The sequence below is a fragment of the Actinoplanes sp. NPDC026619 genome (assembly GCF_040638295.1).
GTDB lineage: Bacteria > Actinomycetota > Actinomycetes > Mycobacteriales > Micromonosporaceae > Actinoplanes.
In genome coordinates this window covers 1048854-1104813 of sequence record NZ_JBEZYA010000001.1, presented here as the reverse complement: position 1 = coordinate 1104813, position 55960 = coordinate 1048854, and the positions used below count along the sequence as shown (strand labels likewise).

Sequence of the window (55960 nt, the reverse complement as noted above, 5' to 3'; positions counted from 1 at the left end):
TGACGCGATGACTCCCCGAGCCTGGGCCGCCGGCACGCTCGTTGTCCTGCTCGTGCTCCTCGCCGTCGTCGCCGCCGTGACCATTCCCTGGCATCGGCCGCCCGCGCCGCGTGCCGACCAGCTCGCCGCGCTCGGCCAGCTCCCCCGCGACCAGGTCGCCCGGGCCCGCGAGTTCCACTCCGCGCTGCGCCCCGGGTCATACGGAGCGATGGCGATCGGCCTGCTGGTCACGCTGGCGCTCGGGCTCACCCCGCTCGGCGCCTGGCTGGTCACCCAGGGCGGCCGGCCGTTCGGCGGCAACTGGATCGCCCAGGCCCTGCTCGGCGGCCTGCTCGTCACGCTCGCCGGCGAGGTCGTCACGCTGCCGTTCGCGGCCTGGCGGCACACCGTCGTGGTCCGCTACGGCATCTCCATCCAGAGCTGGGGCGGGTGGACGGTCGACCTGCTCAAGTCGTGGGCGGTCGGCGCGGTGATCGGGGCGGTGGCGCTGCTCGGTTTCTACGCGGTCACCCACTTCGCGCCACGCTGGTGGTGGGCGTTCGGGGCGGCCGGCGCGGCCGTCCTGGTCGTGCTGCTGTCCTTCATCCTGCCGGTGCTGGTCGAGCCGGTGTTCAACAAGTTCACCCCGATGGCCGACGGCCCGCTGCGCTCCTCGCTCATCGAGCTCGCCGACCGTGACGGCGTGCCGGTGCGCGACGTGCTGATCGCTGACGCGTCCCGGCGCACCCGGGCCGTCAACGCCTACGTGTCCGGCATCGGCCCGACCCGGCGCATCGTCGTCTACGACACCATGATCACCGAGGCCACCCCCGGCGAGGTCGTCTCGGTGGTGGCCCACGAGCTGGGCCACGCCAAGGACAACGACGTGCTCACCGGCACGATCCTCGGCGCGCTCGGCACGGCCGTGGCGGTGATCGCGCTCTACCTTCTCGGCTCGTGGGCCGGCCTGCTGCGGCTGGCCGGGGTCGACACGATCGGCGAGCCACGCGCGATCGGCCTGCTGCTGGCCGTCGTCTCGCTGGTGGGCGTCGTGGCCGCCCCGGCGCAGGCGTTCGTGTCCCGGCGCATCGAGGCCCGCGCCGACGAGCACGCGCTGGTGCTGACCGGCGACCCGGCCACGTTCGAGTCGATGCAGCGCCGCCTCGGCACCGTCAACCTGTCCGACCCCGACCCGCCCACCTGGGAATACCTTTACTCCGCCTCACACCCGTCCACGGTGGAGCGGATGGCTGCGGCCCGCGCCTACGGCCGGGGTGAGCGCTGATGGCCCGCACCCTGCTCATCACCAACGACTTCCCGCCCCGCCCCGGTGGCATCCAGCAGTTCGTGCACAACCTGGCCGTCCGCCAGCCGCCCGGCGACGTGGTGGTCTACGCCTCGACCTGGAAGGGAGCCGAGGCGTTCGACGCCGAGCAGCCGTTCGAAGTGGTGCGCGAGCAGACCGGCGTGCTGCTGCCCACCCCCGCGGTGGCGCGACGGGCCGCTTCGCTGGCTCGTTCGCACGGCTGCGACCGGGTCTGGTTCGGCGCGGCCGCCCCGCTCGGCCTGCTCGCCGAGGGCCTGCGCCGCCGGGCCGGCATCACCCGCGCGGTCGCGATCACCCACGGCCACGAGATCGGCTGGGCCGCGCTGCCCGGCGCCCGCACCGCGCTGCGCCGCATCGCCCGCGGCAACGACGTGATCACCTACCTCGGCGACTACCAGCGCACCCGGCTCGACCGCGCGCTGCACGGCCTGACCTCGCTGGAACGGCTGGCCCCCGGCGTCGATGTCGACGCGTTCCACCCCGGCGTGGACGGCTCGGCGGTCCGCCGGCGCTACGGTCTCGCCGACCGTCCGGTGATCGTCTGCGTCTCCCGCCTGGTGCCCCGCAAGGGCCAGGACATGCTGATCCGCGCCCTGCCCGCGGTCCGCCGCCGCATCCCCGGCGCGGCGCTGCTGCTGGTCAGCGGCGGCCCCTACCGCACCAAGCTGGAACGCCTGGCCCGCGACCAGGGCGTCGAGTCCGATGTGGTCTTCACCGGCTCGGTGCCGTGGCCGGAACTCCCGGAGCACTACGCGGCCGGCGACGTCTACGCCATGCCGTGCCGCACCCGCGCCGCCGGCCTCGACGTGGAAGGCCTCGGCATCGTCTACCTGGAAGCCTCGGCAACCGGCCTGCCGGTGGTCGGCGGCGACTCGGGCGGCGCCCCCGACGCGGTCCGCGAGGGCGAGACGGGCTATGTCGTCGGCGGCCGCGACGTGCCGGCCCTGGCGTCCCGCCTGACCGACCTGCTGGCCGACCCGGAAAAGACGAAGGCGATGGGCAAGGCGGGCCGCGCCTGGGTGGAACAGGAGTGGCGCTGGGAAACCCAGGCCGCCCGCCTGACCCGCCTCCTCGACAGCCACTCGTGATCAGTGCCGACCCGCCTGACCCACGCCGGATTGCGTGACCGGCATCGCTGCCGTTCAGCAACTCGGGCGTGACAGAGTTGGCCCATGGACGCGATGGGTATCGCCGTCATCGTTGCGGTGCTGGTGGTGGCAACGACGATCGGGCTGTGGCGCCGGCGCACCGACGGCATGATCCGTGACGAGGCCGTCGAGAAGAGGCGCCGCGCCTCGATCCTGGGCGCGGCCGGCCTCGACGTGCCGGAGATGCGCGACCGCACGTCCCCGACCGCCAACGCCGCCACAGCCGCAAAGGCAGCGTCGGGAGCCGCAGCGGCCGCACTGCACGCCAGCCACGCGGATTCCCTCTCCCACCCGGCCAAGCCCCACGCCGCCGAGCCCGACACCGCCAGGCCATCGCGCGACCGCGCCCCGTCGTCGGCGATTCCCGCACCGGCCGCGCCGGCCGAGCTGCCCACGCGGGGTGAGCTGACCGGGTGGGGTGAGCTGACCGGGCGGGGTGAGCTGACCGGGCGGGGTGAGCTGACCGGGCGGGGTGAGCTGACCGCGCCGGGTGAGCTGGCCGCGCCGGGTGAGCTGGGCGGGCCGGGTGAGCTGGGCGGGCCGGGTGAGCTGGGCGGGCCGGGTGAGCTGGCCGGGCGGGGTGAGCTGACCGCGCCGGGCGAGCTGGCCGGGCGGGGTGAGCTGGGCGGGCCGGGTGAGCTGAGCGAGCTGACCGGGCGGAACGAGCTAACTGCGCCGGGAGAGCTGAGCGAGCCGGCCAAGCCGGCCGGGCCGTTTGAGCCGGGCGTTGTTCCGGACGTGCGGGAGGAACCCGGTGTTGTCGAGGAGGCCTCGCGGGACGCGAGTGCCGCCGGCGCGCACCTCGACCGGAGCCTGCTCGACCGGCTCGGTGCCGGGCCCGCGCAGGTGACGTTGCTGCAGTTCTCGTCGGCGTTCTGCGCTCCGTGCCGGGCCGTCCGCCGGGTCAGCGGCGAGGTGGCCGACATGCTGCCGGACGTGCAACATGTCGAGGTCGATGCCGAGAGCCACCTGGCCGAGGTGCGCGAGCTGAACATCTGGCGCACCCCGACCCTGCTGATCGTCGATGCCGAGGGCCGCGTGGTGAAGCGGGCCACCGGCGTCCCGAGCAAGCCCCAGCTGATCGCCGCGATCGCGGACCTGCTCCCCGGCACCTGACGATCGGCGTTCGCCTTCCACTCGGGCGCCCGGCAGCCCGCCGCTCAGCCACCTGCGACCTCGCGGTCAGAGGGCTGTGGCTTCGGCTAGTTCGGGTGGGGTGGTCGGGGGTGCCGGGTGTTCGGGTCCTCGGGTCAGGTTGCGGGTGCCGGGGATCAGTAGCTGGGACAGGGCGGCCAGGAGCAGGACGGCTGCGCAGGCGGTCAGGACCGGGTTCGTGCCGTAGCGGGAGGACAGGGGGCCGGCCAAGGCGTTTCCGAGCGGCATGGCCAGGTAGGAGGTCAGGTAGTCCCACGAGGCGACCCGGCCCAGGGCGGTCTGTGGGACCTGGTCCTGCAGGGCGGTCTCCCACGCCACGTCGAAGAAGATCAGGCCGGCGTAGCCGATCACGGCGCCCAGCAGGACGGCGATCAGCTCGGCGGGCCAGACGTACGCAAGTGCCCAGAGCGGCATCAGCAGCAGCGTGAGCCAGCCCGCCCGGAGCAGACGCCGTGGTTTGAAGCGCAACGCTACCGCCGCGCCGATCGTGCCGCCGAGGCCCTCGGCTGCGGCGATGAAGCCGGCCGCGGAGGCGCCGCCGAGGCGTTCGATCGCTACCACCTGGACCAGCACCAGGATCACGCCGTTGGCCATGTGGTAGGCGGTGGCGCCGAACAGGCCGCCCTTCAGCCAGTCGCGGCTGCTGATCTCGCGCCAGCCGGCGGCCAGCTCGCTGAGCATCGACGAGCGGGGGCCGCGTTCCGCCCGGGCCCGCAGCAGCAGGCAGGCGGCCATCGAGGCGAGGAAGCTGGCCGCGTTGACCGTGAAGCCGATCGGCGCGCCGAACGCGGCCACCGTCAGACCGCCCAGGGCCGGCCCGATCACCGCGCTGCCGGTCTGCAGCAGGCTGAGCGTCGCGTTGGCCGCCTGCCGTTTCTCCGCCGGGACGATCAGTGGGCGCAGCGCGACCATCGCCGGGTTGAAGAAGCTGCCGGCGCTCGACGACAGGGCGGCGAAGAGGCAGAGGAGCGGCAGGTGGTACGCGTCGGCGAAGAACATGGCGGCCATCAGCGCCGCCGCCACCAGTCGCAGGAGGTCCGAGGCGACCATGACCAGCCGGGGCTGGAGGCGGTCGGCCCAGAGGCCGCCGAACAGCGCGCTGATCAGCGTGAACGTGACCGAGCTGGCCATCACCAGGCCGAGGTCGCGGGCGCCGCCGCCGGCCTGCACGACGGCGACGGCCAGGGCGACGGTCTGGAAGCCGTTGCCGATCCAGGAGAGCGTCTGACCCGCGGCGAGCAGGCGGAAGTCGGTGAGCACGATCGAGAGAGTAGTTCGACGTCGAACTATTCGTAATCGAATTATCATGGGCGCATGACGGACGAGAGAGACGGCGTGGATCTCCATGTGGCGCGCTGGGCGGCGTTCTGGAAGGACGATCCGCGGTTCGAGCCGGAGGTCGAGGGGGCCCGGGTGCGGATGAACGACATCGCGAAGTGGGCTCGCCGGGCCGATGCGGTCGCGTTCGCCGGCAGCGAGGACTTCACCATGGAGGACTACCAGACGCTGCACGCGCTGATGGTGCAGCCGCATCCGATGGAGGCCACCCCGGCGCAGCTGGCCGACGCCACGCACGTGACCCGGGCCGCGATGACCAGCCGCCTCGACCGGCTCGCCTCGGCCGGCCTGGTGACCCGGGCGGTCGACCCCACCGACCGGCGGCGGGTGCTGGTGCGGCCCACCGCGGAGGGGCGAGCGGAGTGGAACAAGCACATCTTCGAGGGGATGGCCCGCGACCGGCAGATGCTCAGCGCCCTGTCCGGCGAGGAGTTGGTGCAGCTCAATGCCCTGCTGCGAAAGGTCACTAAATCGATAGAGTAAGTAGTGATCACCGTCACGGGGCGCACGCCGGGAAAAACAGCGAGGCTTCCAGGCATGGAACTCGACCCCCGCGGGCAGCGCTTCGCCGCGGCCCTGACCAGCATCGTCATCGCCCTGGTGCTGGCAACCGGATCGGGCTGGCTGGCGCTGGCCCAGGCCGTGGTCTTCGCGATCACGGCCTACGACCCTCGTAAGGGTCCGTACGCGTACATCTATCGGCTCTTGATCCTGCCTCGGGTCGGACCACCGGCCGACCGCGAGCCCGCCGCCCCCGTGCGTTTCGCCCAGACCGTCGGCCTGACCTTCCTGGCCCTGAGCGCGGTCGGTTACCTCAGTGGCGTGACCGCGCTGGGCGTGACGGCGGCCGCGTTCGGTCTGCTTGCGGCATTCCTGAACGCGGCCTTCGGTCTGTGTCTCGGTTGCGAGGCCTACCTGTTGATCAAAAGGGCGACGGCCTAGAACTTCGGCGCGTCGGGGGCCTCGAGGAGACCCAGGCGCAGCGCGGTCATCAGGGCCTGAGCCCGGTTGGCCGCGCCGAGCTTCTCGTACAGCTTCGAGATGTGCGTCTTGGCGGTCGACTCCGAGACGAACAGCTGCTTGGCGATGCCGGCCACGCTCATGCCGTCGGCGAGCAGGCGGAGCACCTGGCCCTCGCGGGGGGAGAGCTGCGGGCCGGAGGGGGCGAGCCGGCGCTTCATGGCCTCGGCCAGGTCGGCGGCGGTGAACGCGCTCGGCGCCGAGGCGGCGTGCCGGGCCGCGGCCACGACCTCGTCGGCGGGGGCGGTCTTCGGCACGAACGCGCTGGCGCCGGCCTCGAGCGCGCCGAACAGCTGGTCGTCGCCCGCGTACATCGTGAGCACCACGATGCCCATGTTGGCGTTGTTCTTCCGCAGGGCCTTGGTGGCCTCGAGGCCGCTGCCGTCGGGCAGGCGGAGGTCCATGATCACGACGTCCGGCTGGAGGGCGCCGGCCTGGCGGACCGCCTCGGCGGCCGTGGCCGCTTCCCCGACGACCTCGAACTGGCGGTCGCGCTCGAATGCGTGTCGCAGCCCCTTACGAATCAGGTCGTGATCGTCGACAAGGAGGACCTTGGTGCGCGTGGTCGGCGCAGGACTGGTCGACATGCTCGGGTTACTCCCCTTCTGGAGCGGAAACGCTATCCCGCACGCTATCGCGCCGCCCCGACGAACCGAGCACTACGGCTACGGTTGTCCCGCTGGGGTGTCGCGGCGTGATCTTCAATCGGCCCCGGATCCGTTCCGCCCGCTCGGCCATGATGGTCAGGCCGTAACGACCGTCCGGGCGGTCGTCGGCAAACCCCTTGCCGTCGTCGGAGACTTCGATCTCCGCGTACGGCGGGTCCACCGTACAGGTAACCCACAGATTAGAGGCTCCTGCGTGTTTCCGCGCGTTCGTGATCGCCTCTTGCGCGATACGCAACAGCTCGGCTTCGGTCGCGGCCGGTAGCCGTGCCGTCGATTCGTCGAAGGTGAAGTGCACGCGCAGGCCGGCCGACGTGCCGAGAGTGCGCGCGTACTCGGCGATGGCGGCCGCCAGCCCGCCGTTGCGGTCCACCTCGGAGCGCAGCTCGAACAGGCTCAGCCGCAGCTCGGTGATGACCCGGGTGACCTCGTTGCGCAGGGCGCGCAGCTCCTCGGCGGTCTCCTCGGCGCCCTCCGGCAGGGTGGCCTGCGCGTTGTCGATGCCGTAGCCGACCATCACGAGTTCCTGCGCGACGCCGTCGTGGATCTCCCGGGCGAGACGCTGACGTTCCTCATTGGTGGCCAGCGACCGCACGTCGTCGAAGAGCAGGGCGGCCTCGAGCCGGATCGCGGCCGGCTCGGTCACCCCGGTGACATCGAAGACCACTGACGAGGGGTACGCGCTGGCCACATCCGCCTCGAGGATGACCAGACCGATCGTGCGCACTCCGGCGACCAGCGGGACGACCAGCGAGGAGACGTCGCCGCGGCGGTGCGACCGGGCCTGCGAGCGGCTCGCGGTCTGCGGCTGCTGGGTGGCCCAGGCCTCGGCGATGGCCGAGTCGGAGTCGAGTGTCGTCTCCCAGTCGACCCGCTCGGCGCCGGTCTGGGCGAGCACGACGAGACGGCCGCCGCCACTGGTGGACAGCACCGCGGCGCGATCACCCGGCGCGACCAGGCGCAGCTCCTCGAGCAGGTGCTCGGAGATGCCGCCCGGGTCCAGAGTGGCACCGGGCAGGGAGCGGGCCACGCTGCGCAGCTGGGTCAGCAGGCGGGTGGCTTCCGCGTACGGCTGGGGGGTGGGCTCGGCGGGTTGCATCAGTTGTCGCATCGTATCGGCCGCGAAGGTGACGATGGCACCCAGCACGAGCCATTGTCCCCCGGCCGCGAGGAAGCCGGGCTGAGTGATCGGGCTCTGCGAGCCGGTCACGGTGCCCCCGGCGACCAGCGCCACGGCCGCCACCCCGAGCAGCGCCGCACCCTCGGTCGGGCGGCGGCGCAGGGCCGCGGTGAGCAGCGGGACGGCCAGGTAGGGAAGCACGGCCTCGGCGCCGAACCCGGCGTCCACTGTGCCGGTCAGGTCGGCGGCGGCGGCGATCGAGCCGGCCGCGAGCCCGGTGATGGCGACCTCGGCGAAGCGGCCGAGCGGGCCGAAGATGCGATGGTCCGGAGCCAGGAACGCGGGCAGCGCGGCGACCACCAGCAGGGCGATCCAGCGCAGCTGCGCCGGCTCCCGGGTGGCGATCAGAGTCAGGGCCGCGACCAGCGCGAGCATGATGATGCGCGCGGCCACCGCGAGCGGCTGGACGCGCGCGGAGACACTGGCTAGCACCGGCACCTGACGGATGGTAGCCGCATCGTCCCGGAACGGCTCGGCCCGGTGGTCAGGATTGTCGGACCGAAGAGGTAGCCTCCGTGCATGGCGGACACCTCGACGCAGTCGATCCAGGTTCATGCCCCGGTCGACCGCGTGGCCGCGGTGATCTGCGACTTCCCGCGGTACCCGGAATGGGTCGACGCGCTCAAGCAGATCGAGGTCCTCGAGGAGTATGAGGACGGCTATGCGGCGAGCGTCCGGTTCGTGATCGACGCCGGCGTGATGGCCGACGACTACACCCTCGAGTATGCCTACGCCGAGGATCTGAGCCGCGTCGAATGGCACCTGGTCGAGCCGTCCAAGACGCAGAAATCGCAGGAAGGGTCTTACGACCTGACCGACAACGGTGACGGAACGACTACCGTGACCTACACACTCGAGGTGGAGCTCTCCATCGGCATGCTCGGCATGTTCCGCCGAAAAGCCGAGAAGTTGATCATGGACACGGCGTTGAAGCAGCTCAAGCGCCGGGTCGAGAGCCTCCCATCGAGCTGAGCGGGGGAGGGTCCGGATGACGGCGTCGGCACGCGAGGAGGCCGAGCGGCTGGTCGCGACGATGATCGCGATGGCCACGAGCAGCGGGCTGGGTGCCGCAGCGAAAGCTTCCGGCAATTCATCCGGTACGCGTGATGCGGTCGCCGCCGGGCTGGGCGCCCTCGCCGACTCGGTCACCCAGGTCGTTAACCGGATCGCGGCCGGCCCAGGAGCCGACACAGGAGCAGGCGGTAAGGAAGGCGCCGAAACCGGGCACAGCTGGTCCACCGGCAGCGCCGAGTGCTGCGTCTGCCCGGTCTGCCGGGCGATCGCCGCGGTGCGTGACCCGAGCCCGATGACCGCCGTCCGCCTGGCCGCCGGCGCCGGCGATCTGGCCACCGGCGTGGCGAGCATGCTGCGTGCTGTCTCCGCGCTGACCGGCGCCCGGCCCAAGCCACGCCCGGCCCGGCCCGCCCCGCCGCCCGACCCCGGCGAGACCTGGTCGTTCGCCACCCGCACGACCGCACCGGCCACGGAGCCGGCCGAGGCGGAGCTGGACGAGTCGGAGCTGGCCGACCCCGGCGCGAGCGCTGATCAGGCGGCGGGCGCCGGCTCTGCGGCTGCGGCTGCGCCGAGCGGCGACCCGTGGGCCGCTGCGTCGGCGGCGAATGCGGCCGACGTGGCAGCCGAGCGACTACGGGCGCGCCGGGCAGCCGACGCCGCCCGGCGTAAAGCGGCCAAGGCAGCCCGGGAGGCGGCGGCCGAGGCGGCCAAGCGCGTGGCGGAGGCAGCGGCCCTGGCCGAGGCGGCTAAAGCGCTAGCGGCCAAGGCCGGGGCAGCGGAGGCCGGGGCAGCGGAGGCCGGAGCAGCGGAGGCCGGGGCAGCGGAGGCCGGAGCAGCGGAGGCCGGAGCAGCGGAGGCCGGAGCAGCGGAGGCCGGCGCTGCCAAGGTTGGGGCGGCCAAGATCAAAGCAGAGACGGGCGACACGGATGCTGGGGCGGGACGCTCCGCCCGTACACCGCAGGGGTTTGATGTGTGGGCCGCGGCCACCGCCGATGCGGGTGTTGGCGGCGTGGCGGGACCCACCTCGGTGGATCATGATGTTCCGGGCGCTGTGGCGCCGGGAAAGCGCGACGGCACGGCGGGCGACGAAGCCTCCGGCGACGGCGTCCAGTAAGCGGGTAGCAGAGGAGACAGCGTGACGCTGACCATCGGAGTCGACGTCGGCGGCACGAAGGTGGCCGGCGGGGTGGTCGACGAGCACGGCACGGTCCTGGCGTCCAACCGCCGCGACACGCCCGCCGAAGACCCGGCCGGCACCCGCGACACGATCGTCGAGGTGGCTGCCGAGCTCGCCGCCCAATATCCGCAGGCGGTCGCGATCGGCATCGGCGCCGCGGCCTGGATCGACGCGGCCGGCTCCACCGTGCTGTTCGCGCCCAACCTGGCCTGGCGCGACGAGCCCCTGCGCGACTACGTCGCCAAGGCGGTCGGCCTGCCCACCGTGCTGGAGAACGACGCGAACGTGGCGGCCTGGGCCGAGTTCCGCTTCGGGGTCGCCCGGCACGCCGACGACTCGATGGTGATGATCACCGTCGGCACCGGCATCGGCGGCGGCATCGTGCTCAACGGCAAGCTGTGGCGCGGGGCGAACGGCATCGCCGGCGAGCTCGGCCACATCCAGTCGGTGCCGGACGGCCACCCGTGCGGGTGCGGCCGGCTCGGCTGCCTGGAGCAGTACGCGAGCGGCAACGCCCTGGTCCGGTTCGCCCGGGCCGGCGCGCGGCAGGAGCCGGAGCGGGCGGCCAAGCTGCTCGATCTGGCCGGCGGCGACCCGCTCGCCATCAGCGGGTGGCAGATCACCGAGGCGGCCCGGGCCGGCGACGGCGTGGCCCGCGACGCGTTCGCGCAGATCGGGTACTGGCTGGGCGTGGCGATGGCCGACCTGGCGCAGAGCTTCGACCCGCAGATCCTGGTCGTCGGCGGCGGCGTGGTCGACGCCGGCGAGCTGCTCATGACGCCGACCCGCAACACCTATCGCGACCAGCTGAAGAACCGCGACCGCTTCCCGGTCGCCGACGTGGTGGCGGCCGAGACGGGAAACACGGCCGGGGTGGTCGGCGCGGCCGACCTGGCCCGCCGGATCTGACCGATGCCGGCGCTGCGGGTTCTCAGCTACAACGTGCACGGCCTGCGCGACGACCGGCAGGCCCTGATCCGGCTGGTCCGCGAGCTGGCGCCGGACGTCCTGGTGGTGCAGGAGGCGCCGCGCCGGTTCCGCTGGCGGCAGAAGTGCGCGGCGCTGGCCGGCGACACCGGCATGCTGGTCGGCGCCGGCGGCCTGCCCGCCCTGGGCAACCTGCTGCTGGTCAGCCTGCGGGTGCGGGTGCACGAGACCTGGTGCATGCGGTACCCGCTCACCCCCGGCCGGCATCTGCGCGGCGCCGCGTTCCTGCGCGGCTCGGTGCGTGGCGGCGGCTTCACCGTCTCCGGCTCGCACCTGGCCACCGATCCGGCCGAGCGGCCGTCCCAGGCCGCCCTCTGGAAAGAGGCCCTGGAGCGGATCGAGGGCCCGGTGATCGCGGCCGCCGACCTCAACGAGGGGCCGGGCGGCGGCGCCTGGCGCACGGTCGAGGACGGTCTCGTCTCCTCGTCGGCGGGCACTTTCACCTACCCGGCGACGCTGCCCGCGCGGGTCATCGACGGCCTGTTCGTCACCCCCGACATCACCATCGACCGGTACGAGGTGGTGGCGTCCGACCTGGCCCGGCGAGCGAGTGATCATTTACCCGTCTTGGCGGACCTGACGCTCCCTTCCTCGTAGGCCGGACATCTGGCAGGATCGCCGCGTGCACGACACTCCGGACATCGCCGACCGTCGGGACGCGGTCTGCGTCATCGGGGCCGGGGCCAGCGGACTTGCCACGATCAAGAACCTTCGCGAGCACGGTTTCGCGGTCGACTGCTACGAGCGCGAGACGTCGGTGGGCGGCGCGTGGAACTGGCGGCACGACCGCAGTCCGGTCTACGCGAACACCCACCTGATCTCGTCCCGGCCGCTGACCGAGTTCCCCGACTTCCCGATGCCGGACAACTGGCCCGACTACCCGCACCACAGCCAGGTGCTGTCCTACCTGGAGCGGTACGCGAAGCACTTCGGGCTGGGCGAGCACATCTGGTTCGGCACCGAGGTGGTGTCGGCGGCGCCGGTGGGCGACGGCCGCTGGGACGTGACCACCCGCTCGACCGGTGGCGGCTCGTCCCGGGTGCAGCGCTACGCCGCCGTGGTCGCCGCGAACGGGCACAACTGGGCGCCGGCCAAGCCCGAGATCGACGGCGCCGACACGTTCCGTGGGCAGGTGATCCACTCGGCGCAGTACAAGGACCCGGCGCAGCTGCGCAACCGCAAGGTGCTCGTCATCGGCGGCGGCAACACCGGCTGCGACATCGCGGTCGAGGCAGCCCAGCAGGCCACCACGGTCTGGCACTCGACCCGCCGCGGCTACTGGTACGCCCCGAAGTACGTCATGGGCCGCCCCGCCGACCAGGTCAACGACCGGCTGCTCAGGTGGCGGCTGCCGCTGCGCCTGCGCCAGTGGCTCTACCGTCGCACGCTGGCGCTGACCACCGGCGACCTGACCCGTTACGGCCTGCCCGAGCCCGACCACCGGCCGTACGAGAGCCACCCGATCGTCAACAGCCAGCTGCCCTATTACCTGGGCCACGGGCGGATCAAGCCGGTGCCGGACGTGGCCCGCTTCGCCGGCGGTCAGGTGGAGCTGGCCGACGGCCGGCGCATCGACGCCGACCTGGTCATCACCGCGACCGGCTACACGCCGCGCTTCGAGTTCCTGGACCCGGCGCTGATCGGCGCCGACCTGGACGGCCGCCCCGACCTGCACCTGCACGCGTTCGCCCGCAAGCACCCGACGCTCGCCGTGGTGGGCCTGCTCCAGCCGGACTCCGGGGTGCTGCCGCTCGCGCACTGGCAGAGCGTGGCGGTGGCCCGCTGGCTGCAGCTTCGCCGCGAGGACCCGGTGCGGGCCGCGGCCGTGCAGCAGAAGGAGTCGGCCCGCCCGCTGCCGAGCTGGTCCCGCCGCCAGGTCGTGCCCACCCGGCGGCATTGGTTCGAGGTCGACCACATCGCGTATTTGAAGGCCGTGGGCGAGCTGCTGCACGAGATGGAGCCGGCCACATGACCTCGTACGAGCTGCTTCGTTTCGACGACTGGACGTCGCCGGTTCCGCCGGTCGAGCGGGAGGTGCTGTCCCGGCTGGTCGAGGGCGAGGCCGAGCATCCGCCGCTGCTGTTCGTGGCCGGGCCCGGCACCGGCGCCTGGGCGTTTGCCGAGCACTGGCTCCCGCATGCGGCCGGGCGGGGCTTCCCGGCCTACGCCCTGACCCCGCGCGCCGACGGCGACCTGCGCGCCCACGTGCACGATCTGGTGCAGGTGGCGGCGTCGCTGCCCCGGCAGGCCGTGCTGATCGGGCACGGCGCCGGCGCGCTGGTCGTGTCGCACGCGCTCGGCCGTTACCCGGCCCGGGCCGCGGTGCTGGCCGCCCCGGCGATGGACCGCTGGGCGACGCTCGGCGCCGCGCTGAAAGCCAATCCGTTCGGCACCCTGCGCCGGCGCCCCCGCCTGAACCGCAAGCAGCTGTTCGGCCCGGACGTGGCCACCGCCGACGACTACCTGGCCCGGATGACCTTCGAGCGCCGCCTGGTGGCCCCGCATTCCAGAGCCGGGCTCGCGCCGGTGCTGGTGGTGGGCTCGCCGGACGACAGGGTGGTGCCGCGCAAGTCGCTCGATCGCGTGGCGGCGGAGTACGGCGGAGCGCCGCTGATGTTCCCCGGCATGGCGCACGCCCTGATGCTCGACACCGGCTGGGCCGAGCCGATCGACGCCGTCCTGGATTGGCTGACCAAGGAACTAACCGCGGTTGACTAACACTTCCCGCTGGCGGGGGAGCCGGCGGGCGAGCTGGCCGGTGTGGTCGAGGGCGGTCAGGTAGGCGCGGGCCCACGCGTGGATGTCATTTTCGGTGATGTGCGCGCGCATCGCCGACATCCGCCGGGACAGGTCGGCCGGGTCGGCGTCGAGCGCCTGCAGCAGCGTGTCCTTCAACCCGTCCACGTCGTGCGGGTTGACCTGGAACGCGTCCTCCAGCTCGTTGGCCGCCCCGGCGAACTCGCTGAGCACCAGCGCGCCGGTGTCGTCGGCGCGGGCCGCCACGTATTCCTTGGCCACCAGGTTCATCCCGTCGCGCAGCGGGGTCACCACCATGACGTCGGCGGTCTGGTAGAGCGCGGCCAGGTCGGCCCGGTCGAACGGCTGGTTCAGGTAGTGGATGGCGGGCTCGCCGACCCGGCCGTACTCGCCGTTGATCCGGCCGACCTCGCGCTCGATGCGGTCCTTCAGCCCTCGGTAGCTCTCCACCCGCTCCCGGCTCGGCACCGCCACCTGCACCATCACGGTGTCGCGCACCTTAACGTGCCCGTCGCGCAGGAGCTCGCTGTACGCGGTGAGGCGGTGCTCGATGCCCTTCGTGTAGTCGAGCCGGTCGACGCTGAGCAGCACCTTCTTGTGCGGCCCGAGGTCGTGCCGCAGTTGGCGGGCCTGATTCACCACGTACGACCGGGCGTTCAGCGCCTCCATCTCGGTCACGTCGATCGACACCGGGAACGCGCCGGTGCGCACCACCCGCCCGTCGGTCATCAGGATCGCGTCGTCGGCGCCGCGCGCGCCGAGCAGCTTGCTCGCCAGCTGCGCCACGTTGTGCGCGGCCTGCGGGCGCTGGAAGCCGACCAGGTCGGCGCCGAGCATCCCGCCGAGCAGCTCGAGGCGGCGGGGCAACTGCATGAACAGCTCCGGCGGCGGGAACGGCACGTGCATGAAGAAGCCGATCAGCACGTCCGGCCGGAGCTCCCGGAGCATCTGCGGGACCAGTTGCAGGTGGTAATCCTGGATCCAGACGGCCGCGCCCGGCTCGGCCACCTCGGCGGCGGCCTCGGCGAACCGGCGGTTGACCGTGCGGTAGGTCTCCCACCAGCCGCGATCGAACACCGGCTGCTCGACGGCGTCGTGGTAGAGCGGCCAGAGCGTCGAGTTGGCGAAGCCCTCGTAATAACCCCGCAGCTCGTCCTCGGTCAGCGGGACCGGGCGCAACCGCAGCGTGCCGATGTCGGGCAGCGAGAGCGTCGGGCCCACTCCGCCGCCCCAGCCGACCCAGGTGGCCGGGGTGCCCTCGAGGATCGCGTGCAGCGCGCCGGCCAGCCCTCCCGGGCTGCGGCGCCACTCACAGGCCCCGTCGGGGGCGACGTTGTCGTCGAGCGGGAGACGGTTGGCAACCACGACCAGCGAGCTCTGGCGCATCACCGAAGGTTACTAGAGCCACAGCAGCGCGCTACACAGATAGTGGTCAATTCCATCGGGCGGGCATCAAACGACTGCGCCGTCGTCGTAGTCGTCCTCGTCGTCACCCGAACGCAGTCGCCAGACGAGCATGACCGCGCCGGAGACGATCGCGGCGAAGCCGAGCAGGGTGACGTAGTCCTGCGAGACCGGCAGAAGGCCGGGGAAGAGGAAGAGCACGAAGCCGACGAGTACGCCGAGGACACCCATCACCGCGTACTTCGAGATGCGCGGCAGCGGCGGGGGAGGCGGCGGGATGTACCGCTCGTCTTCCTCGTCGTCGTCATCGTCCTCGAGATCGGCGCCGAACGTGTCCAGCCCGTCGATCAGCGACGACTCGGCGGGTTTCTGGTCGGTGCGCCGGCGGCCGTAGGTGACGGTGTCGGTCGAGGTGGCGGGCGGGCTCGGCTCGACCGGCAACTCCTCGGACGCGGGCCACGGCGCCGCGGTCGGGTCGACGGGGGAGTGGAACCCGGCCACGATCTTGGCCCACTCGGCTTCGATGTCCGGTTCCCTCGTGGGGTCGGCCGGCGCCGTGGGCGGCGAGGTGGGCGGCGCGCCGTCGGTCACCTGGTGCAGGTGCTCGCGAGCCACGTCGAGGTGGGCACGATCCACGTAAAGCCGGTCGGTGGGGCGCGCCGGAAGCGTGGTGGCCCGGAGAATCGGGTTGAGATCGGCGGTCGGCTGGAGGTACGCCGCGATGCCTACTGCCTGCAGCACGTCGAGCAGATGCTCGCCGACGCGCGGATCGACGTCGCCGGCCACCGCGAAGTCGGCCGCGTCTATCCCGTTGTCCCGCCGCCCTCGGCGGGCGCCACCCGCTGTCACCCCTGCACACTCCCTCGCCGATCGTGCCTTGAATGGTGACACGCGAAGTACCGGTTGCGGGAGTGCGTTGTGGCGCGCCGTCCCGCTTCGTACGCTTCCTCTGGGATTGATTGTCCCGGACGTCCGGGAAAGGACACTGGTGTTCTACTGGCTGCTGAAGTACGTCGTTCTCGGGCCGCTGCTGCGCGTGGCGTTTCGCCCCGACGTGCGTGGCCTGGGCAATGTGCCCGATTCCGGACCGGTGATCCTGGCCTGCAACCACCTTTCCTTCTCCGACTCGATCTTCACACCCCTGATGGTCGGCCGCAGGGTGACGTTCGTCGCGAAAGCCGAATACTTCACCGGCAAGGGGGTCAAAGGCCGCCTGATGCGGCAGTTCTTCCTCTCGACGGGGACGATCCCGGTGGACCGTTCGGGCGGCAAGGCGGCCCAGGCGGCTCTCGACACCCTGCTGCGGGTGCTGCGCGAGGGCGGCATCGCCGGCATCTACCCGGAGGGCACCCGCTCGCCGGACGGCCGGCTCTACCGCGGCAAGACCGGGGTGGCCCGGCTGGCGCTGGAGAGCGGGGCGCGGGTGGTGCCGGTGGCGCTGCTGAACACCGACGAGATCCAGCCGACCGGCACCTTCATCCCGAAGATCAAGCGGGTGAAGATGCGGTTCGGCCCCCCGCTCGACTTCTCCCGCTACGCGGACGCACACGGCGACCGCTTCGTGGAGCGGGCAATAACCGACGAGATCATGTACGAGCTGATGGCCCTCTCCGGCCGCGAGTACGTAGACATCTACGCCACAAAGCTGAAGACCTCGGTAGAGGCCCCGGCCCCGGTGTCGAAGGGCGACCGGAGTCGCACTGCGCCCGTCGTTGTCGAGAGTGCCGAAAAAGGCTAGGCGAAGCCGTGGTCTTTTTCGGTGCTCTCGACAACGACTTCTCGGGGCGCAGTGCCCGCCGAGCGGAGCGAGGCCATCTATACAGTCATCCCCGCTCGGCGCCGCAGAGCCGGAAGGTCGGTGACCACGATGCGGCGGCCCTCGGTGCGCAGCCAGCCTCGGCTGGCGAAGGAGCCGATTGCCTGGTTGACGCTCTGGCGGGAGCCGCCGGCCATCTCGGCCAGCTGACTCTGGTTGAGCTCTATCGTGATCATCGGCGCCTGGCTCTCGCCGGCCAGCCGCACCAGGGTCTTGGCGACCCGGCCGGGCAGGTCGAGGAAGACGTGATCGGTGTTCTGCTCGGTCAGCCGGCGGATCAGCGCGCCGACCGAGCGCATCACCGCGTCGAGGATGCGCGGGTTGGAATGCACCAGGTCCATGAACGCGGCCCGGGAGATGGTCAGCGCCTGGCAGTCCTCGATGGCCTCGGCCGAGGTGCTGCGGGTCGACGCGTCCAGAAGGGACACCTCGCCGAGCACGTCGGGCGGGCGGACCACGGTGAGGACGGCACGCTCGCCGGTGGGCGCGGTGCGGAAGATCGCGACGGCGCCGCGTTTGAGAATGATGAGAGACTCGCCGGGATCGTGCTCGACGAAGAGGATTTGTCCTTTACGGTAGGTGCGTGGGACGGCGGTGGCGATGACCCGCAGCCGAACCTCCGGCTCGAGGCCGGCGAACATCTCGACACCGGCGAGCGCATCACCGGAATCCGGCAAGCGATGGTCCACGGCGCTATCCCTCCCCCGGTGGGGACCGCGTCGACGACCCCCGGCCGGCGTCGGCCCCTCGACGCGAACGATCACTAATAGCACGAACAAACCGGCAAGCGCCATTTCTCTTGGACGAGATGTGCGCGGGCGGTCCGTCGATGCTTCGTACGATCATGTCGCGCCGGTCGCTATCTGTAAACCTATCTATAGCGAAGCGTGATTGTCGCCCACCCTGTCCGTCGGATTTCCGGCATCTGTCGAGATAATCCCGCCGTGCCGGACGACGACGTTGTTCTCTCCACTTTGCGTGATCAGTGGCATCTTCAGCCCAGCGAGATCAGCGCGCTGCCCGATGAAGTGCTGTCCCGTGGCTGGGAGGTGACGGCCGGTCCGGAGCGGTACGTCTGCCGGCTCGCCGAGCCCGGCGCCCGGCAACCGGTCGAGGCCGGCCTGGTCGCCGCCGAGCACCTGCGCGGCCGCGACATCGTGGCCGGCGAACCGGTGCGCACCCTGGCCGGCGGGCTCACCGCGCAGACCCCGGCCGGAGCGCTGGCCGTGCTGCGCCGGGTGCCCGGCCGGCCGCTCGACGGCGGTGACCCCATCGATCAGCAGTGGTGGGGGGACCGGCTCGGCGTCGTACACAAGGCTCTTCAGCATTTTCACCACCCCGGCCTGCGCCCATGGCAGCCGCTCGACCCCGCCGCCGCTCATCTTTCCGCGGAGCCCTGGCTCCGCGGCGCCGTCGCCGGCGCGGTCGGCGCGGCCACCCGGCTCACCGTCACCGACCGATTGACGTACGGGGTTCTGCACGGCGACCCGGCGCCCGGCAACTTCGTGGTCGACCCGAGCACCGGCCGGGCCGGCCTCCTCGACTGCGGCGCCAGCGGGGTCGGGCCGCTGGTCTACGACGTGGCCGCCGCGGTCGGCTACGTCGGCGGGCCGGACCGGGCCACCGACCTGATCGACGGTTACGTGGCGGCCGGGCCGGTGCGCCGCGACGAGCTCGAGGCGGTGCTGCCCGTTCTGGTGCGGCTGAGGTGGGCGGTGCGCGCCGACCGGGCCGCCCGCCGGGGCAACCGCAAGATGCTTCGCTGTGCAAAGAAGGCCCTGGAGTCGGCGTCCAGCTGACCGTAGGCAAGGATGTTGAGGGAATTGAGTCTTTAGTCCGTCCACGGGCGGCGGAGGGGCGGCGGATGGTGCCATACCGCTATTTCTACGACTGCGAGTTCATCGAGGACGGCCGGACGGTCGACCTGGTGTCGATCGGCGTCGTCGACGAGTTCGGCCGCGAGTTCTACGCGGTCAGCACCGAGTTCGACGACACCAAGGCGATTCCCTGGGTGCGCCGCAACGTCCTCGAGAAACTCCCGTCCCCCTCCAGCAAGGCGTGGCGCTCCCGCGAGCGCATCCGTGAGGACCTCTACGAGTTCCTGATGGAGCCGATCCGCGGCCGCGACGAGCAGATGGAGCTGTGGGCGTGGTTCGCCGCCTACGACCACGTGGCCCTGGCCCAGCTCTGGGGGGCGATGCCGGCCCTGCCGCGGGAGATCCCGCGCTTCACCAAGGACCTGCGCCAGCTCTGGGACGACCGCGGCCGCCCGCACCTGCCCAGCATGGCCGGCCGGCACGACGCCCTGGTCGACGCCCGGCACAATCTGGCCCGCTGGGATGCGATGAAGCCCTAGGCTGATGGCAGGCGGTTGATGACGGGGCGCTTTCGTCCACGTTTCCGGAGGCGACTAAAGTTCCGTCCGCGGTCCGCCCCGGGCCGGCAGCGCTGCCGAGAGACAACACGCTTCCTGGGGCAGTAGGACTTTCTGCAATCCTCGCGACCCGATCCAGGGAGGACGAGCAAATCATGCGTATCGGCGTGCTCACCGGCGGCGGCGACTGCCCCGGTCTCAACGCGGTGATCCGGGCGGTGGTCCGCAAGGGCGTCGCCGCGTACGGTCACGAGTTCGTCGGATTCCGCGACGGCTGGAAGGGCCCGCTCGAGGGCCTGACGAAGCCGCTCGGCATCGCGGAGGTCCGCGGCATCCTGCCGCGCGGCGGCACCATCCTCGGCTCCTCGCGCACCAACCCGTTCAAGATCGACGGTGGCGTCGACCGGATCAAGGCCAACCTGGCCGAGCAGGGCGTGGACGCGCTCGTCGCGATCGGCGGCGAGGACACCCTCGGTGTCGCCACCAAGCTCAACGATCTCGGCGTCAACGTCGTCGGCGTGCCGAAGACGATCGACAACGACCTGAACGCCACCGACTACACCTTCGGGTTCGACACCGCGGTGAACATCGCGATGGAGGCGATCGACCGGCTGCACACCACCGCCGAGTCGCACCACCGCACCCTGGTCGTCGAGGTCATGGGCCGGCACGCCGGCTGGATCGCCCTGCACGCCGGCCTCGCCGGTGGCGCGAACGTGATCCTGCTGCCGGAGCGCAACTTCGACGTCGAGCAGGTCGCGACGTACGTGACGAAGCGCTTCCAGGTGGAGTACGCGCCGATCGTCGTGGTCGCCGAGGGCGCGCAGCCGCTCGAGGGCCAGATGGTCACGCACAACCAGGAGCTCGACTCGTTCGGCCACGTCCGCCTCGGCGGCATCGGCCAGTGGCTGGCCGAGCAGCTGGAGGACAAGACCGGCAAGGAGGCCCGCACGGTCGTCCTCGGTCACATCCAGCGTGGTGGCACCCCGACCGCCTTCGACCGGGTGCTCGCCACCCGCTTCGGGCTGCAGGCGATTGACGCCGTCCACGAGGGCGATTTCGGTAAGATGATGGCGCTGCGGGGCACCGACATCGTCCGCGTGCCGCTGATCGAGGGCACCGGCGAGCTGAAGACCGTGCCGCTCTCCCGCTACGAAGAGGCTGAGGTCTTCTTCGGAAGCTGATTTTTGGGACAAGGGGCGACCGGAAGGTCGCCCCTTGTTTCGTCAGGAAGGGTTACATGACCAAGCACAGTGTCGCCGTGATCGGCGCGGGCAAGCTCGGTGAGCTGGTCCTCTCCGGCCTGCTGCGCTCCGGCTGGCCGATCAGCCAGCTGCTGGCCACCACCCGCCGCCCCGAGCGCGCGGCCGAGCTGGCCGACCGCTACGGCATCCGCCCGGTCCTCAACCTGACCGCCGTCACGCAGGCCGACGTGCTGCTGATCGCGGTGAAACCGCAGGACGCGGCGAAGCTGCTGGACGACTTCGGCATGAAGGTGCCACCGGGCAAGCTGGTGGTGTCGCTCTGCGCGGGCCTGCCGACGAGCTTCTTCGCCGAGCGGCTGCCCGGCGGCATCCCGGTGGTGCGGGTCATGACGAACACCCCGGCGCTGGTCGACGAGGCGATGACGGTGATCTCCCCCGGGCCGTACGCGACCGAGGAGCACCTCGCGCTCACCGAGGAGATCTTCAAGCCGGTCGGCAAGACCATGCGGGTGCCGGAGACCCAGCAGGACGCGGTGACCGCGCTCTCCGGCTCCGGGCCGGCCTATTTCTATCTGCTGGTCGAGGCGATGATCGACGCCGGCATCCTGCTCGGACTGCCGCGCCAGGTCGCGCACGAGCTGATCGTGCAGACCGCGATCGGCTCGGCCACGATGCTGCGTGACTCCGGCGAGCACCCGGTCAAGCTGCGCGAGGCGGTCACCTCGCCGGCCGGCACGACCATCTCGGCCATTCGCGAGCTGGAGAACCACGGCGTACGCGCGGCTTTCCTGTCTGCCCTCGAAGCGGCCCGCAACCGGGCCGCCGAGATCGCCACCCAGATGGGTTCTAGTACCAGATAGCTATCTTCGAGCCGTTGGCTTCCTCCGGCGGAGACGGGTGGCTCAGCGCCGTCCCGGTCGCCATCCGGTGCGCCGACCAGGCGACCGCGGCCGCGTCCAGGATGTCGTCGGGCGGGGCCTGGCCGGCCGGGCCGATCTGGTCGGGGAGCACGATGCCGTTGCGCGCGAGCAGGTCGCGCCGGCGTGCCTGACCGGCCCAGGTCTTCTTCGCGTGGGTCAGCGGCTCGCCCGCCATCGTGCGGAACGAGACCTCCGGGTGGGCCTCGAAGAGCAGGCCCGGATGCCGTTCCCAGATCGCGTTGGCCTCGAGGAGCTTGGGCCGCAGGGCCCAGCTCTGCCGGCTGAGGCCGGCGCCGGTGAGCTCGCGGCAGAGCCGGTTGGCCGCCCCGAAGTCGGCCTCCATCCACACCTGCCGCGGTGGCACCCGGAAGATGCTGCCGCGCCGCGGGCCGAGCTGGTCGGCGGCGAGGGTGTCGGCGGCGCGCCACTTGTCCGGCAGCATGCCGAGCGGGATGTCGACGCCGATGACGGCGGCGCCGGAGCTGTTGGCGACGATCTCGTAGAGCGAGGCGGCGAGCACCGCGCGGCCGAAGGCGCCGTCGCGCAGCTCGACTCCGACCCAACCAAGTGCGTACGCGTCGACGCCGATGACGTGGATGCTCATCGGCCCCCACCGCAACGGGCGTCGATGTCGACGTCGAAGATGGTCATGACGGCAGACTACGCGCTGTGCCCGTTTGTGTGCACCCTGTACATCTTGGGGTCTGGAAGTTAAGACCATGATTAATCCAGCTCACGCATCTTGACGATCATGAATGCCTGTGACTACCGTCTCCTTCACGAACTTTTTGGAAACTTTCCTAACTGTTCAACGAGGAGACAGAAGTGCAGAAATCCCTCCGCCGCGCTCTCTGGGCCGGTGCGATCGTGGTCGCGACGACCGCCACGGTCCCCGTTGTTCAGGCATCAGCCGCAGCGGCCTGTGCCCCCGCCTGGTCTTCTACTGCCGTGTACGTCAAGGACAACGCCGCCTCCCAGAACGGCCACAACTACACCGCCAAGTGGTGGACTCAGAACGAGTCCCCGGCCACGCACAGCGGACAGTGGGACGTCTGGATCGACGGCGGCGCCTGCGGCGGAACGACCACCCCCACCACGCCGCCGACGACCGCCCCCACGACGGCCCCGACCACAACTCCGCCGACGACGTCGCCCACCACGTCGCCGACCACCGCCACGCCGACCTCCGGCACCAGCGGGAAGAACCTCGTCGGCTACTTCGCCGAGTGGGGCGTCTACGGCCGCCAGTACTTCGTGAAGAACCTGGTGACCTCGGGCTCCGCCTCGAAGCTCACCCATCTGCTGTACGCCTTCGGCAACACCACCGGTGGACAGTGCTCGATCGGTGACTCCTATGCCGACTACGACATGGCGTACACCACCGCCAACAGCGTCGACGGCGTCGCCGACACCTGGGACGCGGGCGCCCTGCGCGGCTCGTTCAACCAGCTGCGCAAGCTGAAGAAGGCGTACCCGAACATCAAGATCATTTGGTCGTTCGGCGGCTGGACCTGGTCCGGCGGCTTCACCCAGGCCGCGGCCAACCCCACCGCGTTCGCCAACTCCTGCTACAACCTGGTCAAGGACTCCCGCTGGGCCGATGTCTTCGACGGCATCGACATCGACTGGGAGTACCCGAACGCCTGTGGCCTGTCCTGCGACGCCAGCGGGCCGGCCGCCTACAACAACGTGATCTCCGCGCTGCGTACCAAGTTCGGCTCGTCCTTCACGATCACCTCGGCGATCTCGGCGGACGGCTCGAACGGCGGCAAGCTCGACGTGGCCGACTACGCGTCCGGCATCTCGAAGCTGAACCTGGTCTTCCCGATGACCTACGACTACTTCGGCGCGTTCGCCCCGCAGGGCCCGACCGCTCCGCACTCGCCGCTCACCTCGTACACCGGCATCCCGACCGCCGGTTTCTACTCGGACGCGGCGATCCAGAAGCTGAAGAGCAAGGGTGTTCCGGCCAGCAAGATGCTGCTCGGCATCGGGTTCTACGGCCGCGGCTGGACCGGCGTCAGCCAGGCGGCGCCCGGCGGCACCGCCACCGGCGCGGCGCCCGGCACCTATGAGGCCGGCATCGAGGACTACAAGGTCCTCAAGACCAGCTGCCCGGCCACCGGCACGGTCGCCGGCACCGCTTACGCCAAGTGCGGCAGCAACTGGTGGAGCTACGACACCCCGTCGACGATCGCCGGAAAGATGACCTACGTGAAGCAGCAGGGTCTCGGCGGCGCGTTCTTCTGGGAGTTCTCGGGTGACACCAGCAACGGCGAACTGATCACCGCGATCAAGAACAACCTTTGATAGCTCATCTCCTCAGGTGAGAAGCGGGGCACCGGGCGCAAGCTCGGTGCCCCGCTTTCGTAGTCTTGGCGGCATGCGCCGTGAGTGGCACCAGCTGAGCTACCCGGGGGTCGGGAATCCGGCCTTCCAGACATCCCGCCCGTCCACCGACTCGGCCGAGGACGCCGCCCTCGGCCTCGATCGATGGCGTGACCTGCCGCGCGTGCAGATGCCGCCGTGGGCGGACATGGACGAGGTCGCCTCGGTCTGCAAGGTGCTCGACAACGTCCCGTCGATCGTCGCGCCCTACGAGGTCGACCAGTTGCGGGTCAAGCTCGCCGAGGTGTGCGAGGGCCGGGCCTTCCTGCTGCAGGGCGGCGACTGCGCCGAGACCTTCGACGCCAACACCGAGAGCCACCTGCTGGCCAACGCCCGCACCCTGCTGCAGATGGCGGTGGTGCTGACCTACGGCGCGTCGATGCCGGTGGTCAAGGTGGCCCGGGTCGCGGGGCAATATACGAAGCCCCGCTCGGCGCCGACCGACTCGCTCGGCCTGGCCGCCTACCGCGGCGACCTGATCAACTCCCTGGAGCCGGACGAGGCGGCCCGGGTTGCCGATCCGCAGCGCATGATCCGGGCGTACGCGAACTCGGCCGCCGCGATGAACATGCTCCGGGCGTACCTTTCGGGTGGTCTTGCCGATCTGAACGGCCTGCACGACTGGAACAAGGACTTCGTGCGCGCCTCGCCGGCCGGCGAGCGGTACGAGGCGATCGCCCGCGAGATCGACCGGGCGCTCGACTTCATCCGGGCCTGCGGGATGACCGACAACGAGGCGCTGCGCACCGTCAGTCTCTACTGCTCGCACGAGGCGCTCGCGCTGGAGTACGACCGGTCGCTCACCCGGGTGAGTGATTCCAAGGCGTACGGGCTGAGCGGTCATTTCCTCTGGGTGGGTGAGCGCACCCGGCAGCTGGACCACGCGCACATCGACTTCATCAGCCGGATCGCCAACCCGATCGGCGTGAAGCTCGGCCCCGGCACGTCGCCGGACACCGCGATCGAGCTGTGCGAGAAGCTCAACCCGAACAACATCCCGGGCCGGCTCACGCTGATCAGCCGGATGGGCAACGGCAAGGTGCGCGACGCGCTCCCGCCGATCGTGGAGAAGGTCACCGCCACCGGCGCCAAGGTCGTCTGGCAGTGCGACCCGATGCACGGCAACACGCACGAGTCCTCCAACGGCTACAAGACCCGGCACTTCGACCGGATCGTCGACGAGGTGCTCGGCTACTTCGAGGTGCACCGCGGGCTCGGCACCCACCCCGGTGGCATACACATCGAGCTGACCGGCGAGGACGTCACCGAGTGCCTCGGCGGCGCGCAGGGCATCGAGGATCTCGATCTCCCGGATCGCTATGAGACCGCCTGTGACCCCCGCCTGAACACCCAGCAGAGCCTCGAGCTCGCCTTCCTCGTTGCGGAGATGCTCCGTGGTTGATCTGCGATCGGACACTGTCACCCGGCCCTCGGCGGCGATGCGCCAGGCCATGGCTTCGGCTGAGGTCGGCGACGACGTCTTCGGCGACGATCCCACCGTCAACGCCCTCGAAGCCCGGGTGGCCGCGATGTTCGGGCACGAGGCTGCGCTGTTCGCGCCGTCCGGCACGATGGCCAACCAGATCGCCCTGCAGCTCGTGGTGCCGCCGGGCGGTGAGCTGCTGGCCGGCGGCGACGCGCACGTCCTGGTGTACGAGATGGGCGCGGCCGCGGTGATGGGTGGCATCTCGTCGCGTACGTGGGGCTCGGTCGGGGCCGACCTCGATCCGTCCTCGATCGCCGCGATGATCCGCAAGCCGGGCGGCTACACCGTGGCGACCAGGGCGATCGCGGTCGAGCAGACCCACAACCTGGGTGGGGGCGGCGTCGTGCCGCTGCCGACGCTGGCGGCCCTCCGTGACATCTCTGACAAACACGAAATAGCCCTGCATTGTGACGGTGCTCGGATCTGGCACGCGCACGTCGCCGACGGGGTGCCGCTCTCCTCCTACGGCAAGTTGTTCGACACGATGTCGGTCTGCCTCTCCAAAGGTCTCGGCGCGCCGGTCGGCTCGCTCGTCATCGGCAGCGCTGCACGGATCGCGCAGGCGCGGGTCATCCGCAAGCGGCTGGGCGGTGGCATGCGCCAGGTCGGCATCCTCGCCGCCGCGGCCGATTATGCGCTCACCCACAACATCAGCCGGCTCGCGGCCGACCACGAGCGTGCCCAGCGGGTCGCGGTGGCGCTCGCCAAATACGGCGTCGTCGACCCGGCCACCGTCCAGACCAACCTGATCCTGGTCGATCTCAGCGGCACGAAGCTGGACGCGGCCGGTTTCGTGGCCCGTGCGGCGGAGAAGGATGTCCACATCGCCGCGATGCTGCCGCACCTGGCCCGCATCGTGGTCCACCTGGACATCGACGACAACGCCCTCGATCAGGCGATCACCGTGCTGACCGGGATCCTTGCCGAGGAGGCCTAGACACCATGTCCGAGCCGATCATCGTGGCGCAGGCCGCGGACGGTCTGCAGGCACACTTTCCCGACGTGGTCCGGCTGGCGGGCGGCCGGCTGGTAGCCGCCTACCGCGAGGGCGCCGGGCACATCAGCCACGAGGGCCGGATCGTGGTCGTGGCCTCCGACGACGACGGGCAGAGCTGGTCCGCGCCGGAGATCGTGGTCGACGGCCCGCACGACGACCGCGACCCGAAGCTGGCCGTGCTCGCCGACGGCACGATCCTGCTGAGCTATTTCGTCCTCGAGTGGACCAGCGAAAAAGAGCACAAGAACCACGGCGTGCTGGTACGCCGCAGCACCGACGCCGGCCGCACCTGGAGCGAGCCGGCCCAGGTCGGCAGCATCTGGTGGGCCTCGCACGGCGCCGCCGTCGAGCTGCCCGGGGGTGACCTGCTCCTGCCGGTCTACAACCGCCCGCCCGGCGAGCGATGGCACCGGGCCGCGGTCGTCCGCAGCACCGACGGCGGCCGCACCTGGCCGGCCGCGTCCGAGGTGTCGCTGGCGGCCGGCTCCACGTTCCACTTCCAGGAGCCGACCCTGACGGTCTTGGACGGTCAGCTCGTGTCGCTGATCCGGACGACCGTGGAAACGGCGTACCTCTCCCGGTCGACCGACGACGGCCGCACCTGGACCGCCCCCGTGCCCACCGACATGCCGGCCTCGTCGCACCATGCGCTGCGCCTGGCGAGCGGCGAGGTCCTGGTCACCTACGGTGACCTTTCGAAGAGATTCAGCGAGCATCGGGAGACGGTCGGCCGCCTGGTCCGGCGGCCGCTGGAGACCTGGGACGGCTACCCCGACATCCAGTTGTACGACTCGGGCCACCACGACCAGGCCAATCCGTCCAGCGTGGAGCTGTCGCCGGGCCGTTTCCTCACGCTGGGCTTCGACATCCCGGCGCGTACGGTCGTCGCGTTCATTTCTTCCGCAACCGACTATTACTCGTAACGCCGCCACTGGATCATCGCGGCGGTGGCGTCGTCGCGGAGCTCGCCGTCCTCGTACGACACGATGGTGTGGATCAGCCGGCGCATGATCTCCGGGGCCGGGTAGCCGGCCCGCAGGGCCGTCAGCATGAAGTCGGAGAGACGCTCCGGGCCGAACTGGCGGCCGGCGGCGTCCCGCGCCTCGGTGATGCCGTCGGTGTAGAAGACCAGCGTGTCGGCCGGCTCGAGCTGCTGCTCGGCGACCCCCGGCGGACGGTTGATCATGTGCCCGAGACCGAGCGGCAGCGTCGTCGGGACGGGCAGGGCCGGCAGCTGCCGGCCGGCGCGCAGAATCAGCTCGGCCGGGTGGCCGGCGCTGATCCGGCGGTACCGCCCGGTCGTGGTGTCCAGCTCGGCCAGCAGCGCGGTCACGAAGCTGCCCGGGTATTGCGAGTTGATCCACTTGTCGATCGAGCGGCACGTGTCGACCAGCGACAGGCCGGAGCGGCGGGCGTTGCGGTAGGTGTTCAGCGTCAGCGTGGTGAGCGCGCTCGCGCTGATGCCGTGCCCGACCGTGTCGAACAGCCCGACATGCAGCACGTCTCCGTTGATCGCGTAGTCGAAGGCGTCGCCGCCGACGTCGTAACACGGCTCCAGCACGGCGGTCACCACGGTGCCGTCGACGGCGCAGGTCAGCGGCGGCAACTGGTTCCAGATGATCTCGGCGGCCAGCTGCATCGGCAGCCGGCGGCGGGTGTGCTCGACCGCGTCGCCGTAGAACCGGCGGCTCGCGATCAGCTCCGCCACCAGCGCCGCGATCACCTCCAGGTCGCTCCGGTCCGCATCGTCCTTGATGCGCAGTTCGAGGACGCCGAGCCGCTCCGCCCCGTGCAGCAGCGGCAGCCAGAGGAATCCGTCCTCGTACGTGTCGCCCGCGGTGGTGAAGCACCGCCCGGCCGCCGTCCCCTCGACCTGCCGCGGTTCGACGAGGCCGGGTTTGCTGCCGTGCAGCGGGCAGAGCGACACCTGTGCGTAGTCGACCAGCAGCACCGCCGCTGACTCGGCTCCCAGCAGCGGCGCGGCGTCGGCCAGCACTGCCGGTAGGTCCTCGGCCCGCCCGTGCCGAAGCGCGAGCAGCCGGCGGACTGCCTCCATAGCGACCATCGGCCCATCATTCAGCGGTCGGCGGCGCATTGCCAACGCTGGCTCGGCTACCAGGCGATTTCACCGTCGCGATCGACGAAGCGGCCGGACCCGTGCCCCGGTCCCTCGGTGGCCAGGCCGACGACCGCGTCGGTGCCCTCGGTGACGGTCTGCGGGCCGCTGTTGCCGTTCAGATCGGTGGCCGTGTAGCCCGGGTCGGCCGCGTTGATCCGGATGCCGGGCAGCGCCTTGGCGTACTGCGTGGTCAGCATGGTGAGAGCCGCCTTGGACGAGGTGTACGCGGGCGCGACGACCTTGGACTCGGCCCGTCCCGGATCGTGCGTGGCGGCCAGCGACCCCATCGAACTGCTCACATTGATGATTACCGGGTCCGCCGACCGGCGCAGCAGCGGCAGAAACGCCGTCGTGGCCCGCACCACACCCACCAGGTTCACGTCCAGCACCGCGCTGATCTCCGCGCCGGTCAGGTCGCCCGGGTCGCCCATCGGACCGTGCACCCCGGCATTGTTGATCAGCACGTCGACCCGCCCTTCGTGCCGCTCCACGTCGGCCGCCGCCGCCGCAACCGAGGCGTCGTCGGTCACGTCGATCGCCACGAAGCGCGCGCCGAGCTCAGCGGCCACGGCAGCGCCGGCCTCCGGGTCACGGGCGCCGACCAGCACGGTGTGCCCTTGCGCAACAAGGCGGCGGGCAGTCTCACGGCCAAGGCCCTTGTTGGCCCCGGTGATAAAGGTGATCGTCATACGACCATGCTCGGCCGCCCAGCCCCCACCAGCCAGGGAAGAGCGTTACCACCGTCAGCCCCCACCCGGGCGGGACAATCATTGGCATGAGCGAACTCGGACCGACGCTGCGGGCGTGGCGTGATCGGCTCTCGCCGGCCGCGGCCGGGTTGCCGGCCGGGTGGGCGCGCCGGGCGCCCGGGCTGCGCCGGGAGGAGCTCGCGGACCTCGCCGGCATCTCGGTCGACTATGTCGTGCGACTGGAGCAGGGCCGATTCACCACCCCGTCGGCGCAGGTGGTGGCGGCACTCGCCCGCGCGCTGCAGCTGACCGTGGCCGAACGCGACCACCTGTTCCGGCTGGCCCGGCTGGTCCCGCCGACCGACGGCGAGATCTCCGACCACATCCCGCCCGGCCTGCGCCGGGTGGTCAACCGCCTCGGCGACGCGGCCGTCGCCGTCTTCGCCGCGGACTGGCAGCTGATCTGGTGGAACCGCGGCTGGGCGGCCCTCCTCGGCGATCCGTCCGCGGTGCCGCCCGGCTTGCGCAACTTCGCCCGCGACACCTTCCCGGTCGCCGGCGGCACCCCGAGCATGTCGCACTGGCCGGTGACCTCGCTGGCCGGCGAGGCGGTGGAGGCCGCCATCGTGTCCGATCTGCGCCGGGCAACCGGCCGCTTCCCGGGCAACAGCCGGCTGACCACGCTGATCCGCACGCTCACGGCCGGAAACCGCCGCTTCGCCGAGCTGTGGGCAACCGGCGCAGTCGGCAGCCACCGCGAAGACCACAAGATCGTCGACCACCCCACCGTCGGCCCGATCGAGGTCGACTGCGACGTCATGACCGACGGCGACGCCGACCTGAAAATCGTCATCCTGACCGCCGCCCCCGACACCGAGGACGACACCAAGCTGCGCCTGGCCCTACTGGGCGGCGTCCCGTCATAGCCCGCCCCGTTTCGGCCGCCGCCGAAGCATTGCCAAGATCTACTGACGTCCATGCCGGAAACCACCAGTCACCCGTCCGATGTCATCACCCACCTGGTCGAGCAGGTCCTGGACCGCGCCGCCACCTGGACCACCTGGGACGGCGCGCCCCGCCCGATCGACGACCGCATCTACACACCGCACAAGGCGATCCGCCGCGTCGCCGACCACCTGATCGACCACCTGGCCGAGATCGAGGCGCATGCCGCCGGCGCCGAGACGATCCCCGACCATTGGCACGCCTCCGCGGTGACCACGCCCGCCGACCTGGCCCCGTTCACGGCCGAGGACCTGGATGAGGCTCGCAGTCGCCTGACCCGGCTGGCCCAGATCTACGAACTGCGCCTGCGCGCAGTCGACCTGGACCACCGCTCCGGCGACGCCTGGACGGCCCGCGAGATCGCCCTCCACCTGGCGGGCTCGCTCTATTACGCCGACGCGATCGGCTACCTGTGACCACCTTTCGCGGCCGGCGACGGGAGTCGGCCGTGCATCGTGGTTACCGGCCAGTGCCGATGGTTTGATTTCGCCTGCTGCATCTTCATCCGCGTCGCGCTGATTGCGCTTCCCGAAATCGAGCGTATCGCCATCCGGAATCGGTTCCACCAATTGATGCGCGAGTCTCGAATTATATCTTCGTCGTTATGTTCCCGAACTCGTGTGTCAAGCAGCGTGCCATTCAATTCTGGGTGCGGGTGCGGGTGCGGGTGCGGGTGCGGGTCTGCCGGCCGTGCCGGATCAGCGGGTGTCGGGTGCGCTCGGTCTGGGGGCGTCCGGGCTGGGGGTGTCGGGTTTACCTGTTCGAGACGCGGCTGGTCCAAGCGCCCTGGGTCGGGCAATGCCCGGCGTGCCCGGTCGGGCCGTGGCGATGGTTGCCGGATCGGCGGTGGGCGCGGCTCGGCTGTTCGGCATGGAAGGGCTGTCGGACTTGTCCGCCTGCGGAGCGCGGGCGGACGGCCGTGGTCGCCTCAGGCCGTTGCGGCTTTCGTCGATGACCGGTGCCTTGCGTGGATCACGCGAACCTGCCAGCACTCGCCAGTCCCGTTCCTCGTGGCGGCGAGCTTTGCCGAAAGCGCGGCGGATTTTATGCTCGCGGCGGAACTCCTCCATCTCGGGTGAATAGTTTCGCGACGCGGTCCGGTCGCGCATGGCCGCAATTTCTGCTCGGGAAAACAATGACATCTGTCGCATGTAAATATTATCCCGGAGTGCTTTTGGGAAATCTGCCCCGGACGATCTGTTGATCATGCCAAACATTCGTGGCAATGACGCAATCGGTCCGGCGAATCTTGACGATTTCCAGTGCCCGCGAAACGACACCTTGGAAATTGCCCGTGCCGATGGACGGCGCGCGCTTTGGCTAGGCCCGAGACCCGGCGATGGCAGGGCGGACCGGGGCGGGAAGACGGACCCGGCGCGAAGGCGGACCGGTTGGTGGGCGGACCCGGTGGGAAGGCGGGGCCGGTGGGAAGGCGGGGCCGGTGGGAAGGCGGGGCCGGTGGGAAGGCGGGGCCGGCGGGAAGGCGGGGCCGGTGGGAAGGCGGGGCCGGCGGGAAGGCAGGGCCGACGGGAAGGCAGGGCCGGCGGGAGGCAGGGCCGACGGGAGGCAGGGCCGGCGGGAGGCGGACCCGGTGGGAAAGCGGGTCCGGCGCGAAGGCGTAGCCGGCGAGAAGGCGGACTCGGCAGGAACGGAAGTCGGGGCTGGTGGCGTGAGTGTGAGACAGGTCGGGACGGCGGCCAGGGCGGGGGTGTCTGGCTGGGCCGTCCCGTCTGTCACCTACGGCTTGGTGCTGTTCGCCGGCTCCTCCTCGGGGGCGCTCCGGGGCAGCGGCGCCGGCGCTGACGGCGGATTGCGGAGCAGGATGGCGGTGATCAGGAAGGCGGTCAGGACGAAGCCGGCCGCTACCAGGAAGGCCTCGACGTAGCCGTCGTGCAGGGCGGCTGCGGCCGGTGAGCCGGCCGTGCGGTTGGCGGCTACCACGGCCAGGACGGACAGGCCCAGGGCGCCGCCTGCCTGCTGGGCGGTGTTGGTGAAGCCGGAGATCGTGCCGGTGTCGGCGGGGGCCGCGCCGGCCATGGCCAGCATGATGATGGCCGGTACGGTGACGCCTACGCCCAGGCCCATGACGATCAGGGGCGGGAGCATGTCGGACAGGTAGGACACCGACGCCGGCATGCGGGCCAGCAGCAGCAGGCCGGCGAACAGCAGGGCCAGGCCGGTCAGCAGCATCGGGCGCGGGCCGAAGCGGGCGGTCAGCCGCGGGGCCAGGAACAGGGACACCGTGCCGATGACCACCGGTGTGGGCAGGAAGGCCAGGCCGGTGCCCAGGGCGTCGTAGCCCATCACGCGCTGGACGAACAGGGCGTTCAGGAACTGGAAGCCCATGCCGGTGGCGAAGACCAGCAGGACGGCGGCGTTGGCCATAAGCAGCCACGGGCGGGTCAGGACCCGCAGGGCGATCAGCGGGCGGCGGGCGTAGCGCTGGCGGAGCAGGAAGGCCGCGATCAGCAGTACGGCCAGGAGGCCCGGCAGTGCGGCCGAGCTGATGATGGCGTACACCCCGGCGGAAAGACCCGCGGTGATCAGCAGCGCGCCGGGGAGGTCGAGGCCGGCCGTCAGGCCGAGGCCGGGCTCGCGGGGCAGGAGCCGGCGGCCGGCCAGGTAGACCGCGATGCCGATCGGCACGTTGATCAGGAAGATGGCCGGCCAGCCGACCGCGTCGGTCAGGATGCCGCCCGCCACGAAACCGGCGGCGGCGCCGCCGGCCTGGGTGAAGCTGTAGATGCCCATGGCTCGCGCCTGGTCGCCCGGCGACGGGAACAGGCGCACGATCATGCCGATCACGACGGCCGCGGCGAGCGCGCCGCCGGCGCCCTGCACGAATCGGCCGGCGACCAGCCACCCGGCCGTGGGGGCGAGCCCGCACAGCAGGCTGGCCAGCGTGAACACCGTCAGGCCGGCCAGGAACACCCGCCAGGCGCCGAGCAGGTCGCCGAGCCGGCCGGCCAGCAGGAGCAGGCCGGCGAAGGCCACCAGGTACGCATTGACCACCCAGGACACCCCGGCGGGGGAGAAGCCGAGCTCGCGCTGGATGTCCGGAACGGCGACGGCGACGATCGTGCTGTCCAGCACGATCATCAGCGACATGGCGCAGAGCACGGCCAGGGCGGCGGCGCGATGGTTCGCGGAAGGGCTCATGACTCGACCGTAACAGATAATCCGCTAGCGGACTATCTGGAAGTCACCTACCCCGAGGGCGGCGAATCGGCTGCGGCCCGGGGTCTTTGGGCGTTCCGGCCAGCAGTCCCAGCGCGGCCAGAAATGCGGCCCGGTCGGCCGGGGTCAGCGCATCCAGGGCGGCCGAGTGGACCTGGTCGACGATGCGCTGCCCTTCCTCGGCCGCCGAACGCCCTTTCGGGGTGACCGCGATGATCCGGGCCCGCCGGTCGGTGGCCGACGGCCGGCGCTCGGCCAGGCCGAGTTTCTCCAGCTCGTCGACCGTGCTGACCATGGTCGTCTTGTCCAGGTCGGCGAGCGCCGCCAGCTGGATCTGGGTGCGTTCCTCCTCCATCGCGTGGATCAGGACGCACTGCATGCGCGGGGTCAGGTCGATGTCGGCGAGCGCCGCCCCCAGCCGGTTGGAGAGGACGTGCCCGGCCATGTTGAGCAGGCCGGTGATGTCCCGCTCGGTCCGTGTCGGTGCTGCCATGTACCTAACCCTAGCCCCGGATCATCCGCTACCGGATGATCCGGGGCTGGGACGACCGACGGACTTGCCCCCGTGCCGGCCCGCCGGCCGCGTCTGGGATTGAAGCGGTCAGGAAAGAACAGCCCAGGAGGGGGCGAACGGCCGCACTCGCAGCGGCATCCGCGCCTCCGGCGGCGTCCGGTCGCCCTTGCGGTTGTTGCAGCGGCCGCACGCGGCCACGGTGTTCGCCCATTCGTTGGCGCCGCCGCGCGAGCGGGGCAGCACGTGGTCGATGGTCGAGGCGGCCGCGCCGCAGTAGGCGCAGGTGCGGTTGTCGCGAGCCAGCACGCCGGCGCGCGACCAGGCCGGGCCGCGGCTGTGCCGCCAGCGGGTCACCACATAGCTGACCAGCCGCACGACCGTGGGCATCGGGTAGACCCCGATCCGGCGGTCGGGCTCGGCCTCGTGCACGACGGCCACCTGCCGGAACAGCATGCGGACGGCGTGCCGGAGGCTGACCCGTTGCAGCGGTCCGCAGTCGGCGTTCAGAACGAGCACCGCGCTCATCGTGGCCACCTCCCCGTGACTGAGCGATGAGCACACGGTAGGGAACTGGTCCACCTCGGACAACCGATTATTGATCTCCGAGCTGCTGGCGCACGGCCAGCGTGAGCTGCACCAACCCGGTTATCGCGAGGGCGATCCAGACGATCATCGCCAGGCCGGCCAACCACCCGGAAAGGGCGCCGAGCAGCAGTCCGAAGATCGCCACCAGGACCCGGGTGGGCCGCTCGGCCACCGTCACCACGCCGATCTCGGTCATCCCCGCGGTCGCCGCGCGGGCTCTCGCGTACTCCTGCAGCCAGCTCACCGCGCCCGCCGCGACCACCAGCGGCCCCGGCACGCCGGCCAGCCAGAACGCCAGCAACCAGGCCGCCTCACCGAGCCGATCGGCCACCGAGTCGTAGACGAAGCCGAGCCGGCTGGCCGTCCCGGTGATCACCGCGACGGCGCCGTCGAGCGAGTCGGCCAGCGCCGCGAGCAGCACCAGCACCGCGCCCGCGAGCAGACCCCAGCGACCCAGGCTCACCGCCAGAGGCACGCAGAAGCACAGAATCAACCCCGCGGTGGTCACGGCCGAGGGCCCGATGCGCTTCCGGCCAAGAAAAGAGCCGATGGTGTACGCCGTGAGCACCCACCCGCGGACCAGGGGCGACGCCGCCGCCGGGTCGAATCCACCGTGCAGCTTCGACCACGCCGCGGTGTATTCCTCCCAGGTCAACGGAGTGTCAGGCAGCGGCGGCGATGGCGGCCGGCGCCAGCAGCTGCCACACCTCGCGCGTCGCGGTCGAGCGGTTGAGCGTGATGAAGTGGATGCCGGGCACGCCCTCGTCGAGCAGCTTCGCGCACATCTCGGCACACACCTCGATGCCCAGCTCGCGCACCGCCGCCTCGTCACCGGCCACCCGCTCGAAACGCTCGAGGAGCTGGGGCGGGAACGGGGCGCCGGACAGCTGGCTGGACCGCTCGATCGTGGCCATCCGGGTCACCGGCATCACGCCGGGCACGATCGGGGTCGAGCAGCTCGCGGCGGCCACCCGGTCACGCAACCGGAGGTATTCGTCGGCGTCGAAGAACATCTGGGTGATCGCGAAATCGGCGCCGGCCCGACATTTCCGTACAAAATTGGCGGTGTCGGTTTCGATGTCGGCCGAACGCGGGTGCTTGTGCGGGAAAGCGGCCACGCCCACGCTGAAGTCGCCCGACTCCTTGAGGAGCCGGACCAGGTCTTCCGCGTAGAGGACGCCCTCCGGGTGCCGGACCCACTCGCCCATCGGGTCGCCCGGTGGGTCACCGCGCACGGCGAGCACGTTGCGGATGCCCGCCCCGGCGAGCCGGCCGATCACGTTGCGCAACTCGGCGACCGAGTGGTTGACCGCGGTCAGGTGCGCCATCGGCAGCAGGGTGGTCTCGGTCGCGACCCGCTCGGTGACCGCGACGGTGGTGTCGCGGGTGGTGCCGCCCGCGCCGTAGGTGATCGAGACGAAACTCGGCCGCAGCGGCTCCAGCTCGCGGATGGCCTGCCACAGCAGGGTCTCGCCGGCGGGCGTCTTGGGCGGGAAGAACTCGAACGAGAACGTCGGCGTGGCGCCGCGGATCAGCTCACCGATCGCCGGTGTGCCGGGAAGACGTGAAGGAAGTCCGAGAGCCACGCCGAGAACTGTACCGGCTCGTCGGCTAGCGTTTGTCCCCGTGACCTCCCCGACCGAAGTGGCCGGCCTGCGTCCGCGGGTCGGCAAGGCACTCGCCGCGTTCCTGGCCGGCCGGCGCGCCCGGCTGACCGGCATCGACCCGGCCCTGGCCGAGATGTCGGACGCGCTCGAGGCGTTCGTCCTGGGTGGTGGCAAGCGCCTGCGGCCCGCGTTCGCGTACTGGGGTTACCGGGGCGCCGGCGGCGCCGACACCGACCCGGTGGTGGCGGCCGTGGCGGCGCTCGAGCTGGTGCAGGCGAGCGCGCTGATCCACGACGACCTGATGGACCGGTCGGACACCCGCCGCGGCGAGCCGTCGATGCATCGCCGCTTCGAACGGCGGCACACGGCGGCGCGCTGGCGCGGGTCCCCGGCCTCGTTCGGCGATGCGGCCGCGGTGCTGCTCGGCGACCTTGCGCTGGTCTGGTCGGACGAGCTGCTGCACGTCTCCGGGCTGGCGCCGGCCGAGCTGACCCGGGCCCGCCCGGTCTTCGACGAGATGCGCACCGAGGTGACCGTCGGGCAATATCTCGACGTGCTCACCCAGGCGACCGGGGACACGTCGCTGGAGCGGGCCGGCAAGGTGGCCCGGTTCAAGTCCGCGAAGTACACGGTCGAGCGGCCGCTGCTGCTGGGTGCGGCGATCGCCGGGGCGCCGGCGGCGGTGCACGAGGCGTACACGGCGTTCGGGCTTCCGCTGGGGGAGGCGTTCCAGCTGCGCGACGACGTGCTGGGCGTGTTCGGCGACCCGTCGCAGACCGGCAAACCGGCCGGCGACGACCTGCGCGAGGGCAAGCGGACCTACCTGGTCGCGGCGGCGTTCGGCGCCCTCGGCGACGGTCAGCGGGACGAACTGGACAAGGCGCTGGGCGACCAGTCCCTCACCGACGACGGGGTGGAGCGGCTGCGGTCGCTGATCCGTGACAGCGGCGCGCTGGCCGCCACCGAGCAGCGCATCGACGAGCTGATGACCGCGTCGCTGGCCGCTCTGGCCGCGGCCCCGATCGACGAAGAGGCGCGGACGGTCCTGGGTGCGCTTGCGGACGCCGCTACCCGACGTACCGGATAAGCGGTTTTGTCAGTTATTTTCGGAAACGGCGCAGGAGCGCGCTGCCCTCGCCGGCCCGGGGCTCACGCTGGATGCCGCGCCGCCCCCACCACACCCATAGGTCGAGGGTGAGCAGGACCAGAGCAAAACCGAAGACCAGATCCTCGACCGGGGCGTACGCGATACGCCAGCCCAGGATCGCGTCGGGGGCGTACATCACGATGTCGCGGCCGGTCAGGATGCCGTTCGAGAGCAACTGGAACGTGATGATGATCGGGTAGGTGGCCCAGAAGACGGCCCGGCCCAGCAGGCGCACCCGGAAGACGAACAGGTCCAGCAGCACCGCGATCAGCGCGCCGGTCAGCGCGGCGGACGTGTATGTCACTCGTCGCCGGCCGGCTTGCGCAGCACCGCACGCACCGCCTCGAAGCCGAGGATCGCGCAGATCGGCACCACGGCGAAGAACAGCACCTCGTCCAGCGGCAGGCCGCCGGGGAAGACGATGCCGGTGGTCTGCGCCGGATCGAAGTGCCAGTGCCCGGCCGCGATCGCCGCCAGATCCCACAGGACGAAGACGACCACCACCGGGACGACGGCCAGGAGCAGCCGCCGCCACCGGCGGAAGACGTTGACGCGCAGGACCGGCTCGAGCCAGCTCGCCGCACCGAAGCAGCCCGCGAGGACCAGCAGGTACGCGAGGTGGCGCATCAGGAAACCCGCACTAGAAGCCCAGCGCCTGCGCCCGCCGTTTCACCTCGCGGGCCCGGTCGCCGCCCAGGCCGAGCGCGGGGTTGCCGTCGACGGTCGGGTCGGGCTCGAAGAGCCACCGGAGAGCCTCTTCGTCGTTATACCCGGCGTCGCGCAGCAAGGTCAGGATGCCGGGGAGGTGTTTGAGAACAGTGCTGTTGGCCACGAGCTCCGCGGGGACCTGGCGGATCCCGTCGTGCTTCACGGCGAGCAGCTGCCCGTCCCGGATCATCTGGTGCACCTTGCTGATCGACACGCCAAGTTTCTCGGACACGTCCGGCAGGTTGACCCAGGCTGCCGGTTGTCCATGGGTAGTCGGCCCGGCGGTTACGGATTCGCTCACCCATACAGCCTGCCAGATCGGAGAACGAACGCGATGAGCCTGTTGCGGAGAGTCCGCGCCGAGCTGACCGGAGCGTTGCGCTCGGTGCGCTACGACCTGGGCCGGCGGCCGGTGGAGCCGCCGTCGGGCGGTCCGGACGTGACGTCGACCGGGATGAACACGTTCGGCGGGTTCGCCGCTTTCGAGCCGTCGCAGCCGCTGCCGCCCGCGCCCCGCCGGCGGCCGCGGGTGTTCGCGGTGACCGGGTTCGGGGTGCTCACCGTGGCCGGCGCGGCCGGCGCGTACCTCGGTGTGGTCAACGGGCTGGGATCGCTGCTGAACGAGACGCCGGCGGCCGCCGACACACTGCCGGCGCGACCGGCGGTGACCAGCACGTTCACCCCGAACGCCGGGCTCGGCCAGGGGCCGGCGGCGGTGGTGGTCGCGCGGCCGGGCTCGTCTCGGACCCCGGCTGATCCGGCGGCGACCGGCGCGCCCGCGGTGACCACCGCGGCGGACCCGGAGTCCACCACGCCGGCCAGGAACGCGAGTCCGATTCGGACTACCAAACCCGCCGGAACCGGATGCTGCGCCAATCCGCCGGTGCCGACGCCGGCGCCGGTCTCGGCGTCGCCGAAGCCGTCCGCATCCGGTTCGGGCTCGGCCGCTCCGTCCGTCTCGGTCTCACCCAGCGAGACATCGGCCACACCGTCTGGCTCCGCAGAACCTAGCGAATCCCCGCAATACCGGCACCGCCGTCGGCATAGCTGAATCGGGTTTTTGGGGCAGACGACCGTGGTCCGGACCGCGGGCGTACCCGTTTGGACTCAGCTATGACATCCTGGTCTGCCCCCGCCTGAAAGACACATACACTTCACGCCGATGGACACCACAGTCGCCGACACGCTGATCGGCACGACGATCGACGGCCGCTACCGGATCACCGGTCGCGTAGCCCGTGGTGGCATGGCGACCGTCTACACGGCCACCGATCAGCGACTTGAACGCACCGTCGCCTTGAAGATCATTCATCCTTCGCAGGCGACGAATGTCCACTTCGTGGACAGGTTCACCGATGAGGCCAAGACGATCGCCCGGCTCACCCACCCGAACGTCGTGGCCGTGTATGACCAGGGCCGCCACCAGGGCCTGCCGTATTTGGTGATGGAGTACGTGCAGGGCCACACCCTGCGGGACGTGCTGAGCCAGCGCCGCCGCCTCAATCCCAACGAGGCCTGCGCGATCCTGGAGCAGATGCTCTCCGCGATCGCCGCCGCCCACCGGGCCGGCCTGGTGCACCGCGACGTCAAACCGGAAAACGTGCTGGTCGCCGAGTCGCCCAGCGGTGGCCCCGGCAACCTGGTCGACGCCGTGGTCAAGGTGGCCGACTTCGGCCTGGCCCGCGCGATCGAGGCGAGCAGCGTCGACGACTCCGGCCAGCTGATGGCGACCGTTGCCTACGTCGCGCCCGAGCTGGTGACCGACGGGCACGCCGACGCGCGCACCGACGTCTACTCGGCCGGCATCGTCCTGTTCGAGATGCTCACCGGCCGCGTCCCGTTCGACGGCGACGACCCGGTCGAGGTCGCCTGGCAGCATGTCGACAACGACGTCCCGGCGCCCTCGTCGATCGTCAACGGGCTGCCCAAGGCGCTCGACGACATCGTTGCCCGGGCCACCCGGCGCGAGGCCGGCGCCCGGCCCACCGACGCCGGCGCGATGCTCGCCGAGGTCCAGGCGGTGCGTGACGACCTGGGCGCGGCCAGCGTGGAGACCGCGCTGCTGCGCCAGGTGCCGCAGTCGCGCAACGCCGCCGACGCGACCGCGATGATGTCGGCCGTCACCGACCGGCCCACCTGGGCCCGGCTGCCCGAGCAGGCCCGCAACGCGCAGACCTACCGCCGCGGCGACGCCCGCCTGGCCGGCGGCAGCAAGTTCGACCGCCGGCGCATCCTGCTCTCCGTCGCCATCGCGATCATGGCGCTGGTCGTCATCGGCAGCACCTGGTGGGTCACGCTGGGCCGGTACACCGAGGCGCCCACCATGATCAATATGACCAAGGAGCAGGCCGAGCTGTTCGTCCGGCAGAACAACTACGAGGTCATCTACGCCGACGGCGCCTTCAGCGAGACCGTTCCCAAGGACACGGTCGTCAACCAGAACCCGGAGCCGGGCGGGCGGATCGTCCACGGCGGCGCGCTCACGCTCACCCTGTCGCTGGGCCCGGAGCGCTACCAGGTGCCCAACATCGTCGGGAACGAGCTCGCCGCGGCCAAGGCCGACCTCGCGCAGAGCAACCTGAAATACAAGGAAGGCACCGGGCAGTACAGCGACGACGTCGCCGAGGGCTCGGTGGTCTCCACCGACCCGGCGCCGGGCACCGAGCTCAAGCGCGGCGACACCGTCACCGTCGTGGTCAGCAAGGGCAAGGCGCCGATCCAGGTGCCCGACCTGCAAGGCAAGAACATCAACGACGCCCGCAACCAGTTGCAGGGCCTGGGGCTGACCGCGGTCGAGCGTTACAAGGACTCCGACCAGCCGGCCGACACGGTCATCGGGCAGACGCCCAAGGCGGGCACCGGCGCGACCAACAACGCCGAGGTCACCCTCGACGTCAGCAAGGGCCCGCCGCTGGTCACCGTGCCCGACCTCAACAACCAGCCGTGCCAGCAGGCCGCGACCACGCTGCAGGGCCTCAACCTGCGGGTGCGCATCGCGGGCTTCAACGAGAACGGCTTCGTGCGCCAGCAGAACCCGGGCGGCAACACCCAGGTGGCGCCGCAGACCGAGGTGACCATCGCGTGCTTCTAGATCGCCCCATCGGGAGCCACACCAAGACGTCCGGCGGGCTGGCCAAGGCCGCGTTGCCGTATGTCGACGCCGCCGGGTCGGAGACGCTGCAGGTCTATGTCTCCAACTCGCGCGGCTGGGCGCTGCCGCCCGGCGACCCGAAGCAGGACACCCTGTTCCGGGACGGGATCGGCGAGCGTGGCCTGCCCGCGTTCGTGCACGCCTCGCTGCTGGTCAACCTCGGCTCGCCGACCGAGCTGACGGTGGACCGCTCGATCGCGACCCTGGCGCACTCCCTCGAACGTGGCCGGGCGATCGGCGCGAGCGCGGTGGTCTACCACGCGGGCAGCTCGGTCGACGCCGAGCACGAGGTGAAGGCCATGCACCAGCTGCGCGAGGCGCTGCTGCCGCTGCTCGACGACGCGGCCGCCCGCGGCCTGCCGAAACTCCTGGTCGAGCCGAGCGCCGGCGGTGGCCGCAGCCTGGCGTCGAAGGTGCAGGACCTCGGCCCCTATCTCGCCGCCGCCGAGCAGCACCCGTGGCTCGGCGTCTGCTTCGACACCTGCCACGCCTGGGCGGCCGGCCACGACCTGGCCACCCCGGGCGGCATGACGGCGACGCTCGACGCGCTGATCGACACGATCGGCCCCGATCGGCTGATGCTGATCCACGCGAACGACTCGAAGGACGCGTGCGGCTCGACCCGCGACCGGCACGAGACGATCGGCCGCGGCCGCATCGGCGAGGCCGCCTTCGCCGAGCTGATGACCCACCCGGCGGTCGCCGGCATCCCGGTGATCGTGGAGACCCCGTCGGTCGAGCACGAGGGCCACGCGGCCGACATCGCCCTGCTCAAGTCGCTGCGCTGAGCAACTCCCGCAGCCGCGCCGCCGGGCCGTCGTCGTCGCGCAGGAACAGCAGCTCCACCCGGTGCACGAGGCGGGCCAGCGGCACCCCGGCCAGTCCGTCGTGCGCGGCCACCAGGGGCGCCGGCAGCACCGCGAGGCCGTGGCCGGCGGCGACCAGCCCGGCCAGCACCGCGGCGTCGCCGCCGTCGTAGCGCAGGCTCGCCCGCAGGCCGTCGGCCGGCAGCCGGGTGAACGGGGCGATCTCCGGGGCGTCGATCCAGTACGCGTCGGCGAGATCCCTGAGGTCGACCTCTCGGCGGCCGGCCAGCGGATGACTCTTCGGGACCGCCGCCACCGCCGGGCTCTGCGTGACGCCGATCGCGCGCGGGCCGCCCGCGCCCGGGTCGGGCAGCCGCAGCGGATCGTTCGGCGCCGTGAAGCCGTCCACCAGGCCCAGGTCGTGCTCGCCGGTGGCCACCGCCTCGACGATCTTGTCCCGGGCGGCGACCTGCACGTGGGTGCGGAGCAGCGCGGACTCGGCCCGGATCGTGGCCAGGGCGGCGGCCACCGGGGCGGACCAGGCCAGCGGCGTGAGGCCGAGGACCAGCCGGCCCGGCGGGGCGAGCGCCCGGGTCACGTCGGCGCGGGCCGCCTCCAGGCGCACCAGGATCAGCGCGGCGTGCCGGCGCAACCGCTCGCCGGCCGGCGTCGGCGCCACCGGCCGGCGGGTGAACAGCGGGGTGCCGAGATCGGCCTCCAGGCTGGCGATGTGCTGGGAGACCGCCGACTGGGTGTACTGCAGGCGGTGCGCGGCGGCCGAGAACGAGCCGGTGTCGGCCACGGCCAGGAAGGTGCGCAGTAGATGCGGGTCCACATCAGGAATGCTAATAGTCAGTGCAGTCATCATCGTTGGACGTGATGTCGCCGATCGGCGCAGCATGAGGGCATGATTTCGATTGCCCTGGTCGGCGACCGTTCGCCCGCAGTCCGTGCCCACTCGCGCGTCCCCGCGATCCTCGACGGCCTGCGCGAACAGGAGCAGATCGACCTCGACGCGTACTGGATCCCGTCGCCCGACGCCGAGGACCCGGCCGCGCTGTACGGCTTCGCCGGGATCTGGCTGGTGCCCGGCAGCCCGTACCGCAGCGAGGCCGGCGCGGTCACCGCCGCCGGCACCGCCCGCACCGCCGGCATCCCGTTCCTCGGCACCTGCGGCGGCTTCCAGCACGCGATGCTGGAGTTCGCTCGCAACGTCTGCGGGATGCCCGCGGCGCGGCACGCCGAGAACTCCGCCGATCACCAGGACGACGCGCTGATCACCGAGCTGTCCTGCTCGCTGGTCGGCCACGAGGGCGCGATCAACCTGGCCGCGGGCTCCCGCATCGAGGCGATGCTCGGCGCCGGCCGCACGGTGGAGCGCTACCACTGCAGCTACGGCGTCGCGGCCGGCTACATCGACCTGCTCGCCGCGCACGGCATGCGTTTCTCCGGCCACGACGACGCCGGCGAGGTGCGCGTCGCGGAACTGCCCGGCCACCCGTTCTTCCTGGCCACCCTGTTCCAGCCGGAGTTGCACACGGACGGCGTTCACCCGGTCATCCGCGGCTTCGCGCAAGCCGTCGCCACGGTGCGAGTGCGGTGAGAGCGATGCCGGCCATCACGGCCAGCAGACCCCAGGAGGCGGTGAAGCCGCCGGTCATGTCGCGCAACAGACCGAGCAGCGGCGGTACGAGCACGATGGCGACCTGATTGACGGCCATCGCCAGGCCGAGGGCGAATCCGGTGCGGCCGGCCGGGGCCGCCTCGGTCACCAGGGCCACCCATGGGCCGTACCACCCGATGCCGAAGAAGCCGAGCCAGACGAAGGCCGCGCCCGCCGCCGCCGGCGATCCACCGGCCGGCGTCACCAGCAGCGCCAGGGCGGCGAGAACCGCCAGCATGCTGCCGGTGACGACACTTGGCCGCGACGTCCGGGCCCGGTCGCTCACCGCGGCGAGCGCGATCCGGCCGGCCACGCCCGCGCCCTGAGTCGCCACCAGGATCGCGGCGGCCCGGCCGGGGGAGAGGCCGGCCACCTCGTGCAGGTGCAGCACGGTCAGCAGGCCGAGACCGGTCTGCACCGAGATCAGGCACACCCCGGCCAGCAGGGCGCCGCGCAGCGCCGGGTCACGGAGCAGCCCGCGCCGGGAGCCGGTGGCCCGGTTGATTTCCGCGGGCGCCGGCGGCCGCCGGTAGACGAGCACGAACGCCGCCGCCCCGGCCAGCGCGACCAGCCCGCCGGAGGTCAGCGCGGCCCGCCAGCCGTGCGCCGCACCGATCACCGGAAGCGTGGCCGAGGCGAGCGCGGCGCCCAGCGGCAGGCCCGCCTGCCGGATTCCCATCGCGGTGCCGCGCCGGGACGCGCCGAACCAGGACGCCACCGACTTGCTGCCACCCGGCTGCACGGTGCTGTAGCCGGCGCCGACGATCAGCAGAACCCCGAGCAGCGCCGGATATCCGGTGGCGAGCGTGCCGGCGAGCAAGGCGACGCCGACCACGGCGGCGCCCGCGCCCACCACCCAGCGTTCGTCGAAGCGGTCGAGCAGCTCCCCGGCGACCGGGAGCCCGGCCAGCGGCGCGAACTGTGCGGCCGAGACCAGCAGGCCGAGCTGGGCGGCGCCGATGCCCAGATCGTGCTGCAGTTGCGGGCCGAGGGCGCCGATGCCCTGCGTGAAGAAGGCGGCCGCAGCCTGCGTGAAGGTGGCGACCGCAAGGATGATCCAGCGCATCGGGCCAGCCTGCTGTAATGGTCTTGTGCAGCTCAACCCTTACGGCGCGGACGCGGTCGACCTGGCCGCCGATCTCGCGAACCGGCCGCCGGCGAGCGCCGGGGAACTCGCCGACCGTTGCCGGGCCGCCGGGCTGGTGCTGGAAGCCCCGGTCACCCCGGCCGACCTGGAGCGGGTGGTGGCCACTCTGGACACGTGGGTGGCGGTGGTCGACGCCCCGGACGACCACGAGCGTGCCGCCCGGCTGAACCGGATGCTGGCCGCGGCCGCCGCCTACCCCCGGCTGACCGCCCACGCCGGCGGCTGGCACCTGCACTACCGCGACGACGGCCGGCCGCTCGGTGAGGTGCTGGTCGCGCTGATCAGCGTCGGCACCGCGCTGCACCTGGCCGGCCGCGGCATGAGCCGGTTGCGGCGCTGCGCGGTCCCCGAATGCGCGGCCATCTTCGCCGACACCTCCCGAACCAGCCGGCAGCGCTACTGCGGCACCCGCTGCGCCAACCGCGACGCGGTCCGCCGCCACCGGCAGCGCACCTCCTCGCGGTGAGCGGCTCGTTCTCGAGGCCCGCCGGGCGGTGAGAGCGTGGCTGGGTCGTGGTTTGCCCGGGGGATCCGGCGGGTGGCGCGAGGACGGCTGGGCATTTCTTTGCGGCTTGTCTTCGACGTCTGCCGGACGGTGCGGATGAGGTCGGTCGCCGGCGCGGTTCATCGCAGCGTGCGCCGGGCGGTCAGGGCGAGGGTGAGCAGGATGAGGCCGGCGGCCGGGGCCGGCAGGAACGCGGCGGAGGGGCCGATGCTGTCGGCCAGGCGGCCGGCGACGGCGGCTGCCACTGCCGAGCCGGCCGCGCTGCTGGAGTTGTTCCAGGTGAACGCCTCGGTGAGGACCGCCGGGTGGACGGACCGCTCGGTCAGCACGGCCAGTAGGACGAGGGTGGGCGGCACGGCCGCCTCGGTGCACACCACGGCGGCGCCGAGCCAGATCGCCGACGGTGCGAGTGGGAGCAGCAGGGCCGCGCCGGTGAGGTAGGCGGTGACGACGACGAGCTGGCGAGGGGCCGGCATGCGGTGCCGGCGCAGGCCGTACAGCCAGCCGGAGAACAGCCCGCCCAGGCTGGCGGCCACCAGGATCGGGGCGGCCGCGCCGGGCACGCCGTGGCCGGTGGCGAAGGCGCTGACCGCCACGCCCAGGGTTCCGAAGTAGAGCCCGATGCCCATGTTGAGCAGGGCGAGCAGAAGGAGGCCGGGTCTCTTCCCGGAGGGCCGGCGGACCGGCCGGGGAGCGGTGCGGCGCTGGGCCGCCAGGGCGCCGCCTCCACCCAGGATCAGGGTGGTGGCGATCGCGCTGCCCACGGCCGGGTGGCCGGCCGCGCCGAGCGCCGCGACCAGGGCCGGGCCGAGGAGGAAGGCGGTCGCGTTGGCCAGCGACTCCAGCGAGAAGGCGGTGGGCAGCTCGTCGGCCCGGCCGTCGCGCAGAAGCCCGGACCAGCGGGCCGCGGAGAGCGCGCCGAGTTGGGGTACCGCCGCGCCGGCAGCGGTGGCCGCGACGATCAGGGCGGCCGGGGCGTCGACGGCCAGCACGACGGACATCCCGGCCCCGTGCGCGAGCAGCGCGAACGGCAGGACACGGGTCTGGCCGAACCGGTCGGCCGCACGGGCCAGCTGCGGGCCGATCAGCGCTTCGGCGAGGGCGAATCCGGCGGTGGCCAGGCCGGCCGTGGCGTAGGAGCCGGTGCGGGCGTGGACCAGCCAGACCAGGCCGAGGCCGGTCATCGCGAGTCCGACCCGGCCGACGGCCGCGGCCAGGAAGAAAGCGGGGGCACCGGGAATGCGCAGCAGGGGGTGATAGGCGCGCGACATGGCGTCCTTCGTCGCCGCCGGCGACGCGAGCCACCCGGGTCGCCGGTGCCAGGCCCCTCACGGAGGTGCCGATTGACGCGACCCGTGGCCCGACCGAGGCGCTCTAGGACTGCGGAAGGGCGGGACACGCGCCCTCACCGCCACCCCGATCACCGGGCGGAAGTAGATCTCGAGCCCGGACCATGGTGGGACCGGGCGACCTCCGGACTCTAACAATCTTTCCGGGCCGCAGTTGTCAATTCTTCGTTGACAAATGCTAGGGTCGGCGACGTGGCTGATCTGGGCGAACTGCGGGCGATTCCGGAGCGTCGAGCCCGGCTCGACGCCGAGGAGCTCGCGCTGATCGACGCCGCCCGGCGGGCCGGCTCGACCTGGGCGGAGATCGCTTCGGCGCTCGGTCTGGCCAGCCGGCAAGCCGCCGAACAGCGGCGATTACGCCTGGTGACGGCGGTGCGGCCGGTCCGGCGGGAGCTCGACGAGGCGTACGGCGAAAGGCTCGCCGCCGTGCGCGCGGCAGCCGTGGAGCTGCACCGGCGGATCGGCGCCGACCGGCGCTGGGACAAGCGTTTCGTCCGGGCCACCCTGGTGCGAGAGACCCTCGCGGCCGCGCCCGAAGCAACCGGCGGAAGTCTCTATTCGCTGGTGAACGACGTCCTTACGGATCTCGCCGCGGCCCGCCCGGAGCTGCCGGCACCGACCCGGACCGCGATCGAGCGCCTCCGCGCCGCTCTGGAGGTGGCATCTCCGCAGGGTTGACAGTGAGTCGCTCAACTCCCGAGGATGAGGCTTCATCCACGGAAGGTTCTGCGGTGCGACGGAATGCGGTCCTGTTTGTCCTGATCTCTCTGGTGTCCGGCTTCGGCAGCACCGCGATGAGTCTGTCCGCCGGCATCTGGGTCTTCGACCTGACCGGCTCGCCCGGCATCGCCGCCCTGACCGGCCTGGGCATCTACGCGCCCACGCTCGCCGCGCCGTGGCTGGGCGCGCTGGTCGATCGCCTGCCCCGCCGCCCGCTGATGATCTGGACCGACCTGCTGCTCGCCGCGATCATCCTGACCCTGCTGACCGTCTCGGCGCCCCACGACGCCTGGCTGATCTACGCGGTGCTGCTGGCCCGCGGCGTCAGCTACGTGCTGATCGACGCGGGCGAGACGGCGATCCTGCCCACCGCCCTGCCACCGGCCCGGCTCGGCGACGTCAACGGCTGGCGATCGAGCGCCCAGGAGGGCATGAAGCTGGTGGCACCGCTCGCCGGCGCCGGTCTCTACGCGTGGGCGGGCCCGTCGCCGGTGGTCCTGATCGCAGCCGCGATGCCCCTGCTCACCGCAGCCTTCTACGCCCTGCTGCGCCTGCCGCCGCCGCCGGCCCAAGCCCAGTCGCCGGAGGCGGGCGCCCGACCGGGCGCGGCGGAGATGGACGCCCGAGCGGCGGAGGCGGACGGCGGACCGGACGGGGCAGGGGCAGGGGCGGCGGTGGGTGGCCGGCCGGGCGCGGCGAAGGCGGGTGGTGTGCCGGCGCGCGCTGACGGTCGGGACGGGCTGCGGGCGTTGTTCGGCAACCCGGCCGTCCGCGGGCCGGTGCTGGTCGCGGCGACCGCCATCGGGCTGTCCGGGCTCACGAACGCGGGGATCCTCGCCGAGCTGGTGCACGGCCTGCACCTGCCGGCCACCCGGCTCGGGTTTCTCTCCACCGCGCAGGGCGCCGGGTCGATCGTGAGTGGACTGCTGGTCGGACGGCTGCTGACCCGCTTCGGCCCGCCGGCGATCGCGACGACCGGCACCGCTGTCTTCGCCGTGGCCTGCGTGTCCTCGTCCCTGCCCTGGTGGCCGGCGATGATCACCGGCAGCGTGCTGGCCGGCATCGGCCTGGTCTGGGCGCTGATCGCCGGGGTGACCGCGGTGCAGACCGAGACCCCCGACCACCTGCTCGGCCGGGTCGGCGCCACTTCCAACACCGTCATGTTCGGCCCGGTCGCGATAGCGATCCCGCTCGGCGCGGCCCTCGTCCAGTTCGGACCGGCGGTGCCACTGCTGACGGCGGCCGCACTGTCCGGCCTCGTGGCGTTCGGGGCTTCGGCGACAGCCCGCCGGTGGATTCCGCAGGTCCCGGCTGACCGGGCAGGCTGATGGCATGAGCCGTTCACTGTCCTACGCCGACGCGGTGCGCATCCTTGGTGGGCAGAGCCAGCTGCTGGCCGCCGTCAACCGTGCCGCGGGCGGGTTCCTGCTCGCCGCCACGGCCGGCGGCAGCGGTCTCGCCATGAGCCTCTTCGACCCGAAGTCGGAGCTGCTCCGGTCGACCCGGACGCTGGTCACCGACCTGGCCGACCGGATCGTGGGCCTGAACCGGATCGACCGCACCCAGCGCCTGGCGGCCGGGCACGCCGCTCTCGTGCTCAGCGCCTACTTCGGCGCTCTCCCGGCAGTCGGGATCAGCGGCAGCGACCTGGTGTTCCTGGCGGGCGGCAACCGGCCCGACGGGGAGCACCTGGGCGACCTGGCGCAGGCGCTGCTGCATTCCGACGTGCCGGTGCTGACGCCGCACCAGCCGTACGAGATGCTTCTCGGCGAGATCGAGCAGTATTATCTGCGGCTCTCCGATGCGGTACGGCGCTTCCTCGACGGCCTCGCGGCCTGGGAGAACAGCGGCGAGGCCGATCGTGAACGGATCGTCGGCGCCCTGCACGGCATCGTTGTCGAGCGAGCGATGGCCGACTATCAGTCCGGCTTCCGACGGATGGCCGACGATGTCCCGGAGTTCGGCCTCTGGGTCAACCTGCTGGACCACCAGGCCACCCGCAGGCGGGTGGAGGAACTCAAGGTCGGTGTGGAAGCGCTGCGCGAGTCGCTCGCCCCGTGGCGGCCGGCCGTCGAGAAACGCACCGCACTGTCCCGCGCCTACACCGCGGCGTTGTTCGACCCGGTGCTCGACGCCGAGAGCGGCGACGCCGGTCCGAGCATCCCGGACATCGCTTCGTCCTACATCAATCCCTCGTTCCGCGTCGCGGCCGTGTCCCCGCCGGACCCGATCGCCAGTGAGGAGTGGTGGGCGGAGGTGCCGGCGCACGACGACCTCATGCGCTACCTGGTCGGCCACCTGACCTCGGTGCAGGCGACGGCGGCGCCCCTGCTGCTGCTCGGGCAGCCCGGCTCGGGCAAGTCGCTGCTCACCCGGATGCTGGCCGCCACGCTGCCGCCCGACGAGTTCACGGTGGTTCGCGTCCCGCTGCGCGACGTGCCCGCCGACGCGACCATCCAGGTCCAGATCGAGCAGGCGATCTTCGATGCCACCGGCGACCGAGCCACCTGGCCAGAGGTGGTGGGTGTGATCCCGGGCGCGCTTCCGGTGGTGCTGCTGGACGGCTTCGACGAACTGCTCCAGGCCACCGGCGTGAGCCAGTGGGACTACCTCCAGAACGTCGCCCGGTTCCAGAAGCGCGAGGCGGCCGAGGGGCGGGCGGTCGCGGTCGTCGTCACCACGCGCACGGCCGTCGCCGATCGTGCGCGTCCGGCGCCGGACACGGTGGCGCTGCGTCTCGAGCCGTTCGCCGATGAGCAGATCGCGCAGTGGATCACGATCTGGAACGAGACGAACGAAGTCTTCTTCCGGGGCTCCGGCCTGCGGCCGTTGTCGCCGGCGGCGGTGACGCCCCACCGTGATCTCGCCTCGCAGCCACTTCTGCTGCTGATGCTGGCCATCTACGACGCCCAGGACAACGCCCTTGCGGCGAGCGCCGACGCCGAAATCGACCAGGCCGATCTCTACGAGCGGTTGTTGAGCCGCTTCGCGTGGCGCGAGGTGATGAAATCCGCCGCGGGCGACTCCGAGAGCAATAGGGAGGCCCTGGTCGAGGAGGAACTGCTGCGTCTGTCGATGATCGCATTCGCCGGCTTCAACCGCGGACGCCAGTGGGTCACCGAGGCCGATCTCGACGCCGACCTGCCCGCCCTGCTGCACACCGGGTTCGCGGCGCCGGCCACCGGCGTGCGGCGGGCCCTCGGCGTCGGCGAAACGGTGCTCGGCCGGTTCTTCTTCATCCACGAGGCTCGGGCCCGGCGGGACGGCAAGGCACTTCAGACGTACGAGTTCCTGCACGCCACATTCGGCGAGTACCTCGGCGCCCGCGCCGTGGAGCGGGAGCTGGCCGACCTGGTCGAGGACGATCTCCGGCAGCGCCGCCGCAGCCGGGTCGCGCCGGTCGACGACGATTTCCTGCACGCGCTGCTGTCCTTCTCCGCGCTCAGCCAGCGCCGGACCACTCTGGACTTTCTCACCGACCGCCTCGCCGGATGGGACGACCAGCGACGGAGCGTGTTGCGAGCGATGCTGCTGGCCCTGTTCCAGCGGGCGCTCGAGCCGCGGGAACGCGGACGCTATGCCGACTACGCCCCGGCGGCGCTGTCCGTGCCGGCCCGGCACGCCACCTATTCGGCCAACCTCGTCCTGCTGCTGGTCGCCACCGGCACCCCGGTCACCAGCGACGATCTGTTCCCCGACGCCGACGACCGGATCGAGGAGTGGCGAAGGCTAACGCTGCTCTGGAGGTCACAGCTGAGGGCTGACGCGTGGAGCCGGCTGGTCGGCACGGTCGGCGTCCGGCGGGATTGGGCCGGCGAGGAGCGCATCCTGCGCCTGTTCCGCGACCGGTACCAGCCGCGGGCGGACCCTCCCCTCTCGGACCCCTACTGGACGCGGAACGTGCTGACCGCCGACAAGGACTACCCGGAGTTCAGGCGCGGGCATTTCTCCTGGGACCAGGGCGACGACCGGGTCCGCCAGTGGCAGGCCAACCTTCACTGCGATCAGTTCGACGACCTGGCCCAGCACGCGCTGGAGCCGCTCACGACGGCGATCGAGGACGTCGTTGTCTCGGTGCATGGCTACTGGGCGGACCGCTCCGTCTCGGCGGCGCACTCGCTGATCACGCTCTGGATGCGGATGTCCGCCGGCAACGATCCGGACGAGTTGTTCGACGCCTTCCGGGATGCCGTCGACATCGCCCTGGGCGGCTTCGCCCCGCACGGTGCCGAGGCACGGCGGATCTACCGGATCATCATCCTCAACAACCTCCGCGACCAGCGTGATCGGCTCGGCCCCGCGCGCATCGCCGAGCTGCGGGAACGGCTCGAGGACCGGAGCCGCAGGGTCAACGAGCCGGACGATCTGGCCGCGCTGACTGCGGAGATTCTCAACCGGTGACGGCGGTCATTGCGGGTAGGTAGCCGTCGAGCTGGCCGGAGCGGTTCGGGTGGTAGGAGTTGGCCGGGGGCCACATTGCGCCGTTCAGCCAGGGGGCCGCGGTGCACAGTTCGTGGCCGGCGAAGGCGTTGCGGACCTCGACGTAGTGCAGGCCGGCCGCCGTTGCCTGTTGCTCGATCACCTCGTCGAGAGCGTCGATGGTGCCGTTGATGGCCGCGCGTTCCGAGGCCTGCAGCCCTCGGCAGACGGCGCCCCCGCCCCGATAGAACCGCGGGTAGCCGAGGACCAGCACCTTCGCGCCCGGCGCGCGGTCGCGGATTGCCGTGTAGAGCAGTTTCAGCCGTCCGGGCAGGACGTTCCGGGTCACCTCGCGGGCCTTCTTGGTGCCGCTCAGGCAGGTCGACGCGCGTGGGTCGAGGACGCAGACGGTCATGGTGCGGGCGAAGCCGATGTCGTTGCCGCCGGCCGTCAGGCTGACCAGCGCGGTGTCGCTGGTCAACGCGGACAGCTGGGTCTCCCGCACGGCGCCGGCCGAGGAGCCGGAGCAGGCGGCGAACACCGCGTCGTAGCCCGGGTGGGCTTTCGCCCACTTGACCGGAAAGGCGTTGGTGTTGCGCCGGCAGGCGCCCGCGCTCTCGCTGCCGCCACTGCCGACCCCGGAGGAGTACGAGTCACCCAGCGCCACATATCGCGGTGTGGCCCGCGGGCCGGCCGCCGTGGCCGGGGTGCCGGTGAAGGACAGCAGGAGGGTCAGCGCGGAGACGACCGGCGCCCGGAATGATCGCACGAGTTGATCAACGAGCGCCGTCAGCGGCCGATGCGGGCGAGGTAGCCGGTGATGTCGGCCGGGTCGCCGGTCACGCATCCGATGTAGTTGTCCGGGCGGACCAGGAACAGCGTCGGTTCCCGTACGTCATAAGCAGCCGTCGCCGCCGGATCGGAGATCCGATGAGCGGGTTCGAAGGGCAGCTCGCCGTCCCAGCCGAAAGCGAGCAGCGTGGCGTGCGGACCGCGCAGCAGGTCGAAGATGCGGCCGCCGCCGGGCAGCGGGAAATCGGGCGCGCGGTCACCGGCCCGCACCAGGCCCGGCGCCGCCCGGTGCTCGGCGGACAGCGGCCCGCCCCGGTAGTTCAGCGAGAGCTGGCGCAGCACCGGGTCGTCGCGGCGCATCGCATCCTCCTCGCCGTCGACGTGGCGCTGGTGCAGCCGAGTGCTGATGCCGAGCACGCCCGCGGCGACCGGGAGGCGCTCCGCCTCGTACGTCTCAAGCAGTTCGTCCGTGGCCGTCGCGAGTTTCCAGCCGAGGTTCCAGGCGTCCTGGATGCCGGTGTTGAGGCCCTGGCCGCCGGCCGGGGAGTGGACGTGCGCGGCGTCGCCGGCGAGGAAGACGTTGCCCACGCGGTAGCGGGCGACCATCCGGATGTTGGCCCGGAAGTGCGACGTCCAGCCGACGTGGGTGACCGTGAGCGAGGGGTCGACCGAGGCGACCAGCTCGTCGACCGGCAGGTCGGACGGCGGGTCGGACGGCGGGGCGGTGAGCTGGAAGTCGTCGGTGCCGGGGAGCGGGCACAGGCCGAGGCGGAACGATCGGGCGTCGGCGCCGGGCCAGATGTGCCAGTTGTCGCGGTCGAGGCCGTCGATCCGCACGTCGGCGATGAACAGCCGTTCGGTCTCGTGGGTCTCGCCCTGGAACGGCACGTCGAGCAACTGCCGCACGGTGCTCCGCCCGCCGTCGCAGCCGACCAGATAGCGGCAGGTCAGGGTCTCACCGGTGTCGAGCGTGACGTGCACGCCGCCGGTGTCCTGAGTGAAGCCCGCCAGGCCGGTGCCGTATTCGATCGGGAGGCCCTCGGCCAGCAACTCCGAAGTTCGCCACTGCGGGACCATCAGCAGATTCGGGTACGGCACGGTGGGCGCCGGATCGTGCAGCTCGTCCATCCGCTGCCGCATGAATTGCCCGCCGGGCAGGTGGATGAGCAGCTCAGGGTAGTCGCCGCCGTACTTCTGGAAGCCGGCGATCAGGCCGAGGTCGTCGAGGATCTCCTGGGTGCGGGGTTGCACGCCCTTGCCCCGCGAACCGGTGAACGGCGACGTCTCCTTCTCGACGAGGCGGAACGGGACGCCGCGGCGCTGGAGCTCGCGAGCGAGGGTGAGGCCGGTGGGTCCGGCGCCGGCAATCATGATGAATTCAGATTCAATGAACATGGATTCACCGTACGGCTGATTGATATCCTGCGTCAATGGCGGAATGGGGTGTGCGCAAGCAGCGGGCGGCGCAGACCGAGGCGGAGCTCAAGGCCGCGGCGATCCGGGTGTTCGAGCGGGTGGGTTACCTCAACGCCAAGATCACGGACATCACGGCGGAGGCCGGGCGCGCGACCGGCTCGTTCTACCAGCACTTCACGAGCAAGGAGAAGCTGCTCGAGGCGCTGCTGGCCGACCTGCTGCGGGAGGGCGACGAGTCAGCCGCCCGCGAGGAGCACAGTGACGACTTCGCCGACCGGGCCGCGGTGCGCTATCACGTGGCGGCCTTCTGGGGCTTCTACCGGCGGCATCGGGTGGTGATGGACGCGCTGCGGCAGGCGGCGATCGTCGACCCGGAGTTCGAGCGGGTGGTGCAGTCGATGATGGCGCCCGATCGCGAGCACATCGCCGCCCACCTGGCGAAACTCGACCTGCCGGGAGCGCCGCTCGTCGTCGCGTCGATGTTCAACGCGCTGGTGTACACATTCGCGGCGGAATGGATGTCGAAGATGCCGGATGACGAGGCCATCGAGACGCTGACCTCGTTCATCCATCGAGGCATCGGGGGCAGCGGCCGGTGAAAGCCGGGCCGGGCACGCCATTGTGCCCGGCCCGGAGATCAGCGGTTGCGCAGTGCCTTGCGGTAATCCGTGTTCAGCCGGCCGATGAGGGTCAGCGGAATGCCCTTCGGGCAGACCGTGGTGCACTCGCCGGCGTTGGTGCAGCCGCCGAAACCGGCGTCGTCCTGCGCCTGCAGCATGTCGAGCACCCGGGTGTCCCGCTCCGGCTGGCCCTGCGGCATGAGGCCCAGGTGGGCCACCTTCGCCGCGGTGAACAGCATGGCCGAGCCGTTCGGGCAGGCCGCCACGCATGCGCCGCAGCCGATGCAGGTGGCCGCCTCGAACGCCAGGTCGGCGTCCTTCTTCGGCACCGGCGTCGAGTGCGCCTCGGGAGCGGCGCCGGTCGGGGCGGTGATGTAGCCGCCGGCCTGGATGATCCGGTCGAAGGCGGTGCGGTCGACCACCAGGTCCTTGATGACCGGGAAGGCGGCGGCGCGCCACGGCTCGACGTCGATCACGTCGCCGGACTTGAAGTGCCGCATGTGCAGCTGGCAGGTGGTGGTGGCCCGCTCGGGACCGTGCGCCACACCGTCGATCACCATGCTGCACATGCCGCAGATGCCCTCGCGGCAGTCGTGGTCGAACGCGATCGGGTCGTCCCCGTCGAGGATCAGCTTCTCGTTGAGGACGTCGAGCATCTCCAGGAAGGATGCGTCGGGGGAGATGTCCTTGACGTCGTACGTGACCATGCGGCCCTTGTCTTTTTCTGAAGACTGGCGCCACACACGAACCTGGATGTCCATTACTTGTAGCTCCGGGTGCTCGGGTGGACGTACTCGAATTCGAGCTGTTCCTTGTGCAGGATCGGCTTGCCGGACTCGTCGGCGTAGCCCCACGCGGCGACGTAGCTGAACTCGTCGTCGTGGCGCAGCGCCTCGCCGTCCGGGGTCTGCGACTCGGCGCGGAAGTGGCCGCCGCAGGACTCCCGGCGGTGCAGCGCGTCGATGCACATCAGCTCGCCCAGCTCGAAGAAGTCGGCGACCCGGCCGGCCTTCTCCAGGTTCTGGTTGAGCTGCTCGCCGGTGCCGGGCACCTTGACCCGCTGCCAGAACTCGTCCTTCAGGGCGCGGATGAGGCCGATGGCCTTGGTCAGGCCCTCCTCGGTGCGCTCCATGCCGCAGTACTCCCACATGATGTGGCCGAGCTCGCGGTGGAAGGAGTCGACCGTACGGTCGCCGTCGATCTTCAAGAAACGGTCGATGCGGTCTTCGACGGCTTTGCGGGCCGCGACGACCTCCTCGTGATCTTCGGCAACCTTCTCGTAGGGACCGCTCGCCAGGTAGTTACCCAGCGTCGTCGGCAGCACGAAGTAGCCGTCACCCAGGCCCTGCATCAGCGCGGACGCCCCGAGCCGGTTGGCGCCGTGGTCGGAGAAGTTGGCCTCGCCCACCACGAACAGCCCGGGGATCGTCGACTGCAGGTCGTAGTCGACCCAGAGGCCACCCATCGTGTAGTGCACCGCGGGA

56 protein-coding genes and 1 pseudogene (1 of these 57 running past the window's edge) are annotated in these 55960 nt (G+C 71.4%); 31 read left to right on the top strand and 26 right to left on the bottom strand.

The window, feature by feature from the left end:
* Positions 1-7 precede the first annotated feature (7 nt).
* The 3 genes from AB0E90_RS05155 (at position 8) to AB0E90_RS05145 (ending at position 3570) form a co-directional block, all read left to right on the top strand.
* Positions 8-1264 carry a M48 family metallopeptidase gene (locus AB0E90_RS05155; RefSeq protein ID WP_360399349.1) on the top strand — a complete coding sequence of 419 codons (1257 nt, stop codon included), beginning with the start codon at positions 8-10 and terminating at the stop codon, positions 1262-1264.
* Positions 1264-2394 carry a glycosyltransferase family 4 protein gene (locus tag AB0E90_RS05150; RefSeq protein ID WP_360399346.1) on the top strand — a complete coding sequence of 377 codons (1131 nt, stop codon included), beginning with the start codon at positions 1264-1266 and terminating at the stop codon, positions 2392-2394. The genes AB0E90_RS05155 and AB0E90_RS05150 overlap by 1 nt, the downstream gene beginning before the upstream one ends.
* An 84-nt stretch (positions 2395-2478) precedes the next feature.
* A complete protein-coding gene (locus tag AB0E90_RS05145; protein WP_360399343.1) occupies positions 2479-3570 on the top strand; it encodes a thioredoxin family protein in 1092 nt (363 codons plus the stop codon).
* A gap of 66 nt (positions 3571-3636) precedes the next feature.
* Here AB0E90_RS05145 and AB0E90_RS05140 read toward each other — a convergent pair whose 3' ends face one another.
* Positions 3637-4869 (bottom strand): MFS transporter, encoded by a 1233-nt coding sequence (locus AB0E90_RS05140; RefSeq protein ID WP_360399340.1) that lies wholly within the window; start codon positions 4867-4869, stop codon positions 3637-3639.
* A gap of 54 nt (positions 4870-4923) precedes the next feature.
* On the opposite strand from AB0E90_RS05140, the gene AB0E90_RS05135 reads away from it, so the two are divergent.
* Both AB0E90_RS05135 and AB0E90_RS05130 read left to right on the top strand, forming a co-directional pair.
* Positions 4924-5430, top strand: a complete 507-nt coding sequence (locus AB0E90_RS05135; RefSeq protein WP_360399337.1) for a MarR family transcriptional regulator — start codon at positions 4924-4926, stop codon at positions 5428-5430.
* 54 nt (positions 5431-5484) lie between these two features.
* On the top strand, positions 5485-5889 hold the full coding sequence (locus AB0E90_RS05130) for a DUF4395 domain-containing protein (RefSeq protein ID WP_360399334.1): 405 nt from the start codon (positions 5485-5487) through the stop codon (positions 5887-5889).
* Here AB0E90_RS05130 and AB0E90_RS05125 read toward each other — a convergent pair.
* The gene (locus AB0E90_RS05125) at positions 5886-6554 is read right to left on the bottom strand and encodes a response regulator transcription factor (RefSeq protein ID WP_020512124.1); all 669 of its coding nucleotides are present in this window, start codon (positions 6552-6554) and stop codon (positions 5886-5888) included. The genes AB0E90_RS05130 and AB0E90_RS05125 overlap by 4 nt on opposite strands.
* A 7-nt stretch (positions 6555-6561) precedes the next feature.
* Positions 6562-8187: a GAF domain-containing sensor histidine kinase gene (locus AB0E90_RS05120; protein WP_360399501.1), complete on the bottom strand. Its 1626-nt coding sequence runs from the start codon at positions 8185-8187 to the stop codon at positions 6562-6564.
* 144 nt (positions 8188-8331) lie between these two features.
* Here AB0E90_RS05120 and AB0E90_RS05115 point away from each other — a divergent pair, with 144 nt between their 5' ends.
* The 6 genes and pseudogenes from AB0E90_RS05115 (at position 8332) to AB0E90_RS05090 (ending at position 13708) form a co-directional block, all read left to right on the top strand.
* Positions 8332-8784, top strand: a complete 453-nt coding sequence (locus AB0E90_RS05115; protein WP_360399332.1) for an SRPBCC family protein — start codon at positions 8332-8334, stop codon at positions 8782-8784.
* A 16-nt stretch (positions 8785-8800) separates the two neighbouring features.
* Positions 8801-9196, top strand: a pseudogene (locus AB0E90_RS05110) (hypothetical protein); the annotation flags it as partial.
* Between the two features lie 765 nt (positions 9197-9961).
* Complete coding sequence (locus AB0E90_RS05105) at positions 9962-10912, top strand: ROK family glucokinase (protein WP_360399328.1); 951 nt, start codon at positions 9962-9964, stop codon at positions 10910-10912.
* Between the two features lie 3 nt (positions 10913-10915).
* On the top strand, positions 10916-11587 hold the full coding sequence (locus tag AB0E90_RS05100) for an endonuclease/exonuclease/phosphatase family protein (protein WP_360399325.1): 672 nt from the start codon (positions 10916-10918) through the stop codon (positions 11585-11587).
* A gap of 25 nt (positions 11588-11612) precedes the next feature.
* Positions 11613-12962: an NAD(P)-binding domain-containing protein gene (locus AB0E90_RS05095; protein WP_360399322.1), complete on the top strand. Its 1350-nt coding sequence runs from the start codon at positions 11613-11615 to the stop codon at positions 12960-12962.
* On the top strand, positions 12959-13708 hold the full coding sequence (locus AB0E90_RS05090; RefSeq protein ID WP_360399319.1) for an alpha/beta hydrolase: 750 nt from the start codon (positions 12959-12961) through the stop codon (positions 13706-13708). Before AB0E90_RS05095 ends, AB0E90_RS05090 begins: the two co-directional genes overlap by 4 nt.
* On the opposite strand, the gene AB0E90_RS05085 is transcribed toward AB0E90_RS05090, so the two are convergent.
* Together AB0E90_RS05085 and AB0E90_RS05080 are read right to left on the bottom strand one after the other, a co-directional pair.
* Positions 13691-15133 carry a trehalose-6-phosphate synthase gene (locus tag AB0E90_RS05085; RefSeq protein WP_360399316.1) on the bottom strand — a complete coding sequence of 481 codons (1443 nt, stop codon included), beginning with the start codon at positions 15131-15133 and terminating at the stop codon, positions 13691-13693. The two genes, AB0E90_RS05090 and AB0E90_RS05085, sit on opposite strands and share 18 nt — an antisense overlap.
* Positions 15134-15199: 66 nt before the next feature.
* Positions 15200-16000: a DUF308 domain-containing protein gene (locus AB0E90_RS05080; RefSeq protein WP_360399313.1), complete on the bottom strand. Its 801-nt coding sequence runs from the start codon at positions 15998-16000 to the stop codon at positions 15200-15202.
* A 139-nt stretch (positions 16001-16139) separates the two neighbouring features.
* On the opposite strand from AB0E90_RS05080, the gene AB0E90_RS05075 reads away from it, so the two are divergent.
* Positions 16140-16889, top strand: coding sequence for a lysophospholipid acyltransferase family protein (locus AB0E90_RS05075; protein WP_360399310.1), 750 nt, complete (start codon positions 16140-16142; stop codon positions 16887-16889).
* Positions 16890-16966: 77 nt separating this feature from the next.
* Here AB0E90_RS05075 and AB0E90_RS05070 read toward each other — a convergent pair whose 3' ends face one another.
* Positions 16967-17656: a Crp/Fnr family transcriptional regulator gene (locus AB0E90_RS05070; RefSeq protein ID WP_360399307.1), complete on the bottom strand. Its 690-nt coding sequence runs from the start codon at positions 17654-17656 to the stop codon at positions 16967-16969.
* A gap of 255 nt (positions 17657-17911) precedes the next feature.
* Between AB0E90_RS05070 and AB0E90_RS05065 the strand changes: the two genes are divergently transcribed.
* The 4 genes from AB0E90_RS05065 to proC all read left to right on the top strand — a co-directional run bounded on the left by AB0E90_RS05065 (position 17912) and on the right by proC (position 21406).
* A complete protein-coding gene (locus tag AB0E90_RS05065) occupies positions 17912-18766 on the top strand; it encodes a phosphotransferase (protein WP_360399304.1) in 855 nt (284 codons plus the stop codon).
* Positions 18767-18834: 68 nt separating this feature from the next.
* Positions 18835-19323, top strand: coding sequence for a polyadenylate-specific 3'-exoribonuclease AS (locus AB0E90_RS05060; protein ID WP_360399498.1), 489 nt, complete (start codon positions 18835-18837; stop codon positions 19321-19323).
* 173 nt (positions 19324-19496) lie between these two features.
* Complete coding sequence (locus AB0E90_RS05055) at positions 19497-20525, top strand: 6-phosphofructokinase (protein ID WP_360399301.1); 1029 nt, start codon at positions 19497-19499, stop codon at positions 20523-20525.
* A gap of 56 nt (positions 20526-20581) precedes the next feature.
* The gene (gene proC, locus AB0E90_RS05050; RefSeq protein ID WP_360399298.1) at positions 20582-21406 is read left to right on the top strand and encodes a pyrroline-5-carboxylate reductase; all 825 of its coding nucleotides are present in this window, start codon (positions 20582-20584) and stop codon (positions 21404-21406) included.
* Here the strand turns inward: proC and AB0E90_RS05045 are convergent.
* Entirely contained in the window at positions 21393-22070 is a 678-nt protein-coding gene (locus tag AB0E90_RS05045; RefSeq protein WP_360399295.1) for a DUF429 domain-containing protein, read from the bottom strand. The two genes, proC and AB0E90_RS05045, sit on opposite strands and share 14 nt — an antisense overlap.
* 221 nt (positions 22071-22291) lie before the next feature.
* On the opposite strand from AB0E90_RS05045, the gene AB0E90_RS05040 reads away from it, so the two are divergent.
* The 4 genes from AB0E90_RS05040 (at position 22292) to AB0E90_RS05025 (ending at position 27260) form a co-directional block, all read left to right on the top strand.
* Positions 22292-23776: a glycosyl hydrolase family 18 protein gene (locus AB0E90_RS05040; RefSeq protein WP_360399292.1), complete on the top strand. Its 1485-nt coding sequence runs from the start codon at positions 22292-22294 to the stop codon at positions 23774-23776.
* Between the two features lie 73 nt (positions 23777-23849).
* Complete coding sequence (locus tag AB0E90_RS05035) at positions 23850-25256, top strand: class II 3-deoxy-7-phosphoheptulonate synthase (protein WP_360399289.1); 1407 nt, start codon at positions 23850-23852, stop codon at positions 25254-25256.
* Entirely contained in the window at positions 25249-26277 is a 1029-nt protein-coding gene (locus AB0E90_RS05030; protein ID WP_360399286.1) for a GntG family PLP-dependent aldolase, read from the top strand. Before AB0E90_RS05035 ends, AB0E90_RS05030 begins: the two co-directional genes overlap by 8 nt.
* Before the next feature lie 5 nt (positions 26278-26282).
* Positions 26283-27260, top strand: coding sequence for a sialidase family protein (locus AB0E90_RS05025; RefSeq protein WP_360399284.1), 978 nt, complete (start codon positions 26283-26285; stop codon positions 27258-27260).
* On the opposite strand, the gene AB0E90_RS05020 is transcribed toward AB0E90_RS05025, so the two are convergent.
* Positions 27251-28402 carry a PP2C family protein-serine/threonine phosphatase gene (locus AB0E90_RS05020; protein ID WP_360399281.1) on the bottom strand — a complete coding sequence of 384 codons (1152 nt, stop codon included), beginning with the start codon at positions 28400-28402 and terminating at the stop codon, positions 27251-27253. The two genes, AB0E90_RS05025 and AB0E90_RS05020, sit on opposite strands and share 10 nt — an antisense overlap.
* A gap of 47 nt (positions 28403-28449) precedes the next feature.
* A complete protein-coding gene (locus AB0E90_RS05015; protein ID WP_360399278.1) occupies positions 28450-29145 on the bottom strand; it encodes an SDR family NAD(P)-dependent oxidoreductase in 696 nt (231 codons plus the stop codon).
* 86 nt (positions 29146-29231) lie between these two features.
* Here AB0E90_RS05015 and AB0E90_RS05010 point away from each other — a divergent pair, with 86 nt between their 5' ends.
* Together AB0E90_RS05010 and AB0E90_RS05005 are read left to right on the top strand one after the other, a co-directional pair.
* A complete protein-coding gene (locus AB0E90_RS05010; protein ID WP_360399275.1) occupies positions 29232-30071 on the top strand; it encodes a helix-turn-helix transcriptional regulator in 840 nt (279 codons plus the stop codon).
* Positions 30072-30122: 51 nt separating this feature from the next.
* On the top strand, positions 30123-30566 hold the full coding sequence (locus AB0E90_RS05005) for a hypothetical protein (RefSeq protein ID WP_360399272.1): 444 nt from the start codon (positions 30123-30125) through the stop codon (positions 30564-30566).
* 282 nt (positions 30567-30848) lie between these two features.
* Here the strand turns inward: AB0E90_RS05005 and AB0E90_RS05000 are convergent, their stop codons facing one another.
* From AB0E90_RS05000 to metF, 6 genes are all read right to left on the bottom strand, one after another.
* Entirely contained in the window at positions 30849-31358 is a 510-nt protein-coding gene (locus tag AB0E90_RS05000) for a hypothetical protein (RefSeq protein WP_360399269.1), read from the bottom strand.
* Between the two features lie 529 nt (positions 31359-31887).
* Positions 31888-33309, bottom strand: a complete 1422-nt coding sequence (locus tag AB0E90_RS04995; RefSeq protein WP_360399266.1) for an MFS transporter — start codon at positions 33307-33309, stop codon at positions 31888-31890.
* Positions 33310-33352: 43 nt separating this feature from the next.
* The gene (locus tag AB0E90_RS04990; protein WP_360399263.1) at positions 33353-33820 is read right to left on the bottom strand and encodes a MarR family winged helix-turn-helix transcriptional regulator; all 468 of its coding nucleotides are present in this window, start codon (positions 33818-33820) and stop codon (positions 33353-33355) included.
* Between the two features lie 108 nt (positions 33821-33928).
* Positions 33929-34366 (bottom strand): HNH endonuclease, encoded by a 438-nt coding sequence (locus AB0E90_RS04985; RefSeq protein WP_360399260.1) that lies wholly within the window; start codon positions 34364-34366, stop codon positions 33929-33931.
* 67 nt (positions 34367-34433) lie between these two features.
* The gene (locus tag AB0E90_RS04980; protein WP_360399495.1) at positions 34434-35096 is read right to left on the bottom strand and encodes a CDP-alcohol phosphatidyltransferase family protein; all 663 of its coding nucleotides are present in this window, start codon (positions 35094-35096) and stop codon (positions 34434-34436) included.
* Complete coding sequence (gene metF / locus AB0E90_RS04975; RefSeq protein WP_360399257.1) at positions 35089-36012, bottom strand: methylenetetrahydrofolate reductase [NAD(P)H]; 924 nt, start codon at positions 36010-36012, stop codon at positions 35089-35091. Before metF ends, AB0E90_RS04980 begins: the two co-directional genes overlap by 8 nt.
* 40 nt (positions 36013-36052) lie before the next feature.
* Between metF and AB0E90_RS04970 the strand changes: the two genes are divergently transcribed.
* Positions 36053-37120, top strand: coding sequence for a polyprenyl synthetase family protein (locus AB0E90_RS04970; RefSeq protein WP_360399254.1), 1068 nt, complete (start codon positions 36053-36055; stop codon positions 37118-37120).
* 13 nt (positions 37121-37133) lie between these two features.
* Here AB0E90_RS04970 and AB0E90_RS04965 read toward each other — a convergent pair whose 3' ends face one another.
* From AB0E90_RS04965 to AB0E90_RS04950, 4 genes are all read right to left on the bottom strand, one after another.
* Positions 37134-37484 (bottom strand): lycopene cyclase domain-containing protein, encoded by a 351-nt coding sequence (locus tag AB0E90_RS04965; protein ID WP_360399251.1) that lies wholly within the window; start codon positions 37482-37484, stop codon positions 37134-37136.
* A complete protein-coding gene (locus AB0E90_RS04960) occupies positions 37481-37807 on the bottom strand; it encodes a lycopene cyclase domain-containing protein (protein WP_360399248.1) in 327 nt (108 codons plus the stop codon). The genes AB0E90_RS04965 and AB0E90_RS04960 overlap by 4 nt, the downstream gene beginning before the upstream one ends.
* Positions 37808-37820: 13 nt before the next feature.
* Positions 37821-38189 (bottom strand): Rv2175c family DNA-binding protein, encoded by a 369-nt coding sequence (locus AB0E90_RS04955; RefSeq protein ID WP_360399245.1) that lies wholly within the window; start codon positions 38187-38189, stop codon positions 37821-37823.
* Positions 38190-38278: 89 nt separating this feature from the next.
* Positions 38279-38875 (bottom strand): hypothetical protein, encoded by a 597-nt coding sequence (locus tag AB0E90_RS04950; protein ID WP_360399242.1) that lies wholly within the window; start codon positions 38873-38875, stop codon positions 38279-38281.
* 175 nt (positions 38876-39050) lie between these two features.
* Here AB0E90_RS04950 and pknB point away from each other — a divergent pair, with 175 nt between their 5' ends.
* Both pknB and AB0E90_RS04940 read left to right on the top strand, forming a co-directional pair.
* Positions 39051-40979, top strand: a complete 1929-nt coding sequence (gene pknB / locus AB0E90_RS04945; RefSeq protein ID WP_360399239.1) for a Stk1 family PASTA domain-containing Ser/Thr kinase — start codon at positions 39051-39053, stop codon at positions 40977-40979.
* On the top strand, positions 40970-41827 hold the full coding sequence (locus AB0E90_RS04940; RefSeq protein ID WP_360399236.1) for a deoxyribonuclease IV: 858 nt from the start codon (positions 40970-40972) through the stop codon (positions 41825-41827). Before pknB ends, AB0E90_RS04940 begins: the two co-directional genes overlap by 10 nt.
* On the opposite strand, the gene AB0E90_RS04935 is transcribed toward AB0E90_RS04940, so the two are convergent.
* Positions 41811-42680 carry a LysR family transcriptional regulator gene (locus AB0E90_RS04935; RefSeq protein ID WP_360399233.1) on the bottom strand — a complete coding sequence of 290 codons (870 nt, stop codon included), beginning with the start codon at positions 42678-42680 and terminating at the stop codon, positions 41811-41813. The two genes, AB0E90_RS04940 and AB0E90_RS04935, sit on opposite strands and share 17 nt — an antisense overlap.
* Positions 42681-42752: 72 nt before the next feature.
* Here AB0E90_RS04935 and AB0E90_RS04930 point away from each other — a divergent pair, with 72 nt between their 5' ends.
* Positions 42753-43448 carry a hypothetical protein gene (locus AB0E90_RS04930; RefSeq protein ID WP_360399230.1) on the top strand — a complete coding sequence of 232 codons (696 nt, stop codon included), beginning with the start codon at positions 42753-42755 and terminating at the stop codon, positions 43446-43448.
* On the opposite strand, the gene AB0E90_RS04925 is transcribed toward AB0E90_RS04930, so the two are convergent.
* Positions 43402-44574 carry an MFS transporter gene (locus AB0E90_RS04925; RefSeq protein ID WP_360399227.1) on the bottom strand — a complete coding sequence of 391 codons (1173 nt, stop codon included), beginning with the start codon at positions 44572-44574 and terminating at the stop codon, positions 43402-43404. The two genes, AB0E90_RS04930 and AB0E90_RS04925, sit on opposite strands and share 47 nt — an antisense overlap.
* Before the next feature lie 25 nt (positions 44575-44599).
* On the opposite strand from AB0E90_RS04925, the gene AB0E90_RS04920 reads away from it, so the two are divergent.
* Positions 44600-45121: a CGNR zinc finger domain-containing protein gene (locus AB0E90_RS04920; RefSeq protein ID WP_360399224.1), complete on the top strand. Its 522-nt coding sequence runs from the start codon at positions 44600-44602 to the stop codon at positions 45119-45121.
* 158 nt (positions 45122-45279) lie between these two features.
* Here AB0E90_RS04920 and AB0E90_RS04915 read toward each other — a convergent pair whose 3' ends face one another.
* Positions 45280-46431 (bottom strand): MFS transporter, encoded by a 1152-nt coding sequence (locus tag AB0E90_RS04915; RefSeq protein WP_360399221.1) that lies wholly within the window; start codon positions 46429-46431, stop codon positions 45280-45282.
* Positions 46432-46701: 270 nt separating this feature from the next.
* Here AB0E90_RS04915 and AB0E90_RS04910 point away from each other — a divergent pair, with 270 nt between their 5' ends.
* Genes AB0E90_RS04910 through AB0E90_RS04900 form a run of 3 tightly spaced genes read left to right on the top strand, consistent with a single transcriptional unit; the run spans position 46702 to position 51630 of the window.
* Positions 46702-47187 carry a hypothetical protein gene (locus AB0E90_RS04910; protein WP_360399218.1) on the top strand — a complete coding sequence of 162 codons (486 nt, stop codon included), beginning with the start codon at positions 46702-46704 and terminating at the stop codon, positions 47185-47187.
* 53 nt (positions 47188-47240) lie between these two features.
* Positions 47241-48557 (top strand): MFS transporter, encoded by a 1317-nt coding sequence (locus tag AB0E90_RS04905; protein ID WP_360399215.1) that lies wholly within the window; start codon positions 47241-47243, stop codon positions 48555-48557.
* A 4-nt stretch (positions 48558-48561) separates the two neighbouring features.
* The gene (locus AB0E90_RS04900) at positions 48562-51630 is read left to right on the top strand and encodes a hypothetical protein (RefSeq protein ID WP_360399212.1); all 3069 of its coding nucleotides are present in this window, start codon (positions 48562-48564) and stop codon (positions 51628-51630) included.
* Here AB0E90_RS04900 and AB0E90_RS04895 read toward each other — a convergent pair.
* Complete coding sequence (locus AB0E90_RS04895) at positions 51620-52417, bottom strand: SGNH/GDSL hydrolase family protein (protein WP_360399209.1); 798 nt, start codon at positions 52415-52417, stop codon at positions 51620-51622. The two genes, AB0E90_RS04900 and AB0E90_RS04895, sit on opposite strands and share 11 nt — an antisense overlap.
* Before the next feature lie 20 nt (positions 52418-52437).
* On the bottom strand, positions 52438-53835 hold the full coding sequence (locus tag AB0E90_RS04890; protein ID WP_360399206.1) for an FAD-dependent monooxygenase: 1398 nt from the start codon (positions 53833-53835) through the stop codon (positions 52438-52440).
* A 35-nt stretch (positions 53836-53870) separates the two neighbouring features.
* Between AB0E90_RS04890 and AB0E90_RS04885 the strand changes: the two genes are divergently transcribed.
* Positions 53871-54455 (top strand): TetR/AcrR family transcriptional regulator, encoded by a 585-nt coding sequence (locus AB0E90_RS04885; RefSeq protein ID WP_360399203.1) that lies wholly within the window; start codon positions 53871-53873, stop codon positions 54453-54455.
* Between the two features lie 38 nt (positions 54456-54493).
* Here the strand turns inward: AB0E90_RS04885 and AB0E90_RS04880 are convergent, their stop codons facing one another.
* Both AB0E90_RS04880 and AB0E90_RS04875 read right to left on the bottom strand, forming a co-directional pair.
* A complete protein-coding gene (locus tag AB0E90_RS04880; protein ID WP_360399200.1) occupies positions 54494-55237 on the bottom strand; it encodes a succinate dehydrogenase/fumarate reductase iron-sulfur subunit in 744 nt (247 codons plus the stop codon).
* Positions 55237-55960, bottom strand: partial view of a fumarate reductase/succinate dehydrogenase flavoprotein subunit gene (locus tag AB0E90_RS04875; RefSeq protein ID WP_360399197.1) — the 3' end only. 1217 nt of this gene lie beyond the right edge of the window; the window shows 724 of its 1941 coding nt (coding positions 1218-1941); the start codon falls outside the window, past its right edge; it ends in the stop codon at positions 55237-55239. The genes AB0E90_RS04880 and AB0E90_RS04875 overlap by 1 nt, the downstream gene beginning before the upstream one ends.

Bases quoted from the DNA above. Each gene is read 5' to 3' on its own strand.
- AB0E90_RS05155 (WP_360399349.1), top strand. From the start codon at position 8: ATGACTCCCCGAGCCTGGGCCGCCGGCACGCTCGTTGTCCTGCTCGTG.
- AB0E90_RS05150 (WP_360399346.1), top strand. From the start codon at position 1,264: ATGGCCCGCACCCTGCTCATCACCAACGACTTCCCGCCCCGCCCCGGT.
- AB0E90_RS05145 (WP_360399343.1), top strand. From the start codon at position 2,479: ATGGACGCGATGGGTATCGCCGTCATCGTTGCGGTGCTGGTGGTGGCA.
- AB0E90_RS05135 (WP_360399337.1), top strand. From the start codon at position 4,924: ATGACGGACGAGAGAGACGGCGTGGATCTCCATGTGGCGCGCTGGGCG.
- AB0E90_RS05130 (WP_360399334.1), top strand. From the start codon at position 5,485: ATGGAACTCGACCCCCGCGGGCAGCGCTTCGCCGCGGCCCTGACCAGC.
- AB0E90_RS05125 (WP_020512124.1), bottom strand. From the start codon at position 6,554: ATGTCGACCAGTCCTGCGCCGACCACGCGCACCAAGGTCCTCCTTGTC.
- AB0E90_RS05120 (WP_360399501.1), bottom strand. From the start codon at position 8,187: ATGCTCGCGCTGGTCGCGGCCCTGACTCTGATCGCCACCCGGGAGCCG.
- AB0E90_RS05115 (WP_360399332.1), top strand. From the start codon at position 8,332: ATGGCGGACACCTCGACGCAGTCGATCCAGGTTCATGCCCCGGTCGAC.
- AB0E90_RS05100 (WP_360399325.1), top strand. From the start codon at position 10,916: ATGCCGGCGCTGCGGGTTCTCAGCTACAACGTGCACGGCCTGCGCGAC.
- AB0E90_RS05090 (WP_360399319.1), top strand. From the start codon at position 12,959: ATGACCTCGTACGAGCTGCTTCGTTTCGACGACTGGACGTCGCCGGTT.
- AB0E90_RS05085 (WP_360399316.1), bottom strand. From the start codon at position 15,133: ATGCGCCAGAGCTCGCTGGTCGTGGTTGCCAACCGTCTCCCGCTCGAC.
- AB0E90_RS05055 (WP_360399301.1), top strand. From the start codon at position 19,497: ATGCGTATCGGCGTGCTCACCGGCGGCGGCGACTGCCCCGGTCTCAAC.
- proC (WP_360399298.1), top strand. From the start codon at position 20,582: ATGACCAAGCACAGTGTCGCCGTGATCGGCGCGGGCAAGCTCGGTGAG.
- AB0E90_RS05045 (WP_360399295.1), bottom strand. From the start codon at position 22,070: ATGAGCATCCACGTCATCGGCGTCGACGCGTACGCACTTGGTTGGGTC.
- AB0E90_RS05035 (WP_360399289.1), top strand. From the start codon at position 23,850: ATGCGCCGTGAGTGGCACCAGCTGAGCTACCCGGGGGTCGGGAATCCG.
- AB0E90_RS05025 (WP_360399284.1), top strand. From the start codon at position 26,283: ATGTCCGAGCCGATCATCGTGGCGCAGGCCGCGGACGGTCTGCAGGCA.
- AB0E90_RS05020 (WP_360399281.1), bottom strand. From the start codon at position 28,402: ATGGTCGCTATGGAGGCAGTCCGCCGGCTGCTCGCGCTTCGGCACGGG.
- AB0E90_RS05015 (WP_360399278.1), bottom strand. From the start codon at position 29,145: ATGACGATCACCTTTATCACCGGGGCCAACAAGGGCCTTGGCCGTGAG.
- AB0E90_RS05010 (WP_360399275.1), top strand. From the start codon at position 29,232: ATGAGCGAACTCGGACCGACGCTGCGGGCGTGGCGTGATCGGCTCTCG.
- AB0E90_RS05005 (WP_360399272.1), top strand. From the start codon at position 30,123: ATGCCGGAAACCACCAGTCACCCGTCCGATGTCATCACCCACCTGGTC.
- AB0E90_RS05000 (WP_360399269.1), bottom strand. From the start codon at position 31,358: ATGATCAACAGATCGTCCGGGGCAGATTTCCCAAAAGCACTCCGGGAT.
- AB0E90_RS04995 (WP_360399266.1), bottom strand. From the start codon at position 33,309: ATGAGCCCTTCCGCGAACCATCGCGCCGCCGCCCTGGCCGTGCTCTGC.
- AB0E90_RS04990 (WP_360399263.1), bottom strand. From the start codon at position 33,820: ATGGCAGCACCGACACGGACCGAGCGGGACATCACCGGCCTGCTCAAC.
- AB0E90_RS04985 (WP_360399260.1), bottom strand. From the start codon at position 34,366: ATGAGCGCGGTGCTCGTTCTGAACGCCGACTGCGGACCGCTGCAACGG.
- AB0E90_RS04960 (WP_360399248.1), bottom strand. From the start codon at position 37,807: ATGCGCCACCTCGCGTACCTGCTGGTCCTCGCGGGCTGCTTCGGTGCG.
- pknB (WP_360399239.1), top strand. From the start codon at position 39,051: ATGGACACCACAGTCGCCGACACGCTGATCGGCACGACGATCGACGGC.
- AB0E90_RS04930 (WP_360399230.1), top strand. From the start codon at position 42,753: ATGATTTCGATTGCCCTGGTCGGCGACCGTTCGCCCGCAGTCCGTGCC.
- AB0E90_RS04925 (WP_360399227.1), bottom strand. From the start codon at position 44,574: ATGCGCTGGATCATCCTTGCGGTCGCCACCTTCACGCAGGCTGCGGCC.
- AB0E90_RS04915 (WP_360399221.1), bottom strand. From the start codon at position 46,431: ATGTCGCGCGCCTATCACCCCCTGCTGCGCATTCCCGGTGCCCCCGCT.
- AB0E90_RS04900 (WP_360399212.1), top strand. From the start codon at position 48,562: ATGAGCCGTTCACTGTCCTACGCCGACGCGGTGCGCATCCTTGGTGGG.
- AB0E90_RS04890 (WP_360399206.1), bottom strand. From the start codon at position 53,835: ATGTTCATTGAATCTGAATTCATCATGATTGCCGGCGCCGGACCCACC.
- AB0E90_RS04885 (WP_360399203.1), top strand. From the start codon at position 53,871: ATGGCGGAATGGGGTGTGCGCAAGCAGCGGGCGGCGCAGACCGAGGCG.
- AB0E90_RS04880 (WP_360399200.1), bottom strand. From the start codon at position 55,237: ATGGACATCCAGGTTCGTGTGTGGCGCCAGTCTTCAGAAAAAGACAAG.